This window comes from Enterococcus olivae (assembly GCF_053760925.1).
Genome location: NZ_JBSMVT010000026.1, coordinates 1 through 42,728, shown reverse-complemented (window position 1 = coordinate 42,728; position 42,728 = coordinate 1). Strand labels below are relative to the sequence as shown.

The window sequence follows — 42,728 nt, the reverse complement described above, 5'->3', positions numbered from 1 at the left end:
TCAAATCTACATTAACAGAAAGGTGTTCTTTTTTCACGCACCAAATGGGTGAAAAAAGAAACTCTTTACAAATGTTGAAGAAATACGGTTTTAGAGCGCAAACTCATAAAACTATGAATTATCTAGGGTAAAGTTTTAGAAAAAATATTTAGTAGGTATAGTATTATTATAAAATACATAGACAGCATTCAATTAAAACAGATACTAAGGTCTAGTCCCTATTTCTTCTTTACGCAAAAATTTCTCAATAGCTGGTATCTGTTCAAATGAATTTGAATAACCTCTCTCTCCAGACACTTCAGACATCTTTCCTTGAAATTCTTCTTTTGTTACATTGAAAACAGGTAGTATCTTTTTTAAATTATCATTAGATTTCAATAATGAGAGGACTTTTAGTCGATCATTTCCCATACGACGATAAATATAAAGAGCTGGAAACCATATCCCATACCAATCATTATCAATATTAGGATTTATTTTACTCACATAATATAAAAATAAGTCCGCTTCAATCATTTCCTCAAATTCCTTTTCGTTAGATGCCCTATTTTTCATCATATCTGCTGTAAGAGAAACTCTTTTGTTTTTCTTTTCCAAATTTCCTTCATAAATTACAACCAAAGGTTTTCTAAATTTAGCAAAATCAACTTCTTTACGAATATCATAATCATAATAAAAATGATTCACTAGTTTGCTAACCGAATTCCAATTCCTATATTTAATCAGTATAGTATGAGTAATAATAAATATTTCATTAAGTAAAAATTTTATAACTTCTGAACTTAATCTTGGCATGCTTATACTTGACCGTTCAACTTCAACTATTTTATTGTTGAAGTCTTCAAAAAAGTCCAATAATATTTCGTCAAATTCATTACCTTGAGCAATAATACTCATCACAGTCACAATTGATTGTTTAAACGGTAGTGATTGATTAATGAGTCTAACAACTGCTTCATCAGATTCTTCATCATCTTGTTTTTCCACGTGAAGTTTATCTAACTCTTGAATAAAGTTATCAAAAAAATCTTTAATCAAAAATGAAAGTCTATTTGGCGCATACATGAATACTCTTTTAACTTCTTTTGCCTTTCTTTCGACCAAAAAACTATCAATTCTCTCATCTAAAATATAACTAGGTGTTGTTCCTAACTTAGGTTTTCTTAAGTCTGGTTTTTCATATATCTCTCTCACCAATCTAATATACTCTTCATCAAATATTGCATCATCAGACAAATCAATATACATTCTTGACTTGGCATATATAGGTAAATATGCTTCTCCCGATACTAAATCACGTTCAAAAACAATTGGAATAAATCTATTTTTTTCAGTCGTTCGATATATTTCTGGAGTAATTATTTGAGTTTCTGTTCCTACACCACCTTGGCGTGAATTGGATTTTTCAGCGTATACCCGATCACTAATAATTAATACACGATCTATGGTTTCATCTAAAACCATTTGTTCCATGAAGCTAAACTTATCTGCCCCAATTTCCAAATCCCATCGATCTAACACAACCTCAATTCCATCAGCAACTAATGATTTCGCCAAATCTAGAACTTTTTGTTTAATTTCTTCAGATGACCAACTATATGAAATAAATATTTTTTTCGCTTCTACAAATGACATAGTATAACCTCCTTGATCTTTTAATTAGCATATCAATAATTCCATTAAATTACTATCTACTTAATTTAATATACTAATTAAATTCAATGAAGTTGCGAACTGGATCATCGCCATTTTAGAGTCATCGACAATAATATTTTTCTGATAATTGATTCGTTCACTGACCAACGAAATGGATAATCCATGAAAATAACGGTAAATAAAAATCTTTCGTCTCCTTTCAGTTACTTCTGGTCGATACGGATGCACAATAGCATAAAATCCATAACAAAAACATTTCTGCATATAGTTAAATTCTTTCTGATCACCTAGACTGACTTTCTTTTGTAAACCTATTTCCACTTCTTTTATTCTAACTTGCTGAGTAAGCTGAGGAACCGCCGACAGTCCGATACGTTCCCGACTTCTTTTATAGGCTATTAAGAAAACACCTACATTATACTTTGTCTGCAACCAATCAACTTCGCTCATCTTAGGTAACTCATATTGCGTAACATCAAATAGTTGCATTCCCCTCCTCCTTTTCTGTTTGTCATTCTCGTTCTTTCATTTTTTGGTTTTTCTTTTTTGGTTCCGTAAACTGTTCTTCATTTAGCGTATCGAATAATTGATAAATCTTTTCATAGTCATGGAGTTTTTTTCCTATGTGTTGTAGTTGATTTTGTAGATTTACTTCTTGTTTTTGATTTTCTTTCACTAAAGCAATGACTTTTTCAGAAGATACCATGGGATTGATTTGCTTCTTGTCTAAATAAGTTACAGCAGCTTGAAATTGATTTTTCTCCTGCTTATATTTAGTAGAAGATTCTTCTTTTACCCAAGAATAGTTTTGATAAGCTAACAAATATTTGGCTACTTGATTGTATTCTGAAATTTTTTCTTTCAATAACTCAAGCGAATAATGTGTATGCTGTATTTGTTTTTCTAATGAGACAATTTGTTGCAGTAACTCAGGTACATCCTTGATACGATCATTGCGTAATAGATTTAGTTGTGTGGCTAATTCTTTCGCTTCCGCCACAGCGAATTTTCTTTGATGCAAATTCAATCGATACTTTAATTCTATATCTAACATTGGTTGATTTTTTTCAATTAGCTCAACTAATTGTTTTCCCGTGATTACTTTATATGGAGCTTTTTTCTTTGTAAAACTACTATGTTGATATGAGTAATGCCAATTATTTGAAAGTTCTACTGTAATAATTTGACGCAATGGATCAATAGTTACATCTGATTTTTCTATGAATAATCGTTGGATACCTTCTTTTTCAAAAGAGAGCACCAGTCCCTTTTCATTTGTAGATCGAATCATTGATTGAGGAACTTCAACAGAAATTTTAGGTACTTTCATTATAGTTTCTAGTTGTCGAATCAATTGTTCTCCTTTTAAAAAGTAATTAGTTGCTTTACCATCTTGAATAAAATAGTAATTAAATTGCGGACCAATATAGAGATGGTAACTTTTATCCAATGATGAAAAATCCACATGATTTGCATCAATAAAAAGTTGTCCTCGCTCACCATTTGAATTAACGATATTTAACAACAAACCATCTTTAGTTCGCTCTTCTACAAGCTTAGAAGAGACGCGAATAGCTGTTTCATTACTCGATAACATTGTTTGAGGGAGCAAATCAAAAATTTCCTTAACAGTTTGTATTTTTTCTAAACGTCTAAGTGGTTGATTAGCAGAAAAATATTCTTGGATATAATCCACTTTATATCCTTCATTGATTGCACGTTCGGATAATTTACCATCTTCAAATTCGCTTAAAAGAAATGACCGTTCTCCTTGACTGTTTGTCTTGAAAGTAATTTTTTCCTGTTTGAGTAATTGTGTAAATTCAGGAAAGGAGGTAGCTTGTTGGAAGCAGTCTTCCATTTTTTTCTCCAAATAATCTACTATCACTTTGTTAAATGCTAATCTTTCAGTTAAGCCACGCTTTGTAAATCGCTCGTCATCGGACAACTTGTCATCACGTGTTTTTCGTTTTTGTGCGCCATATTGATATGTGACATGTTTACCATCCATATGAATACGTACGTCTAACATATTAGCATCTTCAATGAATTGTGAAAGATCTGTTGCTGTTTCTAACAAAAAATTTATTCGTTTCCGAATTTGTACTCGATACGTAGTCATGGAACGATATTTTTGATACTGCTTGTAATTACTTTTTAACGGTTGATTTTCTGCTAACACATTGAGACCATGTTCTGCACAAAGTTTATCGCTAATCGTTCGAATTTGGGAAACGGTCAAATAAGGTTTACTACGAAATTTTTTTAAATCATAAAAAGATGTTGCATTAAAGACAATATGATTATGAATATGGGCTTTGTCAGTATGTGTAGCAATAACAAATTCATGTTTACCATCTAGAAATTGTTGCATTAATTGTTGCCCTAGCGCATGAGCTTCTTCTGGTGTAAGGGTATCTTCTGGTGAAAAACTCTGAATCAAATGATAGGCACGGACATCTGACCCTCCCACATTCTTATAATTACCTTTGACTTCTTTGGCTAAACTTTGAGTCATCGCAAATTCTGCCGCACTAAATGTTGGTGTACAATTATAACCACTGACTAATTCTCCATCGTTGGTTTTTACTGCATTGGTAATATAATCAATGACCTGCTGATTACCTGACTCATTTTTGACCGTTTTTGCTTCGTCAATAATATAATCCAATGCTGCTCTATGACTTCCCTTGATTGCTTTAATTTTAATAATCGCCACTTTCCACCCCTACCTATCGTCATATATATGTTTTAACAAAGAACTTTGTAACTCTTCCGATAACTGCTGATAGTTCGATAATAAAATATTCATATCTTCTCGATTGACTGAATTAGTACCGTTGACCTTTTTAGCAATCTGATTAATATTTGTTCCAATACGAGTTATTTGCAAAATCGATTCTCGAATATCTGAAAAGTCTTTATGAATAACAAGACCGTTCAACAACATTTTACGAGCATACTGTTCAAAATTTTTCGTATTTGACAAAGACATTTTTTTACTTAGAAGCATTAACTCTTCTTCATTAAATCGGACAATTTTTTGATACGTGCGCTTTCTGTTCGCCATAATTACACTCCTTTACTTTTTTCTTTGAAGAAAATCACAATTTTTATGGAACATAATTTAGTTCATATTTTAGAGGAACTTTTTCGCAAGCATTGCAAGTGGCTATCCACTTGCAGAATTATACCTACTGAAAAGAACATTCTTTTCAGCAGATATAAAATTTGGGGGTTCACCCCCAAACCCCTATTCTTAAAAAATCTTGTTATGTCCTCTTTTCTTTTTCTACGATTTCATCATTTACTAATTCATAAAAAGGAATCTCTTCATAGAAAGAGACAAAGTCCTCTTTAGATAAATTTTCAATAAAATGTATCATTTGCTTAAATTCTCTTTTCTCATATTCTGGAACAACTTCCCTCTCTTCTTTTAGTGATTGAACCAAATCTTCCTTAGAAGGGCGTGGTTCTAATGCTCGGAAAGTTCCTTTTTCCAAACCAATGATCAACTTCATCTTTCCTTCAAACAACTCTATAGGAAAATCACTACCTGTCTTCATTCTCTATCTCTCCTTTGGTGGTTTTATCTCAGATTTTTTATTGCGTACTTGAGGCTTTTTTACGACTTGGTTATGCAATTCTGAATTAGATCGTGCCAATTCGATTTTTTGCGATACACCTTTTTCTTGGGAGAGTTCTTTTGTTAGTTCTTTCAAATTAATAGAAATGGATTCAATCAGCTTGTCTGATTGTTTCTGAATTTTAGCAAAACTATCCGTCATTTCCTCAAGAGCTTTCCCACGACTCCAACCAGCAAGATAACCAAAAGAATAATCAGAAGTATCTAATCCAAAATGGGCACAAACAACAAACGCTGTACTTTCTGCTTCAATTTCCACTGTTTGACGATTACTAGTGATAGAAGCCGTGTTTGAATGCATGAGGCTATGTGTCACTTCATGAACAAGTGTTTTAATTGTTTGCGTTTCACTCATGCCTTTTTGTAACACAATTTTTCTCTCACTCATATCACAGTACCCTTTTGCATCAGAAACAATATTGTCAAATTCAATTGGAAAATCTGTTGTTGCAGCAATGGCTTCAAACAATTTACTATATTGCTTGATATCCCCAGTCAGTTCCTTCACTAATTTTGGCAGTTCCTTTCCTTCCGTTTGCGAGACATCAAATACATTGACTGGTCGATAAGAAACAATTCGTTTTTCTTGGACTAGTTGCTTTTTACCATTTACAACTTTTTCAACCTCTTCTTTTTTAATGATAGGTGCTAGGATTCGAATCGCTTTTGCTCCCTTTACCACGTGTCGATCAAAGGTTTTCTTCCATGTTTGAAATCCTGCCACCTTAGAGACATCTGGTTTTTGCATAAAAATAAGCATGGTATTTCTCCAAGAATAGTTATGGAATTTACTCATCACTTGAAGGTATTCTTTATAAGTATCAGAATGAACAAATTCTTTTACGCCTTCTTTTGCAGCAGCTATCAATTCATTTGACGTTTTGCCAATAGTTTTGACTGAGGATTTTGAAGCAAACAATTCTTGATTCTTCAGTTCAGCCCTACTCTTTTCTATACCAAAAACCACTTTCGGATGCGATATTCCTAAAAAATTATCCTCCAATGTTTGATTATTCTTCGAATTATTTTTTGCTTCTTGTTCTTTTCTTTCCCTACGAAAAAAAGCCCGTAAAGGCTTTTGAGTTGGGCTCGATTGTTGCTGCTCTTTAACAAACTTGTCTACAAATTGTTGGGCATCTTGAATGGAATGGAAGTAAATTGGATTGCTATTTCGTGTAGGGTCTTGATAGTACAATAACTTTTGATTAGCATTCTTTTTCAATTGTGATTCTGATACACAATGGATATTTTCCCAAATTTCTATTCCCAAAGCTTCTTTCGAATGAGTATGTAGAAGCATTTGTTCTTCTTTTACATGTAATAACTTTTCTTTAACCAGTTCATATCGTAGATACATAGGTTCATTCCGATGTTCATAATAATTTTTCGCACTTTCGAAAGAATATGTTTCTTTCCAAGTATTTCCTTCAAAACTTTCAAAATAGCCACGAACACTTGCATATTGACGAGTATAAGAACCATTCATTTCTTCGAGAAGGACAACTTCTTTTTCATCTGTCACTTTTACTTTCAATTGTTGAATTTCTTCAACAGGGATATATTCTTTATCGCGTCCGTCGTATTCCTTCATCCATTCCTTTAAAACCTTCAATTCACTAACTAATTTTAGTTCTTCTTTTTCAAGTTTCACTTTAGTCAGTTCTGTTTCATTCGTTGTTTCAACATATTCAACAAATTCGGAAAAGTTTTCGAATATTTGTTCATTTCCATTCCCACGCTCAAGAACAAGCACCGTCTTTGTGTTTTCATCAATTAACCCAGATTCTCGAGATTCGGGAAGTAGGACCAGTTCATTACTAGGTTGTATTCGATTCGCAGAAGATACTTTCAAATGATCGAATACTTCGTTTGTTGCAGTTGAAATCTCGTAATGCCCTTCAAAAAATTCTTTTTGATAAGATTGTACTTGGTCCAACAAAACTTCATGATTCCGATCGACAGCATCGATTAAATCTAAAAAAAGAGAGGCATTCGTAAATGCAGCAGACTCACCAAAAGGACGTTCTTTATGGGATAACAAATAATCCTCTAAGGAATCAAACCAAGTATCTTCAGATTCTAACAACACGTTATTTTCGACTGTCAATTGTAAAGCATCGATTTCTTCTTTAGGTACATATTCCTTTCCTAGGCCTTCGTAATTCTGCGCCCAAGTTTTAAACTCTTCTAATATTTTAGGTAATGGATTTTGTCTAACCACAGATGCATTGAATGACTCTCTTGTATTTAGAATTTGTTTTGCTGTAGTCATTGTTGAATCCTCATCAAATTCTAGTAACTGTATGGCAATTTGTTTTAGCCAGTCTGTGTCAACAATTCCATTCAGCCCATCTGTTAAATGAAAATGTTCTCCATCATTTATCAAGAATCCTGTTTGATAAAGAGTATCCTTTAGATAATTTAGATGTAACGATACAGAGAATGTTTGAGTATGCGATAGTTGGTTTGTGTCTATAGTATTCAATTCATTTTCAAGTGCATCTAACCCTAATACGAAATTTTCTTGTGCGGGCTGTGGTAATAAATCAAATAGGCTCGTTTCTTGCGTATTTTCATTGATTGTCAAAAAATGGGTAACCAAACGATGGTCATTTACGATTTCACCTAATAGAGCAGATTCGGTTTTTGTTTGTTCAAAAACACGTTGAACAGGTTTTTCTATTTCTAGAATTTGATTAACAAATTCTTGCTCTAACTCTGTCGGTTCTTTTTGTTTCACTCTACGTAAAACCTGTTGAAATTCTAAATAGATAGCCTGCCTTTTACCAATTTCCTCAAATGAGGCAGGTTCAGATAAACGAACAGTATCTAATTCATATGCAACTTGTTCATCACTGATAATACGCAATGCTTCTTCTACCTTCTCAGAAAACGGTTCTTCATTGATTGCCATTTCTTCTTCTCCTTTTCTTTCTTTTATAATTTTTTCTTTTAATAAGTCATTTTGGTCTTTCAATATTTCATCTACGATTAACATGCCTTCTTTTTGAAACATCTGGTACATTCGTTGAATCTTGTCTCCCATAGCTTGAGTAGCTGGTGTATCTTCCATTGCGGTTGTTAATTGAACAAAATTGTATCTTTCTGAAGTAGATTGAACTTTCTGTAAAGCTAACGCTGCCTTTTCACATTCAGTTAACGTATTGATTTTTGTTGGCTTTTCTGTTGGTTTCAAATAAGTGCCAAAAAATTGGTCATTTTTCCAAACATTTGCCAGTTGATTCGTTTTAGATCCGTTTGTGTAGGCTTTGTGTACCGCAGCAAGAGCTAGCGGATCCACTTGATACTGTTGACCTACCCGTTGATAAATCACATGGTGTTCACTTAATACAGCGTTATTCATCGGTTGTTCAATGATAAAATTATCTTGTTCAAAAAATTGATACTTAGATAATTTATCCATAAATAATTGACCTGCAACATCATTATCAATCGCCAAAATAAGCCCTTTTTCAAAAGTCCCTTTCTTTTCAATGATTAATTCTTTGAGGAATTCTTTGAAAGAATTTTCTTTTAAGCCCTCTAAATCCACTAGATAACAATTATCCAATTCTGGATGTAAAGACCAATAACTAAGAAGATCAATGACTGATTCTGCAAATATGATTTTATTAGGGTGTCCTAAGGTATAATTCCACCCAAAATTGGATTCACTTCTCCCCATGATTCGTTTGTCTCGATCATGTTTACCGAAATGCTCTTCATCTATAGTCAGTCCTTGAATCGTCCCACCAACTAATTCACCATGACGTTCCCATTTTGCAACTAAACATGGAGCAAATTCCTTGCTCTCTGGGTAATAGGGCATATACTCTGCTTGCACAAGATAGCGTTCGTCAAATAGTCGGTTCACAATGGTGGTATTGATTTTTCTCTCTTCAATAAGGTACTGCTTTGCTAAAGAAGACTCTGTTGTTTCTCGAACATAATAATGGAATGGTTTTTTCGGTTCCTCTTGAACGACAATTTCCGATTCCATTAAATTTTCTGTATTTAAGAATTCAATCGCTTCTTTGAAATTTTTATCTGTCATCATTTGAACGAATGTAATCACGTCTCCAGAGATGTCTTGGCTGAACCATACAAAGCGATTATTACGGGGATAAAACACTTGACTTGGATGTTCGGCATTCCGAATCGTTGTCCCTACTTTTTCCGTTTGTATTCCCAATGAAGCAACCACTGACAACAAGTTCCTTGAACGAGCATAACTTAATTTTTCTTCAAATGTTTTAATTGCTTTTCCCAATTCTTTTTCAGCCAACAGTCTCCCTCCTTCCGATAAAAAAAGAAGAACTGGAAGTAGTTTTATACTTGTACCAGTTCTTCACTTATTTAAGAGTCCTTTGAGAAATTTAGTTCATTGCCATCAAGAATTTCTGCCTTTTCGTTTTCCGAGGTAGCAGCTAATAACTTTTTCAATTCACTCGGATTCAGTTTGTAAGCTTTGACTTGTTTCAAAATAATTTCTTCTTCCAACGTTTGATGTAGTTTCTTCTTTTCTTGAATTTTTAACAAATCACTGGCTCGACGATCTTCCAACCCAATAATTTCTCGTTCAAGAATTTTTAAGCGTTCATCTGGTGTTTTTCTTCTAGCCATATGCTCTCTCCTTCCTTAACGAATCGTCAGCTGCTCCCACGCATCAATCAAATAACTGTTGGCTTCCTCGTCAAAAACATAATGAATTTTTAATACGATTTGATTTTCAATATCCCTGGTAACCACTTGTCCTTCGTTATTTAACAGATCCATGGTTAAATCCACAAAACTAATAGTTTCGATAGATTGTGCATTCACTAATTGAATATAATTTTGACTCGTTTTAAATTGAACATGGCCAAATTGTTGTGGTTTAGTATCCATTGTTTCAAGCAAACGCTGTTCCTTTTTTGCTTTATCCCTAGTTAAAAAGGAACGATAATCCGCAAAATTATCGCCTGAATAATCAAACGTATAGAAAACTGTTAAAAAATCATTGATGTATTGATCAGAAAATGAATCCGATAATTTTTGTTCCTTTTCCTGTTTCTCAATCGATTTATTCCAACCGATTGATTGTCCAATACTCCCAGCAATGATTATAAGTAAAAAGCTTATTCCTAAATACAATCCTATTCTCCATTTTTTCAATTGTTATCACCTCAAATTTTTCAGAAAAAAAGACCTCTCAAATATTTAAGAAGTCTTTCTATGGTCCGTATATTTTCTACATAAATAATTATTTATTCTAAATATCTTTTGAATTTTTGCATAGGATCCTCTGAAACAGAATACAATCGTAACAAATTGACTGTTTGATTTCCTTCATCAATCGCGTAAAACATAACATTTTGTTTTAATGGTAAATACCTATACCCACTGAATGTAAACATCAATGTTGCGGCATCTTTACCTTTATACGGAAATTCGCCTAAAGAATCAAAGGTATCAAATAAAGAAGCTAGCACATTTTGTGACACAGCTTCTGAAAACTCACTTGTTAAATAAGACGACAATTGACTCAAATCCTCTAACAAATCATTCGTTAATTTTACGTTGTACTTCATACATTAAAACGCTCTCTAGCAGTTGCTAAATCAACAGTTCCACTCGTTTCAGCTTTTTTCAATTGTTCCAGAATTTCTAAACTAGCTTTTAATTTATCATAATCTTCAATATCAATCACAGCATACTTCCCTCTTCCATTTTTTGTTAAGAATACTGGTTGGTCGTTGGTTACTTCTTTTAATACCTGATTGTAGTTACGCAAATCAGAAATAGGCTTAATGTTCATCATAGTCATCATCCTCCTGTAAATATTGTACTATATTTTACGAATAATTTACAGCGGATTTCCTCAGTCCCAACTGTTATCCAGCAATCCGATAAAAATAAACTGGTGCTAAATTCGTATCTCCAAAATAACCTTCAAACGGTGTCTCTACCACATCACCACTTTGTCCAAAGCCTCGACTTGTCGCTGGTGTAGCATGTAGTATATGTTTGCCTCCATTATCAGTAAAAAATCCAGTGTGACCAAAATTTCCAGACGAACTCCCTTTTGTTCCCCAAACAAAAATATCTCCTGGTCTAATTTCAGCACGAGAGATGGGTTGAAGAATGGTTCCTTCCAAACTATATAAATATTCTGTACTACCCAAACTAACATTAATACCTGCTTGTTTCATCGCCCATGTGACAAAGGAGGAACAATCATGATATGGAAATTGACCACGTTGATTCAAACCCTGTGAATACTTAACTCCTTTTTTGTGCAAGGTATATGCACTTTCCAAAGCTTTTCCGCCTTTTCCTCTTCCACTAACGGAAGACCACAAAAGAGACATGTCCTTTTCTCCACCAAGGGCCACCATGAAATCTTTAATCGCTGGTACCCAGTACTTATTTAAACCTAGCGGATCATTGTCAGCGCCTACTGGACAATAGACACTTCCTAATCGTTCAATCGTTTGTAACTTTCTTTTTATAATTAAATTTTGTAATGTGCGACCAGTTGCCTCAATCCCTTCATCTAAGGAATTATAGTGAATGATACCCGAACTTGACATTTGTCCACTGGGGTTATTATGTTCTCGAATAGCCTGACTTGTTCCCCATGCGCTCTCATGAATCATGATTGCTGCAAAAATGACTGGAGAGACGCCTGCTTTTTTTGCCTCTGCAATAATTTTATCAGCCTTTGTACGAAAAGCATTTCCTTTTAGTCGAATGAGCGAGCGAAATTTATTTTCATCAAACGATGCTCCACCTACTGATGAAAAACCTAAGTCTGAAACTTGCACATAATGAATATTGGGTAGATAAAAAGATGGATTCACAGATGCACCATTTTTTTCATACCTAATGGTTAAATCTGCCTTTTCAACTGTTGTCCCAAGCTTTTGACCTTGATTAACGGAAGTGCCAATAGAAGAAGCAAGATTCACATTTGAGAGAATTATCTTATTCCTTTTGTTTGAAATAATTAATTGCTTATTTTTTCTCGTTACTTCTCCTGATAAAGGAGCGAATACATCGATTTTTGGCTCAGATTGAAAAGCAAGTCCTTCAAAGAATTCCTTCTTTTTGTTCTTCACATGATAGCCATATCGTTGACTAACCTCTAGCTGTTCTTGATTCTTTAAAGGAGGAGCTAATTCCTCTAATGCGACAAATTGACCTGTTTCAGTTAAAGCATTTAATTGTTCTTCTCGTTCTTCACTTTTCGGTAAAGCTTCAATAATTGGCTGAATTTTCACTTGCTCTTTTTCTTTTGTGGATGTTCTCTGTACCATTTTTTGATACAGTGTTTGAAGAATCGTTTTTGTTTGCTGATTTTCAGGTGATACTCGTCCATTTAATTCATAATCCCCATAAGTAGTATCTAAGTACGCTAAAACTTCGTTTAAATTGGATCGAATTTGTACATTTTCTCTGTTAGAACTAGCACCATTTATTTCTAACTCTTTTTTCCCTTTCTGAATAGATAAAGTAGTATCTGCATCTAATTCTGTTAAATAGACCCAAGTTTTCGTTAATTCTTGTTCATCAGCCTTTGTAGTCGCAGTAGAAAAAGTACTCGTTATAGATACGATAATAATCAATAACAACCCTGCAATTAGTAATCCTATAGAGCCAATGCTTAACCCTTTTAAAAGTAGTATCGGATTAGCAATCAATTTCGCCAACCATTTTCCTATTTGTATCATCTTTTGTTGCGTTTGAAGGAAAAGTTTCTGATGTGGTCTCAATAAGCTATAAGAAGATTGCACCACTTTTGACGTTGTTTTTGCCGATTGACTAGCAAGATGTACAACAGATTTCACCCCGTCTTTTGTTGCTCGCACTGTTTCAATCCCATGATTAATATCTCCAAAAACTGTTTCGTTGTAGCCAGATTCTTCTTTTAGTTTCTGTTTCACCTCATTTTTAAGAAGGCTCGATAACCGATGCTTAGATTTCTGGTGTATCGCCTCCTGTTTAGCAGTTGTCATCATAACACGATCTGAATCCTTTTCTTTTGATAAAGGGGCATGTTCTATTTTTTTATCTAACACAGATGAACTTTCTCTTGTCTGTTTCTTGTTCGTTGCTGAAATTTCTGAAGCAATCTGATGCTCTTTATTAGAAACGAATCGTTCCTTTGGTTGTGTGTTTAATTTAAATCGTTTGCTTTTTAAATTCTTACTCTGATGTGGTTTCTTAGTCGAAAGAATTTTTTCATACCTGTTTTTTTGTTTAGCAAATGATTTCTTCTTACGTACAAATGCTACATTTTTCTTTCGTCTTTCTTTTTGAACGGATTGCTTAAAATCCTGCTTTGGTTTGTTGACCCAGTTGGTGACTAAAGTTTCTTTTTTATCTTCCATATACATCACTGTCCTTTTACTTGATTGAAACGAACTCGATCATCTGGATCAGTTGTGACAAGTTCATACAACTTAGTGGTTGAATCAACAATATTGGAAAATGGCACAATCGCATTGCCTGCTTTAATCAATCCTGCTCCTTTCTGTGGATTGATTAATTGTTTCTCTTGTTCAAAAGACAAGCCAAATAAAGCCGAAAGTTCATTTAAATCACTTTTGGCTTGTTTCAACATAATGATAAATTCACTGTTGCTTAACATCCGTCTGGCTTTATCCGATAAAAGAAGTGTTTCTACATTCTGGGTAATCCCAGTGACAATGGCGCCCCATTTACGTATACGACTCCACAATTCGAAAAAATAGTTCTCACAATACGGATCACTGAGTAGTAATTGCATTTCATCAATATACAACCAAGTTGTAATTCCTAATTCACGATTTCGAACGACTCGATTCCAAACTTGTTCTAAGACTACCATCATCCCAAAGGTCTTTAACTGACTCCCTAATTGTTTCGTATTGTAGATAATGAACCGTTTATTTAATTCAACATTTGTCTTTCTGGAAAAAACAGCTAATGAACCATCAATATAGAGCTCTAAATCTAAGGCTAACGTTTGAGCTGACTCTTCTGGTTGTTGTTTGAGGATAGGGAACCAATCGTCCTTTAACGTTGGCATCTTAGCCCCCTCTTGATTGAAATAATTAGCATACGTTAAACGAGTCACACGATCAATAATCGATCGCTGAGCAGAAGTTAATCCAGTCCGTCCACCGATTAGATTTTCACACGCAGAAAGCAAAAAATCTGATTTTAGCTTGACCGGGTCTTCCTCTCCTTGAAGATCATCTGTAATATCTAGTAAATTGATAAAGGTATCTGTATTGGGAGAAATCTTAACAATTTGTGCATCAAATTCTTTTCCAATAATTGAATCCTCATCTTCCGGATCAATGGAAATGATTTCTGCATCAGGATTCTTTAATAAAGTCGTAATCTCTTCATACTTCTTTTGAACACCTTTTCCTGAACCGGAACTTCCTAAAATAAACCCACTAGGTGTATTCAGTTTTTTTCGATTGACACGTACCACATTTTTAGTTGTTTCATTGACCCCATAATATTTACCATCTGAGTGGTTTAAATCTTGTGCGGTAAAAGGAATAAAAATTGCCGCACTTGCAGTAGTCAATGTTCGTTGAATGGGCACAAAATTCTTTCCTATCGGTAAAATTGAATTCATTCCTTCTACCTGCATGTAATCTAGCGAATGAAAACCACACCGATTCTTTCGACCAACACTTAGTACTTGTTCCACAATATCAGATAATTGGTCTTCTGAATCTGCACGAGTATACACAAGAAAAGTAACGAAAAATAACTTTTGTCCTCGTTTTACGATATCATCTAATAATTCGGAAGCTTCTTCAATACTATTTTCTAATTCGTAAGGAACAATCGCGCTATCATAACCTTTTGTAACGGCTTTTTGTTGCGCTGCTACCTTATCAGATTCCATAAAAGCTTTTTTCGTCTGAACAAGATTATTCGCTTTATCAGGAGCTACTGGATCAATGTGGATAGATAAAGTAATCTCTTCAGGGATTTCCATAATTTCAGTAATCAATTTATCTGAAAGATTCGCTGGATAGTCTTTCAAGTACAAGATTTGACCAAATCCATTCCCAACTTCAAAGCTATTTTTACTCTTTTTAAAATTAAAACTAGCCGGTGTGATAGCTGATTTTGTGGAAAGTTGATTATAAATCGTGTCCTGATAATTAAAATGAAACAAATCATTGGGAATCAATAAATCATGCATCATTTCTAATCTTTCATAGCCATTTACTCCTGTACTTTCTACACCCATTGTAGACAAATTACTCATGAGCGATTGTTCTGTACGATATAAAAAACGTTTTGCCTGCTCGTAAGATCTTGCTTGCGTACTAAAAGTTAAATAGTTCTCTTTTAGAAATCCATTTTGTCCTTCCGTAATGCTTCTTCTTAACATAGTGTTTAATTCTTGACGATAGTCATCTTGTGCATCATTTGCTAGCTCATAAAACATTGCTTGTTCAAATTCTTGAATATCTATTTTTCGATTGGTTAATGTGACGTTCAAGTGAGTCGTTTCATCACAAGCATTTAACAATTCACAATAATCCGCAAAGATATTTAATTGGTCTTCTCTTTGGGCAATTTGGTAATTGATATCGTCAAAGACCATACTTTTTGAATACCAACCTGCTGACAATTCACAAATCCCGCCTTCAAACATTTTTTCATAATAAATCATGCTTTGTGCAGATTTTGGTGGTGCATCCTTTCGTTGTTTTGCTGTCTTTTTCTTTTTTTCTCTTTCTAACTTCTTGCGTTCTTTTTTATCCTCAGTTGCCACATTCTGTTCTCTTTTTTCTTTCTTTTTTGTCATCCAATTTAATCGTATCAAACTCCTTTCCTTGCAAAACAAATGGATAATTCGGCGCTAAATGAAGATAGCGCCATAATATTTTGACATATTGCTCCACCGGCATCCCTTCTTTTTTATACCAACCAAGGGAAAGAATTGGTACAGATAGAAACATTAGTACCAATCCAATATCATCAATGGGCAGGCGCCAAAAGAAATAATTCAACACACCTATCCCCACTGTAAATAAAACCGTTCCAGACAAAGCCAGTGCTTGACGAATAGAAAAACCAAAAATTAGTTTCTCTTTATATGTTTTGATTTCTTTTCGTACAGATACTTCAATTGCCATAGTCAACCTCCTCTCTATGCTGCGGTTGCGATAGATTTTGACCATCTACCTGTATAAAACAGACAAAAGCCTAATGCTATACAGTTTCCAATAATCGCAGAAGCAATCTCAATCACACCTTGATTGACACCTAACGAAAAAGCACTATTAACCAATATAGGGTAGAAACTTAAAACAATAAAAAGCAGTACGCCTTGCAGTGCTGCCGCAATAAATAATTTGAAAAAATTTTTCCCTATCTGACTAATCTCTGCAGACGGTAAAGTAGAAATAGGCATTGGAGAGATACATAAGTAAACATACAACTCCAAAAATCGCATAAAAACCATTACCTTGACTAGAATATTGGTAATTAAAGAAATAAGTAATGGAATCAGCAAGACGATTAATAAAACCATTCGAGAGAAAAAGTTTAATTCTGAGACTGTTTCCATCGCACTTGAAATATCTATCGATTGATTGTTACTAGCATCAATGCCCAAGTCAGCAATTCCTTGTGTGATTCGAATGCCAATTTCCATAATCGCTTGTAAAAAGATTGGTAAATAACGCATGACTAGCGTACAAATACCAATCTTTAAAAATAGTGGAATAAAAGGTTCCAATCCAAAACCATTGGAACTAGAAGAATGAAATCGTTGGGCTAATGACTGTAACTCTAGCAATAACAAAAATCCTAAAATTGAGTAAGCGATTGGTTTCACAACAACATTCATAATCGAGACGCTATAACGGTATAGTTCTGGCAAATATTGATTCAAATTTTGCGTCAACACGTCTTTTGACCCATTCGATAAGCTTAATTGATCACTAATCATTTCCAACAAAAATTCAATGGCTCCATTCAATTCTATGACCCCTTCCTATTACATCGTAATTGAGGTGATCCATGCACCAGCTGCAGTAATGATTGCTCCACCAACAGTCTGAAAAATAGCATTTTGCATACCAGGTCCGTTGTGATCTTTAATCGCACTCCCTAACTGAATAATGCCCCAAACGGTATATAAAGCACCTGCTGCTAAAACACCTCGTGATAACAACGACATTACTTGACTAAAATAATTCATTTATCTCTCTCCTTCATTTACTAGTTGATTGATTTCTTGGTATGCATATGTTTCTACAATTTTTACGTTGCGTAAAAATTCTTCCATCGGTCGTAAGGACACATTGTACTCATACCAATTATCGGGATTCGTATCCGATAATAATTTGTAATTTCGATGCTTTCGAGCATTGTATTTTTTTGATTTAAAAGCGGGTACCCCTCGTATTTTCAAAATACTATAGTCATTATCTAAGTTTGCTACTTCATCTTGATTGATTAAGTCTCTTCCTGTTTTATCAGCAGATTTCGAATAGGATCCTTGTCCACCATAGCTTTGACTATATTTCAAAATATCGATGGTTTCTTTTCCTACCAGTTGACTCACACGTTTCTGGGACGTTTCTTCCATTCCTCCCAAATATAAAAATGTATCGCAGGAGCCTGTAATATTCTCCCAGGTATGCTTATACAGATTTTTTAACTGGGCTAAATTTTGTAATAAAATTGACACTGAAATTTCTCGGCTACGAATAGTTGTTACTTTTTTATCAAAGCTAGGAATTTGTCCAATATTTGCAAATTCATCCAGAATACAGCGTACATGAATAGGTAACCGTCCATGATAGAGATTGTCTGCTTTATAGACTAAAACCTCAAACAAAATTTCATACATCATTGCAGCAATAAAATTGTACGTTTCATACGTGTCTGGTAAGCAAACGAAAAGGACTGTTTTCTCGTCGCCAATTTTGTCTAAATCTAATGTATCTTTGGAAACTAACTTCTCAATAGATGGAATATCAAAAGGCATCATCCGTACACTTGCACAAATCAAAATAGATCGAGCTGTTTTGAAAGTAGCTAACTTAAATGTATCGTATTGTCTCGTCGCAAAATGGTCGGGATATTCTTTTCGAAAGTCTTCAAATAAAACATCTAATGAGCTGATTAACTTCTCATCATCTGAATCAATTCTTCCTTCTCGTAATAATTTACCAACCATCGTCAGTGTCTGTTCTTCTGGCCGACCGACTGCCTTTAAGTAACTGATGATGGCACAATAAAGAGCCGTTTCAGCTTTTTCCCAAAATGGATCTCCAGATTTTTGTATTCGATTATCTGTATTCTTCATCAAATTATTGACAATCATCAGGACTCGATCCTCAGAATCTACGTAAGCTAGCGGATTAAAATAATCACACTTGGCTCGATTGACTAAATCAAAAACTTTTATTTTATACCCTGCATCTACAAGCATTTTTCCTGTTTCATGTGGCAATAAATTCTTCGATTCAGTAACCACATAACTGGAATGTAGTTGCATGAGATTGGGTTTTACAAATCCTAGTGTTTTCCCAGAACCAGCTCCACCAACGATTAATATATTTTTGTTTCGTTCATATTTTCGCTTCTTCTTTGGAAGACGAGTCTCCATGGTTAAACTTTCTGTCTCTGTTAAAAGGATATTTTGTTCCTTCTTTTTTGCTTTAAAAGGGGCACTGTCTTTGGCAGTCCCCCAACGAGCAGAACCATACTCTTCACCCGGGCGGTAATTTTTTTGACTCGAAGCTATATACAAACCTATTAATAGACAGCAAGAAAAGACGATTCCACCAGTAATTAAAGACATTTGAGTAAACTGAAAATCAATGGGTTCATTGATTAAATACGCTATCGTTCCATCAATTGTCTGATTCAATTTGGGAATCAAATCTCCTGACAAGGTAAGAAATAGTTTCGTCGCTCGATGAGCAATATAGAAAGCAAAGATTCCTAGAAATGTAAAAAGGAGGATGAGTTGTTTTGCGTTTTGACGCATTACCTCTCAACCTCCTTATTTTTCTTTCTTCTTTTCACATTTACTGGTTCTTTCTGAACAGCCTGATTATAGGTTTGAGCCTCTCTTTTGGCTTTTTCTAAACGTTCATTCACAGACAATGGTCGATTCTTCGTTTGTTTTTCCATTGAATGTTTTGGCTCACTTTCTCTTTCTCGATTTTTCTGTGACTTTGACTGATCACCTTTACTTGTAGCATCTTGTTCGGGCATTTTTTCTTGATTTACTTTTTGAAATTCGGAATCAAATTTGCTTAGGACTTTTTTAAAGGCTTGATTAAATATTTCTGCATCTTGTGCTTTAAAAAAAATTTGCCATTTCGTTTTTCCTTCTTTCACGACACTGAAATCAACTGCATATTGTTTTAATTCTTTTTGTAGTCTGCGTAAATCCGTCTGTTCTTCCAAAGGAACAAATGTAAGTTGACGATTTTGCTGCATCAATTCTTTCAAAGTTTGCTTACCCGTTTTTGGTGCTTGTTGCTGTTTGTGTTTCATGTGTTGTTTCTCCCTTTGATTTTCACGATGGTTCATTTTTTGGTACTCATACATTGACTTCATTGCACTGAGTACTAATTTTACCGTTAATTTAGAACTATCGACCATTTGAACCATCACTCGTTCATCAATGTCACTCAAAAATCTCCCTCCCAACTTAAAACTAAGATTATTTTATGTTACCCATTGATTCTTTTTCACCTTCTTCCTTCATGATAGAATCTCAAGTTTCTCTGTTAATTGAGAATAAGCACATGATTGATACACCAAACATTGCCCCTAAAAAAAGACCAAAAATAAATAAAAACACTATTCTTCACCTCACAAAAAAACAACCATGTCTAGAGATATTCATGGTCGTCGATTAAATAGTTTTATTTTTTTGTAGTTTTTCATATAACTCATGACACTTAGTTAAATACTTTTCTTTATTAGGATATCCACCACTATGCAACATCAATCCTGCCATCTGTAGCCAATGATTTCGAGCCATATTATAAAGATAACCAGATTCTGAGTTCAGTTCTTTGGTTCGTTTATTAAAAAAGTATCGCTGCAACATTTCATGCGTAGGCTTTTCAAAATATTCGGCAACAATCGTTAGTCCATCCAGATGATCTTGAACGTATTTTTTTGACTTATAAAGAATATCAATTACTTGTTTGGCTTCTTCTACCTGATCCGATTCAAAAGCAATCAGTTCCAGAGATTCTTCAGATAAAAAAGTTTCAGTCAAAATGTCAGCTAATGATTCTAATAATTGACTGCTCTTCATTTTCTCGGTATCGATGGTTTTAGTATCAGTAATAGTATCATTTTTTTCAGTAATAAATCTTTTATTAATTAATTTATTATCTGTACGTTTTGAGCAGTCCATTTTGAGCTGCTCATTTTGAACATTAGAAAAATCATTGGTTACATCCTGTTTTTTGGGATGTTCAATTTGAACATTCGAACTTTCCATCTTGATTTCATCGTGACTTTTTAGCCATTCAATAAGTGTATCTTTCTCTTTTTCAATTAGGTATTTAGGTAAAATCAGTCGGAAGTTTTCCATTGTTTGGTCTTCGTATTTACGGATCCGTTTATGATAATAATGAAAATTGTATTCATAAGCTTCTTCAAACAAATGAATCATATCCTCTACCAAAAATGGTTCCATACTAAAAAGATAGGAAAAGATAAAACTCTTCCCATCTCGTTTCCTAAACTGAAGAATGTATCCTTCCTCAATTAATTCTTGCCAACATTTGTCTATTTTTCTGCGACTATTTTTGATGGAACGTTTATATAATTCACTTTTATAAAGTTTAAACGATTCAGGGTATGAAGCGATACTAATTAATAATCCTCTCGCTTCATAACTCAACTGTTCATTTTGAGCGAGTTCTCTTGGGATTGATTCATATCCTTTATTTCTACTGAATTTCAAAAGCGATCCATCTTTCTTTTTAGATGGTATGCGTTGGTTAAATTCATTCGTAAATTGAAATATACTCATTTTTTTCTTTTCCTCTCATTATTTAGAAATAAAAAAAATGGTAAAAACACTGATTTATCAAGGGTTTATAACTATTTTCTCTGGAAGAAAATTTTGGAAGAAAACATAAAATAACAACAAAAAAACGGCTTTTTAGCCGTTTTTGGAAGAAAATTGGAAGAATGACGGTAAAAAAGACAGATTAATCGCCTCCAAGATTGTTGAATATACGCCATTCTTACCGAAGATTGGTACTATTTCCTATACATCTTCAGCTCCAAGAACAAATCATTATAAATACTTAGATACTCTTGTCCTAAATCTTCATACACTTCCAAATGAGAGACCAGTTCGTCTGATGGATAGAATTGTTCATCTTCTGTGATCTCAGCTGGTAAAATTTCCAGAGCTTTTTCGTTTGGTGTAGAGTAGCCAATGTATTCCGCATTTTGAGCAGCATTTTCTGGTTCCAGCATGAAATTGATGAAATCATAGGCGCCGTCAATATTGGTAGCTGTTTTTGGAATCACAATATTGTCAAACCACAAGTTGGAGCCTTCTTCAGGAATCACATAATGGATATGCTCGTTTTCCCACATCATATCGGCTGCTTCCCCTGAAAAAGTTACCGCAACCGCACTCTCTTCATTTGCCATGTACATCTTGATCTCATCGGCAACGATCGCTTTGATGTTCGGTGTCATCTTTCGAAGTTTTTCTACTGCTTCTTCTAACTCCGTATCATTTTTACTATTCAGTGAGTACCCCAAGCTATTTAGTCCCAGGCCAATCACCTCTCGCGCGCCATCGATCAACATGATATTGTCCTTCAACTCTGGACGCCACAGATCATCCCATGAAGAGATTTCTTCTTCACTAATCACCTTATCATTATAAACAATACCTAAGGTTCCCCAGAAATACGGGATTGAATAAGCATTGTTTGGATCAAAGCTGAGATCGAGAAAACGTGGATCGATATTATCTAGGCCTTGAATTTTTGAGTGATCCAATTCGATGACTAGATTTTCTTCGATCATTTTTTGAATCATGTACTCACTCGGAATAGAAATATCGTACGCCGTTCCTCCTTGACGAATCTTGGTAAACATTGCCTCATTGGAATCAAAGGTGTCATAGTTGACCTTATAGCCATACTCATCTTCAAATTTTTTCAAGAGATCGGGATCAATATAATCCCCCCAGTTATAAACATTCAATACTTGAGCACCCACCATACCTGTGGCCTTCTCCAGTTGACGAACGCCAAAAATCAAAATCAGGATGATGGCAAGAATACCGATGATCAACGATTGTAGTCTTTTCATTATAGATCCGTCACCTCGCTTTTCTGGCGGTTTCGGCGTACACGACGCGAAACATTCTCTTTACTGATAAAGTAATAGCCGACGACCAAAATCATTGAGAATAAGAAAACTAGAGTACTCAATGCATTGATCTCTAAACTGATTCCTTGTCTGGCACGTGAATAAATCTCTACCGACAAGGTACTGAAGCCATTTCCTGTGACAAAGAAGGTCACAGCAAAGTCATCCAAAGAATAGGTAAATGCCATAAAATAACCAGCGATGATCCCTGGTGACAAAAACGGCAAAATGATATTTTTGACGACTTGCAGATTGTTCGCTCCCAGATCCCTCGCTGCATCGACCATTGAATCATTCATTTCTCGTAGCTTTGGCAAGACCATCAAAACAACGATCGGAATACTAAAAGCAATATGCGAAAGGAGCACACTGAAAAATCCTAGATTGAAGCCACGGAACAAGCTACCGATCAGCGTAAAGAAGATCAAAAAACTGGCACCGATGATGACGTCAGGTGAAACGAGTAAAATATTGTTCATACTCAGCAAAGCATTACGCATCGCTCGCTGTTTCGTGTAATAAATCGCCATGGCACCAAATGTTCCGATAGCTGTCGCGATCAATGCTGACAAAAAGGCCAGCATGAAGGTATTCAGGACAATGATCAGCAATCGAGAATCTTCAAAAACAGCCGTATAATTTTCCCAAGTGAAGCCAGTAAAGCTATTCATCGTTCCCCCGTCATTGAAGGAATAAAAAACCAGGTACAAAATTGGTGCATACAATAAGATGAAAACGATCGTCAGATAGAGATGGGACCATTGAAATTTTTTCATTTTCTTTGGCCTCCTTTTTTCTTCTCACCAGTCAGTAGCATCACGACAAACATCGCAATGATCAGTACGACTCCGATCGTCGAACCCATTCCCCAGTTTTGTGTGACTAAGAAATGCTGCTCGATCGCCGTTCCTAAGGTGATCACGCGATTTCCTCCGATCAGGCGTGTCAACATGAACAAAGAGAGTGACGGAATAAAGACCGCCTGCACGCCACTCTTCACGCCATTTAAGGACAGTGGAAAAATGACTCTACGGAAGGTTTCAAAGCTGTTCGCTCCGAGGTCACGACTAGCACTGATCAAAGAAGGATTCATTTCTTCCAGTGCATTGTAGATCGGCATGATCATAAAAGGCAACTCGATATAGGTTGCAACTACTAGGAAGCTGAAATCAGTGAACAGAATCTGCTGTGGACCCACACCAATAAAATCTAGGAAGTTGTTGATACTTCCATTGATACTAAAAATACCGATAAATGCATAAGCTTTTAACAGTAGATTGACCCAAGTCGGTAAAATGATCAGCAGTAACCACAGATCTTTGTGCTTTAATTTTGTTAAAAAATAAGCTGTTGGATAACTGATCAACAAGGTGATCACAGTGATCAAAAACGCGTACCACACAGAATTCAGTGTCATTGTCAGATATTTTCCCGAGGCAAAATACGTTTGGTAGTTCAATAATGAGAACTGACCGTTCATATCAAAGAAAGATTGATAAACGATCAAGACGACCGGTGCGATCACAAACAACAACAGCCAAAACAAATAAGGTACTGCATAAATTCGTCTGATTTTTGTCATTTCACCCCTCCTACTCTTCGTAACTTTCTAAACGTGCATCAAAGTCTTCTTCGGATTCGTTGAAACGCATGACATGGATATCCTCTGGTTCAAAGGAAAGTCCGATCTGACTACCCTCTACTGCTTTTCTCGTAGAATGGACCATCCACTCATTTTCCTGTTCATCGTAGCAAATGATTTCGTAATGGACACCGCGGAATAGCTGCGTATCGACCCGAACGATCAATTTGCCTTTTTCCATTGAAGTCAGGCTCAGATCCTCTGGTCGAATCACTACTTCAACTGGCTCGTTTTTACGCATCCCACTATCGACACACTCAAATTTTTTGCCAACAAACTCAACCAGATTGTCCTCTAGCATTGTTCCGTTGACGATGTTGCTTTCCCCCACAAAATCAGCCACAAAATGGTTGATTGGTTCATCATAAATATCTACCGGTGTTCCACTTTGAACGATCTCACCTTTGTTCATGACAAAAATCTCGTCACTCATCGCTAAGGCTTCCTCTTGATCATGGGTGACAAAAATAAAAGTGATCCCTAAACGTTGTTGTAATTCACGCAGTTCGTATTGCATATCTGTGCGCAATTTCAAATCCAACGCAGAAAGCGGCTCATCCAACAGTAAAACTTTCGGCTCATTGATGATCGCCCGAGCAATTGCCACACGTTGCCGCTGACCACCTGACATTTCGCTGATCTCACGAGTTGCATAGCCATCTAAACGAACTAAGCGTAACGCTTCATTGACTTTATTTTCAATTTCTTTTTTCGGCAGCTTTTTGATCTTTAAACCAAAAGCGACGTTGTCAAAAACATTCATATGCGGAAACAATGCATAATCTTGAAAGACTGTATTGACTTGGCGTTGATTCGCAGGCACATCGTTGATTCGTTTCTCATCAAAGAAAATATCCCCTTCAGTCGCCTCAGAAAACCCAGCGATAATTCGCAAAATCGTTGTTTTCCCACAACCTGATGGACCAAGCAACGTATAGAATTTTCCTTCTTCTATCTCAAAATTCACACTCTTCAAAATCGTCTCATCATCGTACCGCTTCACTACATTGTTAAATGAAATGATTGGTTTTCCCACTCTTCTTTCCTCCCTGAACCCAGTTTATTATATGTGATTGTTTCCGAATAAGATTGTTCGTGTTTTTCACTGTTTTCTACAATATATACTTGCCTTTTTCGGTTTTTCAACATACTGCTTAAGAATAATTTTTTTTTTGTAAAAACACAAGTAAATTATTTCAGAAATCCAGATTTTTTCAGTAGGAAAGTCACGCTTCATAATCAATGGCTCCATCGGATCATTGGATAGCCCAGAGGTTTCTGATTTGATCGATCATAAGATAAATGACAAGCGATAGATTCACGACGTCGCGATTGATTTTAATCAAACCTTCTTCTAGTGAAATAGTTAACTTTTGCTGTGAACATTCCCGCAGAAAAAAGAAATTATGGTATGATGGTACTATTAAATTATTTTCAAAAAACCAACGAAATAACAGCAGTCAATGCACATAGTTTCAAATGGATAGTATTTTTTACTTATTAAATAAAAGAAATACGAGGAGTGAACCAGATGGACAATTTTTTAGCTTTTGAAGTAACGCAAGTAGAGAATGTCTTTGCCAGAGGTGTGATTCGAAAAGAAAACGAATCGTTAAAAGAACAGCAGGTGAATATCAAAGTCGATTACTCGGATGTCAATTACAAAGACGCCTTGGCTTCTTCTAAAAAGGGCGGTGTGATTCGTGACTATCCAAGAGTTCCCGGCATCGACTTAGCTGGCGAGATCGTGGAATCTCAGGATGAAAACTGGCCGGTAGGCAAAAAAGTTCTAGTGACTGGTTATGGTTTGGGTGTGAGTGCTGACGGTGGTTTTAGTCAGTATCAGCAGGTCCCAGTTGAATGGTTGGTTGCTCTACCGGAAGCATTGACGACCAAAGAAGCAATGACTTTAGGAACCGCTGGCTTCACTGCAGCACTGGCTGTTCAAGCATTGGAAAAAGAACAGCTGCCAAAAGAAAGTTCCTTAGTTGTCACTGGTGCTTCTGGTGGTGTCGGAAGTATCGCGGTAGCTCTTTTGCACCGTCTAGGCTATACAAATATCCTCGCTGTTTCTCGAAAAAAAGAACAGGTGGATTGGCTACTGGAATTAGGAGCGACACAAATAGTCACACCTGAAGAAATTCTTCCCGAGACTCCAAAAGTACTGGCAAAACAAACTATCTCTGCCGTGATCGATACCGTCGGAGGAAACCTGTTGTCTGGTCTATTGCCGCAGCTTCAGTATGGCGGTGCTGCTTTCTTGTGTGGGAACGCCGGGGGAATCAAGATGGAGACCACTGTCCTGCCCTTCATCCTGAGAGGAATCAAAGTAGTTGGGATTGATTCAGTCAATGTCCAAATGCCTTTGAGAAAAACCACTTGGGATTTCTTAGCTGAACATCAAGCAATGATCCAAACATTGAATTATCAAGAAATACGATTAAACGACTTGGACAGCACAATCGAGGCCTTACTAGCCGGTGAACATCAAGGTCGAACAATCGTTGATATGGAAGTGAATGTATGAATATTTTGATTACTGCTGGTGGCACGTCTGAGAGAATCGACAATGTTCGTTCCATCACCAATCATTCAACAGGAAAATTAGGAAGTTTGATCGCAGAGGCTTTTTTAGCTCAAGGAGACACTGTCGACTATGTAACAACCGCCAGTGCTATCCGACCAAAAAGCCAATCGTCGATTCGCTTCCATCAAATTGAAGGAACGCAGGAGTTGTCGGAAAAACTAAGCCTTCTGCTTGAGAATAATGCTTATGATGCGGTCATCCACAGTATGGCAGTTAGTGACTTTACGCCCGCACAAAGTCTGTCTCAAGAAGTCTTTTTAGAAAAACTCAACCAGCTAGTCGCCACAAAAGAAGTGGTCACTGCGCAGGATTTGTCTTTCTTTCTAAATACTGACCAAGCAAGCGAAAGCAAGATTTCTTCCAACACTGACCAGTTGTATTTGATTCTTGAAAAAACACCAAAAGTCATTCAGCAGGTCAAAAAAATCCAGCCAACCACACGCTTGGTTGGTTTTAAGCTGCTAGTGGATGTCTCAAAAGAAGAACTTTTGTCAGTTGCTAAAAAAAGTTTAGAGAAAAGTCACTCTGATTATGTTCTGGCAAATGATCTAACCTCTATCCAGCCAGACAAACATACCGGATACCTATTAAATAACAAAGGGGAAATCGCTGGGAAAGCCGATACGAAGGAAGAAATAGCTCAATTGATTGTCAAAACAATCACAGTTAGCCTATAATGGATAAAAAGCTACGGAAAGGATCACGCGATGAAAAAACGTATTTTACTAGCTGTTAGTGGCAGTATCTCAGCCTATAAGTCAGCCGATCTAACCAATGAATTGACCAAATTAGGATATGAAGTAGATGTCATGATGACAAAAAGCAGTCAAGCATTCATCACACCTTTGACTTTACAATCACTGTCCAAACGTCCAATTCACACAGATGTGATGGAAGAGATCGCTCCAGATAAAATCAATCATATTGAATTAGCCAAGCAAGCGGATCTATTTGTTGTGGCTCCGGCAAGTGCCAATATTATCGGTAAATTAGCGAATGGCTTGGCAGATGATCTTGTCTCAACTGTGGCGATGGCTCTGCCTCCAGCTACGCCTAAATTAGTGGCTCCGGCAATGAATACCAATATGTACCTCCACCCTCTTTTGCAAAAAAATCTTGCTATTTTGAAGGAAGTTGGGTATAAAGAGATAGCACCTCGCGAGTCTTTGCTGGCTTGCGGTGATTTTGGCTCAGGCGCCTTAGCTACAGTCGAAACCATTGTCGCTAACATAACAGAGACATTGGAAGCTCAATAAAGGAGGTTTCTATATGAAACGACAAGAAAAAACATTTCAATTAGTATTGACCGCTTCTTTTTTAGCGATTTTGATTTTATTATCTAGTGTCCCTTTTCTCGGTTTTATCCCGATTGGTCCATTGAATGCGACGACTCTGCATATCCCAGTCATTATCGGATCGATCGTCCTAGGACCTAAACGCGGAGCCTTTTTAGGAGCCTGCTTTGGCTTGATGAGTATGATCCGTTCAACAATCGTGGTTACCCCTTTGTCTTTTGTCTTCTCTCCCTTCATTGCTCCTCTGGGAGAAGTAGGAATGGGTAGTTGGAAAGCTCTTTTGATCGCATTTATTCCAAGGATCTTGATTGGAGTTGTTCCTTACTTTGTGTACAAGGGATGCCAGAAGCTCTTGAAAAATAAAATGAAGACTCTGGGTCTGTTTATTGCCGGGATCTCTGGGGGATTGACCAATACGATCTTGGTGATGAACATGATTTATTTTCTTTTCCAAAGAGATTATGCAACCGTAATTGGTGAAGCCGGCAGTGCTGTCTATACCGCCATCATTTCAGTGATCTTTGCTCAAGGTGTACCTGAATCGATTGTCGCCGGAATCGCCACAGCAGCTGTGTCAGCAGTCTTACTAAAATTTACCGAACAACGAGAATAAAAAAATGATCCCTTCAGAGCCTAGCTCAAAGGGATCATTTTTGTTTGTTTTTCAAATTGATAAATCGCAGCAGGGATACTAGTCAGCTGATCAAAATCGGCACAATAGGAATAGAGGGTCTTGCTGTTTTTATCATGGACTAGCAACCACTCATCCGTCGAAAAATCTTTGAAGCCATAAATGTCATAAACATCAGTCTCTGAGACTTTTTCTGTCTGTGACAGAATTTGATCCTCTTCTTTCAAATAGGCAGTATAGCTTTTGCCCTTAAATCCAATGGTTTCCTCGGAAGTTGACAGCTGATCAAAGAATTCAATCGGAAGTCTTTGAGCCGTTTCAGAAACATACAATTTCTCGAGGGTTTCCATGATCACTTTTCCTTTGGCTGCCAGATAATCTTCTTCAGGATAGCCTTTGATCGTGTATAAAGTATCATATGCTGACAGCTTTCCGACTTTTCTATGGTAATCAAAGTGATCGGCATTCAACACAGGATAATACAGTTGCTCCTCGTACTTGATCGCTGATTCCCCTTCATTACTGTCATCCACATAGACCGCACGTAGCTGATTGCTTCGGATAAACCAAACTACCACCAGTAAAAAGCACACGCCAATCATCCACCAGCTCTTTTTTTTCCTCATCTTGTATTCCTCCAAGAATTTAGCTTTCTTCACCAATGATTCGTACTTCGGGTTCTAGCTGAACATCAAATTTTTCTTTGATTACTTCTTGGATATGCGCGATCAGTTCCACGTAGTCAGTAGCTGTCGCCTGATTAATGTTCACGATGAAACCGGCATGTTTCTCTGAGATTTGCGCGCCACCCCAAATCAAGCCCTGCATTCCAGCATCCTGGATCAGTTTTCCAGTAAAATGACCTTCTGGACGCTTGAAGACACTGCCACATGAAGGATATTCTAAGGGTTGCTTGGATTCTCTCAGATAGGTCAGCTCTTCCATTTTTGTTCGGATCATACCTTCGTCGCCTTGCTCAAGTTCAAAACGGGCATTCAAAACGATCCCTTGCATTTGCTGGATGTCGCTATGACGATAGCTAAAATTCATTTCTTCATTCGTCAAAGTACAAACCGTTCCATCTGGAAACAAGACATCACTGGAAACAAAAACATCCTTGATCTCGCCACCATAGGCTCCTGCATTCATAAAGACAGCACCACCGATGCTTCCCGGAATCCCACAAGCAAATTCAAGTCCCGTTAACCCTTCAGCCAGTGCTGCATAGCTGGTATCGATCAGGCGTGCCCCTGCTTCGACGGTGATCATGGTCCCTTCCACGCGAATCTCTTTCATGTCGAGCAGCATGATGACCAAGCCACGAATCCCTCCGTCTCGTACGATCAGATTGCTGGCATTTCCCAATACTAGCCAAGGGAAAGCTGTTTCCTGGCAATAGTTGATCAAGGCCTCTACTTCTTCTCTGGTTTTTGGAAAGGCTAAAACATCAGCAGGTCCGCCAGTTTTAGTAAATGTATAGTTCATCAATGGTTCATCTAGTAATAACTTCATTTCAGGAAATTGTTTGATTAATTCTTCGCTTTTCACTGTCAAAATGCTCCTTCTCTTAAATATCTGATTCATTTTAACATGTTCTTCACAAACTGACTACTTAGTTGTAGCCTTCTTCATGTTGTTTTAACATTTTGCAGCAAAGCTCATGACTCAAACCAATCTTTTCCTGTTTCAAGTGGTTGTCTTCACCCGATGCAACAGCCTCTAAAAATTGTTCTACCATTTGCTGGAAGCCTCTTTTTTCTAGAGTATTCTGCCAATCTCCAAAGGTTTCGATCGAAGTTCCCGTTGTCTCGATTTTTTTCAATGTCGTCAAATCTTCGACTAAATAAGTACCTTGAGGACCAGAAACTTGGAACACTTCCCGATTGGCTCCGCTTTTAAGATCCATCGTCAAGACAGCCGATGTCTGCGCTGTTTCAAGCCTTAGAAAAGCCGTTTCCATCCCCGTCTCTGATTCTCGAATATAGCTGTCAAATGCCAGAATTGGTTCATCCAGCAGATAGACTGCTGTATCGACTAGGTGTAAGAACAAATCATAAATTTCAAAGGCAGTGGGTTGGATCGAATGGGCTCGGTTTTTTTGTAGCAGGATCATGCGTTTTTCAGGCAGTTCCTTCAATTGGCTGACTAATGGTGCAAAGCGTCGATTGAATCCAAGCATCAACAGTTTATTTTTTTGCTTGGCTAAAGCCTGTAGCTCTAAAACCTCTTGGTAATTTTCACTAAGCGGCTTGTCAACAAAGACATGAAGATCATTTAGCAGACACTCTTTGACTAAACCATAATGGCTAGTCGTCGCACTATGAATGAAACAGGCTTCGATCCCCTCATCAATCAATTCCTGCAAATTGTTTTTCATTGAACGGAGCTGATACTTTTCCTTCAATTGTTTTTGTACGTCTTGATTTCTGGTAGCAAAGAAAAAAGTTGCTTTGTGCTGCAAGGCAACATATGTCGGCAAGTAAGCCTTTTGAGCAATACCGCCTAATCCGATCACGCCGATTTTCATTGCAATTCCTCCTCATTTGTTTGATATCGTCCCCTCAAGTGTAACAGGAAACACAGTATTTTCCAGAACTTTAAGTAAAGATTCCTCTTTTGAAGACGATTTTGAGAAAATCTTGCTTGAAGTCAGCGTCGCATTGAATTCTAAATACATCATAAAATCTATTTTCTAAGCTAACAGGATCCTATCCAGTATTTCGATCAAAGGAAAATTTTGTTTTAGAAATTTCAATATCGCCTTGTGCAGGTTCAAGTGGGTTTCACGGTTGGCAAAAGTAGCTTTTGTCGCGTAGCAATCCTATTGTAAAGTAAACACAAATTGTCGTTTTTTTATATCAGAAGATTTGAAAGAAACCCAGACAGATGCTAAAATTCATACAGACAACTTGAAACATGCTCCATGTTTCATTGAACGAATATATCCTTGTCATCAAAAGAGGTGAAACGCATGAACTTTATCGCAATGGACTTTGAAACAGCCAATTATCAAAAACACAGTGCCTGTTCAGTCGCACTGGTAATGGTTCGAAACAGCAAAATTGTCGGCGAATACTATACATTGATTCAACCAGAAACTGACTTTTTTTGGAGAAATATCCAAATTCATGGAATCCATCCTACCGATGTAGCCACTGCACCAAAATTTCCAGAAGTTTGGCAGCAGATCGAACAGTACTACAATAAAAACAGTCTGATCGTCGCCCACAATGCCGGTTTTGATACCGGTGTTTTAGCTGGCTGTTTGGATTATTATGGATTGAAACAACCAAGTTATTTGTCTTTATGTACAGTAAAAACCAGTCGAAAATTGTATCCTGAGGTTCCCAATCACAAATTGAATACGATGTGCGATTTTTTGAAGATTCCTTTGGACAATCATCATGATGCCTTAGAAGACAGTCGTGCATGTGCCAATATTTTACTCCATCAGGAAAACTATTTTGGTGTAGAACCGTTAAAAAAATTGGTGCAAATGAAATAAGAGACGAAACGATTCATCTCTTTGACAGTAAAAATCTGAACGATAAAACGCGTGAAAACCGCCTCCTATCGTTCAGATTTTTTGTCTTCTTATTCATTAGTCGATCAATCGACTCATCAGCAGAACGTCTAAAAATTCTCCTTCATCGCTGATTGCTCCACGTGCCATGACGGCTTCGGTCTGAAAGTCAAATTTTTCATATAGCCTACGTGCTCGTGTGTTTTGATTTTGAACAGTTAATTCCAAACGACGGATACAACCAGACGTCTCCGACCAGTCGATCAATTCCTCCATCAGGACACTGCCTAAACCGATCCCCCAGTAATCTTTTAAAATAGAGAGACCTATTTCTCCAATATGTGCGACTCGCTTTTCTTCACTTCCACGAATCGAAGCTGTTCCGATCAATGTTTGACCATTGTAGGCAAGTAATAGCAAATTGTTAGGACTATCGTAGATTGCAGCTAAATGATGCGCCAATAATTCTGGTGTCAGTTCAAGACCTTGTTCATCCATGACTAAGAATTCTGTTTCTTGGCTGATTTGTTCCATCACTGTCAGCACAGCTTCCGCATCTTCTGGCAAAGCTTCGCGAATGATCAGATCCACCGCTTCAGACATGATCTTGCTCCCACTGCGCCAAAATACGAGCTTCCAACGCTTCCGCCTGTCTGCCAAATGCTTTGAAGCTCACCAAACGTTTGTCCAGATCTGTCGGATCCTTCTCTATAAGCATTTCCAAATAATCTACTGGCAAAGCTTCTTTCAACAAATTGCCCCACTCGATCACCGAAAAGCCGTCACCTTCAAAATATTCATCCAAACCTAAATCAGCCGCTCCACTTTCTACCCGGTAGACATCCATATGATAAAGGGGGATTCTTCCCTGAGGATACTCGCGAATAATCGTATAGGTTGGGCTTTTTATCATTTGCTCGATACCTAAACCTTTGGCGATTCCTTTCGTCAAGGTGGTTTTCCCAGCACCTAGGTCACCTGTTAACACTAAATTATCACTTGCTTTGGCAGTTTCTCCAATAATCACTGCCAGTCGTTCTGTTTGTTCGATAGATTCTAAAACAATCATTTTCTACGCTCCACTTTCTTTGAATTCTCGCTTAGTATAGCATTTTTTCTTAAAATCGCAAAAAGAGCTGTCGCGGCATCCGCGACAGCTCTCGTTTGTATTCACTCTTAGCCCATCAATGATTGAGCTGCTGTAATAATAGAGAGTTTGTAAACATCTTCTTCGTTACATCCGCGAGACAAGTCAGATACTGGCTTGTTCAAGCCTTGCAAGATTGGTCCAATCGCTTCAAAGTTACCAAAACGTTGAGCGATCTTGTAACCAATATTTCCTGATTGTAGATCTGGGAAGACAAAGACTGATGTTTTACCAGCAACATCTGATTCAGGTGCTTTCAATTGTGCCACTGACTGGATGTAAGCTGCATCAAATTGTAATTCACCATCGATAGCCAATTCAGGGGCCATTTCTTTAGCAATTCTTGTTGCTTCAATCGTTGCATCCGCTTGAGGAGCTTTTGCTGAACCTTTTGTAGAGAAGCTCAACATTGCTACACGAGGATCGATCTCAAACATTTCTGCAGTATGTGCAGAAGCGATCGCGATTTCAGCTAACTCTTGAGGAGATGGTGCCACATTGATCGCACAGTCCGCAAAAATGTATTTTTCTTGTTCGTTTCCGCGCATCATCAAGAAGGCTCCGCTTGTACGGCTGATCCCAGGTTTCGTTTTGATGATTTGTAAGGCAGGACGCACAGTATCTCCAGTGGAATGAATCGCTCCTGATACTAATCCATCAGTGATTCCCATGTAAGTCAGCATTGTGCCAAAATAATTTTCGTCTTTTAGTAGCTCTTCTGCTTGTTCTTTGGTTACTTTTCCGTTACGGCGTTCTACAAATGCTTCAACGATTTGATCCCAACGGCCACAGTTGTCTGGGTCATAGATTATCATATTTGAAATGTTGATTCCACGAGTAGCAGCAGCTTGTTCGATTTCGTGTTGTTTACCGATCAATACAGGCTCAACCAGCTCTTCCCCTTTCAAGCGCGCAACAGCACCTAAAATTCGTGTATCCGATGCTTCAGGGAAAGCGATTCTAATCCCGCGACGAACGACTTTAAATTTTAAACTATCAAATAATTCCATGAACAATAACCTCCAGATTTTTTATACACTTCTATCATACACCATCTTGAAAAAAAAGAACAGTTTTTTTCTCTGTATCAATAGGAAAAACAGCTGGATTGTTAAGGTATTCACATAGTTTATCTACTCTGCTTCAGTTCAATTCTATAACTGTTATACTTTTGTAGGCAATTGCCAATTGATCGGCTCTTTTCCCATTGAAAGCAATGCTTGATTGGCCTGAGAAAACGGCCGAGAACCAAAGAAGCCTCGATGGGCTGACAATGGACTTGGATGGACCGAACGAATGATCACGTGTTTATTGGTGTCGATCATTGCGATTTTTTGCTGTGCTGGTTTGCCCCACAAAATGAAAACAACGGGATCTGGTCGGTCGTTTAATTTTTGGATGATTGTATCCGTTAGCTGCTCCCAGCCTTTGCCACGATGCGAATAGGCTTGACCTTCACGAACAGTCAATACTGTATTCAACAAGAGTACCCCCTGCTCCGCCCAAGAAGTCAAATATCCATGATCAACAGGCGGAATCCCAAGATCTTCCTGAAGCTCTTTGTAAATATTTTTTAATGATGGGGGAATCCGAACACCTGGTTGTACAGAAAAAGACAATCCATGTGCTTGATTGGGTCCATGATAAGGATCCTGACCCAAAATGACGATTTTGACTTTTTCATAAGGTGTCTTTTCTAAAGCTTCAAAAATATGAAACATATCGGGATAAATCTTTTGCGTGCGGTATTCCTGTTTCAAAAATTCACGTAGTTCTAAATAATACGGCTGTTGAAATTCTTCTTCCAATACCTCTTGCCAGCTATTGTGAATGATTTTTTTCATACAAATGCCTCCTTGTCTGTGTTAAGGAATGGTTCTCCGCTTCTTTCTCTCTGATGCGAGTCTAGTGAGTCTCTTTGACCTCTTTAGCATAGCCCAGATTCCTTCCTTCTACAAGCAGCGAAATTCATTTTTCTCTGCAACAAAATTTCTTTTTTATGGTAAACTAAAGAAGAATCAGAGGAAGAGAGGATTGCTTATATGATTAAATTGATTGCCTCCGATATGGATGGCACTTTGCTGGATGGAGACATGCGAATTTCTCAAGAAAATATCGAAGCGATTCGATACGCAACCTCAAAAGGGGTTGAATTCATGGTCGCTACGGGTCGGAATCGGGCAGAAGCTCTATCCCCCCTAGAAGATGCTGGTATTGAATGTGCTATGGTTACTTTGAATGGAGCGCAAGTCTTTGATAAAGAAGGCCGTTCGATTTTTACAGTACCGATCGAATTGGAAACCGTTCAAGGGATATTGGATGTATTGGAAGAACACGGGGCTTACTTTGAAGTATCGACTACAAAAGGTGTTTATTCTGAAAGTAAAGAACAGCGTATTGAGAATTTTGCCTCTCACTTGGCAGAAGCAATGCCCCATTTGACTTATAAGATGGCGATTGCCATGACTGTCGCTCGGTTAGAATTTTTACCGATCCATTTTGTCGACAGTATCCGGGAACTGATCCTTCAAGAAGAGGTTACTGTTCTCAAAATTTTTGCTTTCCATCATGGTGGTGCAGCAGACTTAGGTCCTATCGCTAAAAAAATCGATGCACTGAAAGAATTAGTGGTTTCATCTTCTGGGCAAAACAACCTTGAAATCAATCATCGTTCTGCTCAAAAAGGAATCGCAATCGGTCATGTTGCATTGAATCGCGGCATTGATCTTTCTGAAGTAATGACGATCGGAGACAATCTAAATGATGTCAGTATGATCCAAGCCGGTGGTGTGAGCTTCGCAATGGGGAACGCTCTACCGGAAGTCAAAGAATACGCAAAATATGCGACAGATACAAATGTTGAATCTGGTGTCGGCAAAGCGATTCGTCGAGCAATCGACGAAGAATTGGCATAAACCCTTCTGAACAATAAATTGGAGGTATGGTCATGTCCGAATTCTTTATTCAAGAAAAACAATTAAGTGCGATTACACGAACAGTCATAACAGACGAAGATGGACATTCCCTTTATTTGCTTGTTGGGCGCTGGGGAACCAAAGGAGACGCACTCTCTCTTTACCGTATGGATGGTTCTCTTGTGGCAAGTATCAAGCAAGTCAGCTTTACTTTCGGCAACCGCTTCGAAATTTATGAAAACTATCAAAAAGTAGGTACCTTGCAAAAAATATTCAACTGGCCAGGAGACTTTTATTATATCAAACAGTTGAAGTGGCGTGCCCACGGCGATATCTACAACCATCATTACAGAATCCATCATTTCACCAAAAAGATTATGTCTATGGATAAAGCTAGTTTGCTTCGAGGCGACTTTTATGTTTTGGACGTGATCGATGATCAGGATGCTCCAAAATGTATTTGCATCGCAGCAATCATGGATTACTGGTTGTACAACCGCAAAAAACAGCAAAGCGAAAACTATAAATTAAAGTTGGCAAATTATTTTGAATAAAAAGAAAATATGGTACAAGTAAAAAACAAGACAAAAATATCCAAACAATTTAGAAGAACTGTCACCTATCTAGGTGACTTTGCGACGAGGACCATGAGGACCGCAGGAGCAATAAGCTTCTATTGTTTGGATATTTTACTGTTAAACAACTGATTTCCCAGTCCTTTTTTTATGCATTCAGTTCTTTTTGCATATGATTGTACTGATGCCCACAGATGATTTGTTGTCCGATAACTTTAAAGCCCTTGCGTTCATATAGTCGCTGAGCATTCGGGTTTGCTTGATCTACACAAAGACCGATTCGTTGTTTGTTTTCTCTTTGAGCAATCCGGTCTAGCGAATCGATCAATTCAGAGCCAACCCCTTGCCCTCTAAAGTCTTCATTCACGCAAATCGTATCCAGATACCATTCACCAGGGTAAGCTTCTGGATCTGTAAATAGCTTTTGATCTTCAATCCCCAAAGACAACAAAGCCTGAGTAAAGCCTTGATCGATGATTCCTTCATCTTCTGCCGGATATCCAAAAGCAATCCCAGCGACTTGACCATCAATTTCTTTGACAAGACCTCTTTTATAACCATAACGGTACGTAGGATCTTTGACTGCCTCCGTCAATACCTCAATTGTTTTCTCTTCTCCGAGCTTCTTCACAAACGGTAATTCCATATCATTTAAAACAACTAGAACCAGTTTGGCGATCTCAGCTCCGTCTTCTTTTACAGAAAAACGAATCATGACCTTCCATCCTTTCTTTTAGAGAAATAATCGTTATTCTCTGTTTAACCTCAAAATTTTTGTTATACTGGATTTAGGAGGTCACAAAATGAACATTCTCTATATTTCTATTTCAGGGAATACGCGCTCTTTTGTAACGCGCATGCAGGATTTTGCCAAGCAAAAACACAGTGAAAACCCTGATTTTCCTATTATACATGCAAAAGAAATCCACGACAACAGTTTAGAGCAAGCTGAAACAGAACCCTTTTTTGCAGTGGTCCCAACCTATCTAGAAGGTGGAAATGGGATCGACAGCGGAGACAAGGAGATTTTGACTGAAGCCTTGCGTGACTACATTGCCTTTGAAGACAATGCCACTCTTTGTTTAGGTGTGATTGGAGGAGGAAACAAAAACTTCAATTACCAGTACTGTCTGACAGCCAAACAATACGCCGAACAATTTCAAGTACCCTTTCTTGCCGATTTTGAATTGCGAGGAAACAGCAATGAAATCGAGACTATCTATGTTACGCTGAGTAAATACTGGCAGAAGCATGTCAGTTGATTTTTTTTAAGAGGTGATTATTTGTTTCAAGTATTAATAACTTTTCTTTCTGTTTACGAGACACATAATTTTACTCGGACAGCTGACAGTTTGTTTTTATCTCAACCAACTGTTTCGGCACAAATCCGAAAATTAGAAGAGCGCTTGAATGTCTCCTTGTTTATTCGTAATGGAAAACAAGAGATCATTCCAACGAAAGAAGCCGATTTTCTGTACCCACGCGTATTAAAAATCATCGAAGAATGGGAAGATGTCATCCATCATATCAGTACACAAAATAATTTTAGAGAAAAATGCGTCTTTGCCAGCTCGCAAACTTGCGGTGCTTTTCTTATCCCTAAGATCGTTCCGGTTCTTATCAAGCAATTTCCGATGATCGATTTTAGCTTTCCTACTATGTCCGGAGATAAGATCATCCGTTCTCTCGAAAAAGCCAAGATCGATTTTGGCTTGATCGAAACTGCTGAGCGAAGCAACCAAGTAGACCGTTACTTGATTGGAAGAGATGAACTAATCTTAGCGGGGGATCCAGCTTCTGATTTTTGGCTTTTGCCGGAAACCAACTCTCCGTTAGCCGAGTTGAATGAATCTTATCTAAAGGTTCGTAATTTAACCCCACAGATTATCCGGACCAATAACCATGAGATGACACTAGCTTTGCTGAAAAACGGGGTTGGAAAAACGATTATTTCAAAACTAGCACTGGTTGATACGGCAATTCCTTGGAAAGAGTTACATATCAACAGCGAGCGTGATTTTTATTTCTTAACGAGACAGAAGGTTGTCTCTGAAGAACTGGCTGAGGTCGCACAATTCATTAAAGAAGAAATTCAAAAACTCAACCAACAACATACGAAGTAAGATTTTTCTGACTGGAAAATCTTACTTCCTTATTTATATCTAAGGAGGAAAGTCATGGACGACCGATTATTCGTGATCCTGATTATTTTAGCAGTGATCATTTTGCTGATTGCCACCGATAGTTATCAAAGACTAAAGCTCAAACGTTCTGTGAAAGAACGTTGGGGAAAAGTTCCCAATCAGCCTCGATTCGACAAGGAAGAAAGCCTGAAACAGGCTTGGCAGGAGGAACGCTCTTTTACTAAATGGCATAGTGAGATCGATGATATCACCTGGTATGATCTGGATATGCTCTCTGTTTTTGAATTATTGAATGCGACCTACTCAAGCGTAGGATCTGAAGCCCTTTATCAGCGGCTTAGAAATTACCGCTGGCAAGAAGATACCGAAATGGAACGTCTGATTGAGTTTTACGAAGCAGCTCCGGAAAAAAGAGAGAAAATCCAATACCATTTTGCACAACTAGGTAAGCAAGACAAAAATTTTTCCAAGCATTATTTGGCTAAGAAACAAAAGAAACGCTTGGGATCTCTCCCCTTTTTTCTGTTGCTAGGAAGTCTTCCTTTTATAGGACTGCTGCTTTTTCTATTGGGTTGGAAGCAAGGTCTGATCTTGATCATCGCAAGCATTATCTTCAACATGATCTACTATCAAGTCAAAAAGGCACAACTGGAAACAGAGCTGACGAGCATGCGCTATCTTGTGCAAACAATCACTACAGGTATCAAGGTCGCAAAGATTGCGCATCCTCTACGACAGGAAATTCAACAAAGTCTAAAGAAACTGAAAAGCCTTCCCCGTTTTGGCTTCTCCTTTAGAGTCAAAAATAATTCTGAAACGGAAGTGCTTTTTGACTACTTGAACATGATGGTCATGATGCCCTTTATTTCCTATGGTTTTGTTTTAGACAAGATCGAGCGCTACAATCAAGAAGCCATTCGACTGTGGGAATTATTGGGAAAACTGGAAATTGCTGCCGCTATTTTAAATTTCCGGACCTTTATGCCGGTCACTAGTCAGCCGAGTTTTGCAGATGGCGCGGTACATGCAGCGAACGTTTACAATCCTTTATTGGAGGAAGCCGTAATGAATCCGGTCGATTGGTCGCAGACGACACTGATCACTGGATCCAATGCTTCCGGCAAATCTACCTATGTCAAAAGTATCGCCATTAATTGTATCTTGGCACAGACGATTCAAACAACCCTCGCAGAATCTTTTACGATGCAATACGGCCACGTATTCACTTCAATGGCTGTCGAAGATGATCTTTCTGAAGGAGACAGTTATTTTGTAGCAGAGATCAAATCTGTCAAACGACTACTCGATGCAGTAGCGACAAAAAAACGTTGCTATTGTTTTGTCGATGAGATCTTGAAAGGCACGAATACGGTGGAACGGATCGCCGCTTCCTCCAGTGTCGTTCATTGGCTCAGCCAGTCTGTCAGTCTATCAATGGTCGCCACACACGATATCGAATTGACAGAGATTTTAAAAATGAGTTGCGCTAACCTCCATTTCTCAGAGCAAGTAACCGATGAAGAAGGCATCTCTTTTGATTACAAAGTTAAGCAAGGTCCTGCTCAGACTAGAAATGCAATCGCCTTATTAAGCGTATTGGACTATCCAGAAGAAATTATAGAGCAAGCAAAAAAAGAAGCCCACTACTTTGATAGTTACCGGAAGTGGCAACCACTATCGACAGAATCCAATTGAAAAAAGCAGCGTGCGTATGCATGCTGCTTTTGCTTTCTACAATCAAATCATCCTTTAGGTGAACAGTTTACTGTTCTTTCATTGGAAAATCAAAGCCTTGCTTTACTAAAAAATCAAATACTTCTGGTCGACGTAAAGTATGGTAATGTGCCTGCACTCTTTGACTCCAGTCTGTACATCGTGTATTGCGGGAACGTTGTTGGTAGTAATGATTCATCCTTTGATCGTACTCAGCAATAACGACTGGATCTGCTTCCTGATAGCGATCGATTTTCAGGATTTCTTCTGCAAAAAGTCGTGGTTTGACTTCATTTTTATTTTTAGGATAACCGATCGTCAAGCCATATAGCGGGAAGGTATAGGCAGGTAATTCAAGCATTTCTGAGATTCGGTCAAGATCATTGCGGATCCCCCCAATATAGCAGATTCCCAATCCTTGAGATTCTGCGAAGACTGCCATGTTTTGTGCAGCAATCGTCGTATCTATAATTGAAACAATCAAAGATTCCATCGAAGTGATCGCCTTCAGATCCTGTGTCGTCTCTCTAGCGATCTGATAATTGCGATTCAAATCAGCAACAAAGAGGTAAAACACGCCCGTATTTTCTACATGCCCCATCCCATTGGCTATTTGTTCAATTTCATGGCGCTTGTCAGGATCCCTGATCTCGATGATCGAGTAAGCTTGTACAAAATTTGAAGATGAACCGCTTTGAGCCGCTTGAAGCAGCTGCATTTTCAATTCTTCCGGCAAGTCTTTTCTTTCAAATGATCGAACCGAACTGTGACTGGTGAACTGGTTTAAAAAATCCATTGATTCGTGCTCCTTTACTTTTAATGGTTGGTCCCTATTAAAAATATTCTATAACTGATTTTCTATTTTTTCAAATGAAGTCCCCATCTCCCTTTGATTCCATGAACAAACTTTTTGACTTGCCCAAATAGATAAGAGTAGACTGAATAGAATACAACAATATATTGTGAAGCTAAAAGGAAAGGAAGAGATTCAATGAGGATTTTGATTATTGGCGCAAACGGACAAATTGGTAAACAATTAGTAGAAAAACTTCAACAGTCACACTCCCATACGCCCATTGCCATGGTACGAAAAACAGAACAATTAGCTCAATTCAAAGAGAGGAATATTGACACTGTTTTAGGTAATCTAGAAGGTTCTATTCAGGAGTTGCAACAGACCATCGAAGCAAGTCAGGCAGAGGCTATCGTCTTTACAGCTGGTTCAGGTGGTCACACGGGTGCAGATAAAACGATCCTGATCGACTTAGATGGTGCTGTCAAATCAATGGAAGCGGCCAAGCTTGCCGGCGTCCAACGCTTTGTAATGGTCAGCGCGATCGGTGTCCACAAGTGGCATACCGATGCAAAACTCCCAAGTGAGCTTTCTTACTATTCAGCTGCTAAGTACTATGCAGATCATTGGTTGCAAAAGAGCGACCTCGACTATACGATCATTCGTCCAGGTCGTCTAACAAATGACTCTGGGAATGGGAAGATCAAACTGGGCGAAACCTTGGCACACAAGGAGATCCCTAGAGAAGATGTTGCTTCCCTCATCCTTGCAGTTCTGGAAAATGAAGCGACCATCAATCAATCCTTTGATGCCGTTGGTGGAACAGTTCCAATCGTAGAGGCTGTTGAGTCACTGGCAAAGAATTAAGAAGCGGAAAATTTCCGCTTTTTTTTATTAATGACTTTAGTCCGTTTCACTCGCAAAGCGTGTGAAACAAAAAAAACGCGCGCTTATAGGCGTGGACGAAGTAGCTTTAGCGTTAAAAAACTCCTTTCGATATACTAATAAGTGGCTACCAACCGCTTATCAAATCGAAAGGAGTTTTTTTATGTCTACTGATGATAAAAGTT

43 protein-coding genes are annotated in these 42,728 nt (G+C 37.5%); 11 read left to right on the top strand and 32 right to left on the bottom strand.

Annotated features, from left to right (window positions below; translation table 11 throughout):
* Positions 1–204 precede the first annotated feature (204 nt).
* The 23 genes from ACWODM_RS13545 to ACWODM_RS13435 all read right to left on the bottom strand — a co-directional run bounded on the left by ACWODM_RS13545 (position 205) and on the right by ACWODM_RS13435 (position 25,371).
* A complete protein-coding gene (locus ACWODM_RS13545) occupies positions 205–1,635 on the bottom strand; it encodes a toll/interleukin-1 receptor domain-containing protein (protein WP_455321901.1) in 1,431 nt (476 codons plus the stop codon).
* Between the two features lie 60 nt (positions 1,636–1,695).
* Positions 1,696–2,145 (bottom strand): transcriptional regulator, ArpU family protein, encoded by a 450-nt coding sequence (locus tag ACWODM_RS13540; RefSeq protein WP_455321900.1) that lies wholly within the window; start codon positions 2,143–2,145, stop codon positions 1,696–1,698.
* A 22-nt stretch (positions 2,146–2,167) separates the two neighbouring features.
* Entirely contained in the window at positions 2,168–4,375 is a 2,208-nt protein-coding gene (locus ACWODM_RS13535; protein ID WP_455321899.1) for a relaxase/mobilization nuclease domain-containing protein, read from the bottom strand.
* A gap of 9 nt (positions 4,376–4,384) precedes the next feature.
* Positions 4,385–4,726, bottom strand: a complete 342-nt coding sequence (locus tag ACWODM_RS13530; protein ID WP_455321898.1) for a plasmid mobilization protein — start codon at positions 4,724–4,726, stop codon at positions 4,385–4,387.
* Between the two features lie 202 nt (positions 4,727–4,928).
* Positions 4,929–5,222 carry a hypothetical protein gene (locus ACWODM_RS13525; RefSeq protein WP_455321897.1) on the bottom strand — a complete coding sequence of 98 codons (294 nt, stop codon included), beginning with the start codon at positions 5,220–5,222 and terminating at the stop codon, positions 4,929–4,931.
* Between the two features lie 3 nt (positions 5,223–5,225).
* On the bottom strand, positions 5,226–9,587 hold the full coding sequence (locus tag ACWODM_RS13520; protein WP_455321896.1) for a DUF6782 family putative metallopeptidase: 4,362 nt from the start codon (positions 9,585–9,587) through the stop codon (positions 5,226–5,228).
* Positions 9,588–9,658: 71 nt separating this feature from the next.
* On the bottom strand, positions 9,659–9,925 hold the full coding sequence (locus ACWODM_RS13515) for a hypothetical protein (protein WP_455321895.1): 267 nt from the start codon (positions 9,923–9,925) through the stop codon (positions 9,659–9,661).
* A gap of 15 nt (positions 9,926–9,940) precedes the next feature.
* Positions 9,941–10,456, bottom strand: coding sequence for a hypothetical protein (locus ACWODM_RS13510; RefSeq protein ID WP_455321894.1), 516 nt, complete (start codon positions 10,454–10,456; stop codon positions 9,941–9,943).
* A 92-nt stretch (positions 10,457–10,548) separates the two neighbouring features.
* Complete coding sequence (locus ACWODM_RS13505) at positions 10,549–10,872, bottom strand: type II toxin-antitoxin system RelE/ParE family toxin (protein WP_455321893.1); 324 nt, start codon at positions 10,870–10,872, stop codon at positions 10,549–10,551.
* Positions 10,869–11,102, bottom strand: coding sequence for a type II toxin-antitoxin system prevent-host-death family antitoxin (locus ACWODM_RS13500; protein ID WP_455321892.1), 234 nt, complete (start codon positions 11,100–11,102; stop codon positions 10,869–10,871). The genes ACWODM_RS13505 and ACWODM_RS13500 overlap by 4 nt, the downstream gene beginning before the upstream one ends.
* A gap of 73 nt (positions 11,103–11,175) precedes the next feature.
* Positions 11,176–13,674 (bottom strand): peptidoglycan amidohydrolase family protein, encoded by a 2,499-nt coding sequence (locus ACWODM_RS13495; RefSeq protein WP_455321891.1) that lies wholly within the window; start codon positions 13,672–13,674, stop codon positions 11,176–11,178.
* 5 nt (positions 13,675–13,679) lie between these two features.
* Positions 13,680–16,076 (bottom strand): VirB4-like conjugal transfer ATPase, CD1110 family, encoded by a 2,397-nt coding sequence (locus ACWODM_RS13490; RefSeq protein WP_455321890.1) that lies wholly within the window; start codon positions 16,074–16,076, stop codon positions 13,680–13,682.
* Entirely contained in the window at positions 16,066–16,440 is a 375-nt protein-coding gene (locus ACWODM_RS13485) for a PrgI family protein (RefSeq protein ID WP_455321889.1), read from the bottom strand. The genes ACWODM_RS13490 and ACWODM_RS13485 overlap by 11 nt, the downstream gene beginning before the upstream one ends.
* A gap of 14 nt (positions 16,441–16,454) precedes the next feature.
* On the bottom strand, positions 16,455–17,288 hold the full coding sequence (locus ACWODM_RS13480) for a hypothetical protein (protein WP_455321888.1): 834 nt from the start codon (positions 17,286–17,288) through the stop codon (positions 16,455–16,457).
* Positions 17,289–17,306: 18 nt separating this feature from the next.
* Positions 17,307–17,510: a hypothetical protein gene (locus ACWODM_RS13475; RefSeq protein ID WP_455321887.1), complete on the bottom strand. Its 204-nt coding sequence runs from the start codon at positions 17,508–17,510 to the stop codon at positions 17,307–17,309.
* On the bottom strand, positions 17,511–19,310 hold the full coding sequence (locus ACWODM_RS13470) for a VirD4-like conjugal transfer protein, CD1115 family (protein ID WP_455321886.1): 1,800 nt from the start codon (positions 19,308–19,310) through the stop codon (positions 17,511–17,513).
* Positions 19,310–19,966, bottom strand: coding sequence for a PcfB family protein (locus tag ACWODM_RS13465; protein ID WP_455321885.1), 657 nt, complete (start codon positions 19,964–19,966; stop codon positions 19,310–19,312). The genes ACWODM_RS13470 and ACWODM_RS13465 overlap by 1 nt, the downstream gene beginning before the upstream one ends.
* 82 nt (positions 19,967–20,048) lie before the next feature.
* Positions 20,049–20,135, bottom strand: coding sequence for a DUF3789 domain-containing protein (locus ACWODM_RS13460; protein WP_455321903.1), 87 nt, complete (start codon positions 20,133–20,135; stop codon positions 20,049–20,051).
* A 54-nt stretch (positions 20,136–20,189) separates the two neighbouring features.
* Positions 20,190–21,326, bottom strand: a complete 1,137-nt coding sequence (locus ACWODM_RS13455) for a hypothetical protein (RefSeq protein WP_455321884.1) — start codon at positions 21,324–21,326, stop codon at positions 20,190–20,192.
* 233 nt (positions 21,327–21,559) lie between these two features.
* Positions 21,560–22,633, bottom strand: coding sequence for an ABC transporter substrate-binding protein (locus ACWODM_RS13450; protein WP_455321883.1), 1,074 nt, complete (start codon positions 22,631–22,633; stop codon positions 21,560–21,562).
* On the bottom strand, positions 22,633–23,469 hold the full coding sequence (locus tag ACWODM_RS13445) for an ABC transporter permease (protein ID WP_455321882.1): 837 nt from the start codon (positions 23,467–23,469) through the stop codon (positions 22,633–22,635). The genes ACWODM_RS13450 and ACWODM_RS13445 overlap by 1 nt, the downstream gene beginning before the upstream one ends.
* Positions 23,466–24,275 (bottom strand): ABC transporter permease, encoded by an 810-nt coding sequence (locus tag ACWODM_RS13440; protein WP_455321881.1) that lies wholly within the window; start codon positions 24,273–24,275, stop codon positions 23,466–23,468. Before ACWODM_RS13440 ends, ACWODM_RS13445 begins: the two co-directional genes overlap by 4 nt.
* A gap of 10 nt (positions 24,276–24,285) precedes the next feature.
* Positions 24,286–25,371 carry an ABC transporter ATP-binding protein gene (locus tag ACWODM_RS13435; RefSeq protein WP_455321880.1) on the bottom strand — a complete coding sequence of 362 codons (1,086 nt, stop codon included), beginning with the start codon at positions 25,369–25,371 and terminating at the stop codon, positions 24,286–24,288.
* Positions 25,372–25,866: 495 nt separating this feature from the next.
* Here ACWODM_RS13435 and ACWODM_RS13430 point away from each other — a divergent pair, with 495 nt between their 5' ends.
* The 4 genes from ACWODM_RS13430 to ACWODM_RS13415 are packed head-to-tail and all read left to right on the top strand — an operon-like array spanning position 25,867 to position 28,830.
* A complete protein-coding gene (locus ACWODM_RS13430) occupies positions 25,867–26,862 on the top strand; it encodes a YhdH/YhfP family quinone oxidoreductase (RefSeq protein WP_455321879.1) in 996 nt (331 codons plus the stop codon).
* Positions 26,859–27,599 carry a phosphopantothenate--cysteine ligase gene (locus tag ACWODM_RS13425; RefSeq protein ID WP_455321878.1) on the top strand — a complete coding sequence of 247 codons (741 nt, stop codon included), beginning with the start codon at positions 26,859–26,861 and terminating at the stop codon, positions 27,597–27,599. Before ACWODM_RS13430 ends, ACWODM_RS13425 begins: the two co-directional genes overlap by 4 nt.
* A 30-nt stretch (positions 27,600–27,629) precedes the next feature.
* On the top strand, positions 27,630–28,178 hold the full coding sequence (gene coaC / locus ACWODM_RS13420) for a phosphopantothenoylcysteine decarboxylase (RefSeq protein ID WP_455321877.1): 549 nt from the start codon (positions 27,630–27,632) through the stop codon (positions 28,176–28,178).
* A gap of 13 nt (positions 28,179–28,191) precedes the next feature.
* Positions 28,192–28,830, top strand: a complete 639-nt coding sequence (locus ACWODM_RS13415; RefSeq protein ID WP_455321876.1) for an ECF transporter S component — start codon at positions 28,192–28,194, stop codon at positions 28,828–28,830.
* A 20-nt stretch (positions 28,831–28,850) separates the two neighbouring features.
* On the opposite strand, the gene ACWODM_RS13410 is transcribed toward ACWODM_RS13415, so the two are convergent.
* The 3 genes from ACWODM_RS13410 to ACWODM_RS13400 form a co-directional block, all read right to left on the bottom strand.
* Positions 28,851–29,474: a hypothetical protein gene (locus ACWODM_RS13410; RefSeq protein ID WP_455321875.1), complete on the bottom strand. Its 624-nt coding sequence runs from the start codon at positions 29,472–29,474 to the stop codon at positions 28,851–28,853.
* 19 nt (positions 29,475–29,493) lie between these two features.
* Positions 29,494–30,360 (bottom strand): UDP-N-acetylmuramate dehydrogenase, encoded by an 867-nt coding sequence (murB, locus tag ACWODM_RS13405; RefSeq protein ID WP_455321902.1) that lies wholly within the window; start codon positions 30,358–30,360, stop codon positions 29,494–29,496.
* A gap of 100 nt (positions 30,361–30,460) precedes the next feature.
* Entirely contained in the window at positions 30,461–31,375 is a 915-nt protein-coding gene (locus tag ACWODM_RS13400; RefSeq protein ID WP_455321874.1) for a Gfo/Idh/MocA family protein, read from the bottom strand.
* A gap of 444 nt (positions 31,376–31,819) precedes the next feature.
* On the opposite strand from ACWODM_RS13400, the gene ACWODM_RS13395 reads away from it, so the two are divergent.
* Positions 31,820–32,353: a 3'-5' exonuclease gene (locus ACWODM_RS13395; RefSeq protein WP_455321873.1), complete on the top strand. Its 534-nt coding sequence runs from the start codon at positions 31,820–31,822 to the stop codon at positions 32,351–32,353.
* A gap of 96 nt (positions 32,354–32,449) precedes the next feature.
* On the opposite strand, the gene ACWODM_RS13390 is transcribed toward ACWODM_RS13395, so the two are convergent.
* The 4 genes from ACWODM_RS13390 to ACWODM_RS13375 form a co-directional block, all read right to left on the bottom strand.
* Positions 32,450–32,974, bottom strand: a complete 525-nt coding sequence (locus tag ACWODM_RS13390; RefSeq protein ID WP_455321872.1) for an N-acetyltransferase family protein — start codon at positions 32,972–32,974, stop codon at positions 32,450–32,452.
* On the bottom strand, positions 32,967–33,440 hold the full coding sequence (tsaE, locus tag ACWODM_RS13385) for a tRNA (adenosine(37)-N6)-threonylcarbamoyltransferase complex ATPase subunit type 1 TsaE (RefSeq protein ID WP_455321871.1): 474 nt from the start codon (positions 33,438–33,440) through the stop codon (positions 32,967–32,969). Before tsaE ends, ACWODM_RS13390 begins: the two co-directional genes overlap by 8 nt.
* 107 nt (positions 33,441–33,547) lie before the next feature.
* Positions 33,548–34,528: a phosphate acetyltransferase gene (pta, locus tag ACWODM_RS13380; protein WP_455321870.1), complete on the bottom strand. Its 981-nt coding sequence runs from the start codon at positions 34,526–34,528 to the stop codon at positions 33,548–33,550.
* 153 nt (positions 34,529–34,681) lie between these two features.
* Positions 34,682–35,362: a uracil-DNA glycosylase gene (locus tag ACWODM_RS13375; RefSeq protein WP_455321869.1), complete on the bottom strand. Its 681-nt coding sequence runs from the start codon at positions 35,360–35,362 to the stop codon at positions 34,682–34,684.
* A gap of 198 nt (positions 35,363–35,560) precedes the next feature.
* On the opposite strand from ACWODM_RS13375, the gene ACWODM_RS13370 reads away from it, so the two are divergent.
* Positions 35,561–36,433, top strand: coding sequence for a Cof-type HAD-IIB family hydrolase (locus tag ACWODM_RS13370; RefSeq protein WP_455321868.1), 873 nt, complete (start codon positions 35,561–35,563; stop codon positions 36,431–36,433).
* Between the two features lie 32 nt (positions 36,434–36,465).
* Positions 36,466–36,987, top strand: coding sequence for an LURP-one-related/scramblase family protein (locus ACWODM_RS13365; protein WP_455321867.1), 522 nt, complete (start codon positions 36,466–36,468; stop codon positions 36,985–36,987).
* 169 nt (positions 36,988–37,156) lie between these two features.
* On the opposite strand, the gene ACWODM_RS13360 is transcribed toward ACWODM_RS13365, so the two are convergent.
* Complete coding sequence (locus ACWODM_RS13360; RefSeq protein ID WP_455321866.1) at positions 37,157–37,723, bottom strand: GNAT family N-acetyltransferase; 567 nt, start codon at positions 37,721–37,723, stop codon at positions 37,157–37,159.
* An 88-nt stretch (positions 37,724–37,811) separates the two neighbouring features.
* Between ACWODM_RS13360 and nrdI the strand changes: the two genes are divergently transcribed.
* The 3 genes from nrdI to ACWODM_RS13345 are packed head-to-tail and all read left to right on the top strand — an operon-like array spanning position 37,812 to position 40,847.
* Positions 37,812–38,270 carry a class Ib ribonucleoside-diphosphate reductase assembly flavoprotein NrdI gene (gene nrdI / locus ACWODM_RS13355; RefSeq protein ID WP_455321865.1) on the top strand — a complete coding sequence of 153 codons (459 nt, stop codon included), beginning with the start codon at positions 37,812–37,814 and terminating at the stop codon, positions 38,268–38,270.
* A gap of 21 nt (positions 38,271–38,291) precedes the next feature.
* Positions 38,292–39,131: a LysR family transcriptional regulator gene (locus tag ACWODM_RS13350; RefSeq protein ID WP_455321864.1), complete on the top strand. Its 840-nt coding sequence runs from the start codon at positions 38,292–38,294 to the stop codon at positions 39,129–39,131.
* A gap of 54 nt (positions 39,132–39,185) precedes the next feature.
* Complete coding sequence (locus tag ACWODM_RS13345) at positions 39,186–40,847, top strand: MutS-related protein (RefSeq protein ID WP_455321863.1); 1,662 nt, start codon at positions 39,186–39,188, stop codon at positions 40,845–40,847.
* A 67-nt stretch (positions 40,848–40,914) separates the two neighbouring features.
* Here ACWODM_RS13345 and ACWODM_RS13340 read toward each other — a convergent pair whose 3' ends face one another.
* Positions 40,915–41,661 carry an NADPH-dependent oxidoreductase gene (locus tag ACWODM_RS13340; RefSeq protein ID WP_455321862.1) on the bottom strand — a complete coding sequence of 249 codons (747 nt, stop codon included), beginning with the start codon at positions 41,659–41,661 and terminating at the stop codon, positions 40,915–40,917.
* 195 nt (positions 41,662–41,856) lie between these two features.
* Here ACWODM_RS13340 and ACWODM_RS13335 point away from each other — a divergent pair, with 195 nt between their 5' ends.
* Positions 41,857–42,525 carry an SDR family oxidoreductase gene (locus ACWODM_RS13335; protein WP_455321861.1) on the top strand — a complete coding sequence of 223 codons (669 nt, stop codon included), beginning with the start codon at positions 41,857–41,859 and terminating at the stop codon, positions 42,523–42,525.
* Positions 42,526–42,728 lie beyond the last annotated feature (203 nt).

Bases quoted from the DNA above. Each gene is read 5' to 3' on its own strand.
- ACWODM_RS13370 (WP_455321868.1), top strand. From the start codon at position 35,561: ATGATTAAATTGATTGCCTCCGATATGGATGGCACTTTGCTGGATGGA.
- ACWODM_RS13525 (WP_455321897.1), bottom strand. From the start codon at position 5,222: ATGAAGACAGGTAGTGATTTTCCTATAGAGTTGTTTGAAGGAAAGATG.
- ACWODM_RS13475 (WP_455321887.1), bottom strand. From the start codon at position 17,510: ATGAATTATTTTAGTCAAGTAATGTCGTTGTTATCACGAGGTGTTTTA.
- murB (WP_455321902.1), bottom strand. From the start codon at position 30,360: ATGAAGTTATTACTAGATGAACCATTGATGAACTATACATTTACTAAA.
- ACWODM_RS13365 (WP_455321867.1), top strand. From the start codon at position 36,466: ATGTCCGAATTCTTTATTCAAGAAAAACAATTAAGTGCGATTACACGA.
- ACWODM_RS13545 (WP_455321901.1), bottom strand. From the start codon at position 1,635: ATGTCATTTGTAGAAGCGAAAAAAATATTTATTTCATATAGTTGGTCA.
- ACWODM_RS13445 (WP_455321882.1), bottom strand. From the start codon at position 23,469: ATGAAAAAATTTCAATGGTCCCATCTCTATCTGACGATCGTTTTCATC.
- ACWODM_RS13425 (WP_455321878.1), top strand. From the start codon at position 26,859: ATGAATATTTTGATTACTGCTGGTGGCACGTCTGAGAGAATCGACAAT.
- ACWODM_RS13515 (WP_455321895.1), bottom strand. From the start codon at position 9,925: ATGGCTAGAAGAAAAACACCAGATGAACGCTTAAAAATTCTTGAACGA.
- ACWODM_RS13410 (WP_455321875.1), bottom strand. From the start codon at position 29,474: ATGAGGAAAAAAAAGAGCTGGTGGATGATTGGCGTGTGCTTTTTACTG.
- nrdI (WP_455321865.1), top strand. From the start codon at position 37,812: ATGAACATTCTCTATATTTCTATTTCAGGGAATACGCGCTCTTTTGTA.
- ACWODM_RS13440 (WP_455321881.1), bottom strand. From the start codon at position 24,275: ATGACAAAAATCAGACGAATTTATGCAGTACCTTATTTGTTTTGGCTG.
- ACWODM_RS13400 (WP_455321874.1), bottom strand. From the start codon at position 31,375: ATGAAAATCGGCGTGATCGGATTAGGCGGTATTGCTCAAAAGGCTTAC.
- ACWODM_RS13505 (WP_455321893.1), bottom strand. From the start codon at position 10,872: ATGAAGTACAACGTAAAATTAACGAATGATTTGTTAGAGGATTTGAGT.
- ACWODM_RS13485 (WP_455321889.1), bottom strand. From the start codon at position 16,440: ATGGCAATTGAAGTATCTGTACGAAAAGAAATCAAAACATATAAAGAG.
- ACWODM_RS13470 (WP_455321886.1), bottom strand. From the start codon at position 19,310: ATGCGTCAAAACGCAAAACAACTCATCCTCCTTTTTACATTTCTAGGA.
- pta (WP_455321870.1), bottom strand. From the start codon at position 34,528: ATGGAATTATTTGATAGTTTAAAATTTAAAGTCGTTCGTCGCGGGATT.
- ACWODM_RS13345 (WP_455321863.1), top strand. From the start codon at position 39,186: ATGGACGACCGATTATTCGTGATCCTGATTATTTTAGCAGTGATCATT.
- tsaE (WP_455321871.1), bottom strand. From the start codon at position 33,440: ATGATTGTTTTAGAATCTATCGAACAAACAGAACGACTGGCAGTGATT.
- coaC (WP_455321877.1), top strand. From the start codon at position 27,630: ATGAAAAAACGTATTTTACTAGCTGTTAGTGGCAGTATCTCAGCCTAT.
- ACWODM_RS13340 (WP_455321862.1), bottom strand. From the start codon at position 41,661: ATGGATTTTTTAAACCAGTTCACCAGTCACAGTTCGGTTCGATCATTT.
- ACWODM_RS13375 (WP_455321869.1), bottom strand. From the start codon at position 35,362: ATGAAAAAAATCATTCACAATAGCTGGCAAGAGGTATTGGAAGAAGAA.
- ACWODM_RS13395 (WP_455321873.1), top strand. From the start codon at position 31,820: ATGAACTTTATCGCAATGGACTTTGAAACAGCCAATTATCAAAAACAC.
- ACWODM_RS13530 (WP_455321898.1), bottom strand. From the start codon at position 4,726: ATGGCGAACAGAAAGCGCACGTATCAAAAAATTGTCCGATTTAATGAA.
- ACWODM_RS13430 (WP_455321879.1), top strand. From the start codon at position 25,867: ATGGACAATTTTTTAGCTTTTGAAGTAACGCAAGTAGAGAATGTCTTT.
- ACWODM_RS13500 (WP_455321892.1), bottom strand. From the start codon at position 11,102: ATGATGAACATTAAGCCTATTTCTGATTTGCGTAACTACAATCAGGTA.
- ACWODM_RS13415 (WP_455321876.1), top strand. From the start codon at position 28,192: ATGAAACGACAAGAAAAAACATTTCAATTAGTATTGACCGCTTCTTTT.
- ACWODM_RS13495 (WP_455321891.1), bottom strand. From the start codon at position 13,674: ATGGAAGATAAAAAAGAAACTTTAGTCACCAACTGGGTCAACAAACCA.
- ACWODM_RS13360 (WP_455321866.1), bottom strand. From the start codon at position 37,723: ATGATTCGTTTTTCTGTAAAAGAAGACGGAGCTGAGATCGCCAAACTG.
- ACWODM_RS13455 (WP_455321884.1), bottom strand. From the start codon at position 21,326: ATGAGTATATTTCAATTTACGAATGAATTTAACCAACGCATACCATCT.
- ACWODM_RS13540 (WP_455321900.1), bottom strand. From the start codon at position 2,145: ATGCAACTATTTGATGTTACGCAATATGAGTTACCTAAGATGAGCGAA.
- ACWODM_RS13335 (WP_455321861.1), top strand. From the start codon at position 41,857: ATGAGGATTTTGATTATTGGCGCAAACGGACAAATTGGTAAACAATTA.
- ACWODM_RS13390 (WP_455321872.1), bottom strand. From the start codon at position 32,974: ATGTCTGAAGCGGTGGATCTGATCATTCGCGAAGCTTTGCCAGAAGAT.
- ACWODM_RS13450 (WP_455321883.1), bottom strand. From the start codon at position 22,633: ATGAAAAGACTACAATCGTTGATCATCGGTATTCTTGCCATCATCCTG.